Source organism: Lederbergia galactosidilytica, from assembly GCF_017873565.1.
GTDB classification, from domain to species: Bacteria; Bacillota; Bacilli; order Bacillales; family Bacillaceae_C; genus Lederbergia; species Lederbergia galactosidilytica.
Genome location: NZ_JAGGKH010000005.1, coordinates 114220 through 171890, shown reverse-complemented (window position 1 = coordinate 171890; position 57671 = coordinate 114220). Strand labels below are relative to the sequence as shown.

53 protein-coding genes, 7 tRNA genes and 1 riboswitch (2 of these 61 only partly in view) are annotated in these 57671 nt (G+C 37.7%); of the genes, 16 read left to right on the top strand and 44 right to left on the bottom strand.

What is annotated here, in order from left to right; translation table 11 throughout:
- A protein-coding gene (locus J2Z23_RS07045) for a DUF4242 domain-containing protein (protein WP_057984459.1) crosses the window boundary here: on the bottom strand, positions 1-52 show its start. The gene continues 485 nt to the left of window position 1, outside the view; 52 of the gene's 537 nt are visible here — the first part of the coding sequence; the start codon lies at positions 50-52; its stop codon lies beyond the left edge, outside the window.
- A gap of 160 nt (positions 53-212) precedes the next feature.
- On the opposite strand from J2Z23_RS07045, the gene J2Z23_RS07040 reads away from it, so the two are divergent.
- On the top strand, positions 213-662 hold the full coding sequence (locus J2Z23_RS07040; protein ID WP_420795717.1) for a winged helix-turn-helix transcriptional regulator: 450 nt from the start codon (positions 213-215) through the stop codon (positions 660-662).
- 14 nt (positions 663-676) lie between these two features.
- Here the strand turns inward: J2Z23_RS07040 and J2Z23_RS07035 are convergent, their stop codons facing one another.
- From J2Z23_RS07035 to J2Z23_RS07005, 7 genes are all read right to left on the bottom strand, one after another.
- Positions 677-1438, bottom strand: a complete 762-nt coding sequence (locus J2Z23_RS07035; protein WP_057984455.1) for an ABC transporter permease — start codon at positions 1436-1438, stop codon at positions 677-679.
- A 1-nt stretch (position 1439) separates the two neighbouring features.
- The gene (locus J2Z23_RS07030) at positions 1440-2399 is read right to left on the bottom strand and encodes an ABC transporter substrate-binding protein (protein WP_057984453.1); all 960 of its coding nucleotides are present in this window, start codon (positions 2397-2399) and stop codon (positions 1440-1442) included.
- Between the two features lie 14 nt (positions 2400-2413).
- Positions 2414-3184, bottom strand: a complete 771-nt coding sequence (locus tag J2Z23_RS07025) for an ABC transporter ATP-binding protein (protein WP_057984451.1) — start codon at positions 3182-3184, stop codon at positions 2414-2416.
- Between the two features lie 360 nt (positions 3185-3544).
- Positions 3545-4228 (bottom strand): RluA family pseudouridine synthase, encoded by a 684-nt coding sequence (locus J2Z23_RS07020; protein ID WP_057984448.1) that lies wholly within the window; start codon positions 4226-4228, stop codon positions 3545-3547.
- Between the two features lie 123 nt (positions 4229-4351).
- A complete protein-coding gene (locus tag J2Z23_RS07015; RefSeq protein ID WP_057984446.1) occupies positions 4352-4882 on the bottom strand; it encodes a hypothetical protein in 531 nt (176 codons plus the stop codon).
- A 114-nt stretch (positions 4883-4996) separates the two neighbouring features.
- Positions 4997-6235, bottom strand: coding sequence for a GTPase family protein (locus J2Z23_RS07010; protein WP_064468366.1), 1239 nt, complete (start codon positions 6233-6235; stop codon positions 4997-4999).
- Between the two features lie 873 nt (positions 6236-7108).
- Entirely contained in the window at positions 7109-7828 is a 720-nt protein-coding gene (locus tag J2Z23_RS07005; RefSeq protein WP_057984442.1) for a YebC/PmpR family DNA-binding transcriptional regulator, read from the bottom strand.
- Between the two features lie 163 nt (positions 7829-7991).
- On the opposite strand from J2Z23_RS07005, the gene J2Z23_RS22705 reads away from it, so the two are divergent.
- Positions 7992-8531: a DUF6241 domain-containing protein gene (locus J2Z23_RS22705; RefSeq protein WP_057984440.1), complete on the top strand. Its 540-nt coding sequence runs from the start codon at positions 7992-7994 to the stop codon at positions 8529-8531.
- Positions 8532-9183: 652 nt separating this feature from the next.
- On the opposite strand, the gene J2Z23_RS06995 is transcribed toward J2Z23_RS22705, so the two are convergent.
- The 4 genes from J2Z23_RS06995 to J2Z23_RS06980 all read right to left on the bottom strand — a co-directional run bounded on the left by J2Z23_RS06995 (position 9184) and on the right by J2Z23_RS06980 (position 11942).
- On the bottom strand, positions 9184-9732 hold the full coding sequence (locus tag J2Z23_RS06995) for a GNAT family N-acetyltransferase (RefSeq protein ID WP_238456163.1): 549 nt from the start codon (positions 9730-9732) through the stop codon (positions 9184-9186).
- On the bottom strand, positions 9725-10312 hold the full coding sequence (locus tag J2Z23_RS06990) for a nucleotidyltransferase family protein (RefSeq protein WP_057984438.1): 588 nt from the start codon (positions 10310-10312) through the stop codon (positions 9725-9727). The genes J2Z23_RS06995 and J2Z23_RS06990 overlap by 8 nt, the downstream gene beginning before the upstream one ends.
- 6 nt (positions 10313-10318) lie before the next feature.
- The gene (locus J2Z23_RS06985; RefSeq protein ID WP_064468364.1) at positions 10319-10975 is read right to left on the bottom strand and encodes an HAD family hydrolase; all 657 of its coding nucleotides are present in this window, start codon (positions 10973-10975) and stop codon (positions 10319-10321) included.
- Between the two features lie 91 nt (positions 10976-11066).
- Positions 11067-11942 (bottom strand): LysR family transcriptional regulator, encoded by an 876-nt coding sequence (locus J2Z23_RS06980; protein WP_057994388.1) that lies wholly within the window; start codon positions 11940-11942, stop codon positions 11067-11069.
- Between the two features lie 115 nt (positions 11943-12057).
- Between J2Z23_RS06980 and J2Z23_RS06975 the strand changes: the two genes are divergently transcribed.
- A complete protein-coding gene (locus tag J2Z23_RS06975; protein ID WP_057984434.1) occupies positions 12058-12825 on the top strand; it encodes a class I SAM-dependent methyltransferase in 768 nt (255 codons plus the stop codon).
- 89 nt (positions 12826-12914) lie between these two features.
- On the opposite strand, the gene J2Z23_RS22560 is transcribed toward J2Z23_RS06975, so the two are convergent.
- The 6 genes from J2Z23_RS22560 to J2Z23_RS06945 form a co-directional block, all read right to left on the bottom strand.
- On the bottom strand, positions 12915-15683 hold the full coding sequence (locus J2Z23_RS22560) for a glycosyl hydrolase 53 family protein (protein ID WP_274387259.1): 2769 nt from the start codon (positions 15681-15683) through the stop codon (positions 12915-12917).
- Positions 15684-15849: 166 nt separating this feature from the next.
- Entirely contained in the window at positions 15850-17916 is a 2067-nt protein-coding gene (locus J2Z23_RS06965) for a beta-galactosidase (protein ID WP_209973554.1), read from the bottom strand.
- 45 nt (positions 17917-17961) lie between these two features.
- The gene (locus J2Z23_RS06960) at positions 17962-18810 is read right to left on the bottom strand and encodes a galactooligosaccharide ABC transporter permease GanQ (protein WP_057984430.1); all 849 of its coding nucleotides are present in this window, start codon (positions 18808-18810) and stop codon (positions 17962-17964) included.
- 3 nt (positions 18811-18813) lie between these two features.
- On the bottom strand, positions 18814-20070 hold the full coding sequence (locus J2Z23_RS06955) for a galactooligosaccharide ABC transporter permease GanP (protein WP_064468359.1): 1257 nt from the start codon (positions 20068-20070) through the stop codon (positions 18814-18816).
- A gap of 90 nt (positions 20071-20160) precedes the next feature.
- Positions 20161-21441 (bottom strand): galactooligosaccharide ABC transporter substrate-binding protein GanS, encoded by a 1281-nt coding sequence (locus J2Z23_RS06950; protein WP_057984426.1) that lies wholly within the window; start codon positions 21439-21441, stop codon positions 20161-20163.
- Between the two features lie 288 nt (positions 21442-21729).
- Positions 21730-22722 carry a LacI family DNA-binding transcriptional regulator gene (locus tag J2Z23_RS06945; protein ID WP_064468358.1) on the bottom strand — a complete coding sequence of 331 codons (993 nt, stop codon included), beginning with the start codon at positions 22720-22722 and terminating at the stop codon, positions 21730-21732.
- A 409-nt stretch (positions 22723-23131) separates the two neighbouring features.
- Between J2Z23_RS06945 and J2Z23_RS06940 the strand changes: the two genes are divergently transcribed.
- Positions 23132-24490, top strand: coding sequence for an Nramp family divalent metal transporter (locus J2Z23_RS06940; protein ID WP_057984422.1), 1359 nt, complete (start codon positions 23132-23134; stop codon positions 24488-24490).
- 257 nt (positions 24491-24747) lie between these two features.
- Here the strand turns inward: J2Z23_RS06940 and J2Z23_RS06935 are convergent, their stop codons facing one another.
- Positions 24748-25224, bottom strand: a complete 477-nt coding sequence (locus tag J2Z23_RS06935) for an SRPBCC family protein (RefSeq protein WP_209973551.1) — start codon at positions 25222-25224, stop codon at positions 24748-24750.
- A 43-nt stretch (positions 25225-25267) separates the two neighbouring features.
- Complete coding sequence (locus J2Z23_RS06930) at positions 25268-25693, bottom strand: DUF1801 domain-containing protein (protein WP_209973549.1); 426 nt, start codon at positions 25691-25693, stop codon at positions 25268-25270.
- Between the two features lie 487 nt (positions 25694-26180).
- Between J2Z23_RS06930 and J2Z23_RS06925 the strand changes: the two genes are divergently transcribed.
- Positions 26181-26639 carry a hypothetical protein gene (locus tag J2Z23_RS06925; RefSeq protein ID WP_057984416.1) on the top strand — a complete coding sequence of 153 codons (459 nt, stop codon included), beginning with the start codon at positions 26181-26183 and terminating at the stop codon, positions 26637-26639.
- A 112-nt stretch (positions 26640-26751) separates the two neighbouring features.
- Here the strand turns inward: J2Z23_RS06925 and J2Z23_RS06920 are convergent, their stop codons facing one another.
- Positions 26752-28134, bottom strand: a complete 1383-nt coding sequence (locus J2Z23_RS06920) for an MATE family efflux transporter (RefSeq protein ID WP_209973547.1) — start codon at positions 28132-28134, stop codon at positions 26752-26754.
- A gap of 254 nt (positions 28135-28388) precedes the next feature.
- On the opposite strand from J2Z23_RS06920, the gene J2Z23_RS06915 reads away from it, so the two are divergent.
- The gene (locus J2Z23_RS06915; RefSeq protein ID WP_238456161.1) at positions 28389-28793 is read left to right on the top strand and encodes a hypothetical protein; all 405 of its coding nucleotides are present in this window, start codon (positions 28389-28391) and stop codon (positions 28791-28793) included.
- Positions 28794-28886: 93 nt separating this feature from the next.
- Here the strand turns inward: J2Z23_RS06915 and J2Z23_RS06910 are convergent, their stop codons facing one another.
- The 3 genes from J2Z23_RS06910 to J2Z23_RS06900 form a co-directional block, all read right to left on the bottom strand.
- Entirely contained in the window at positions 28887-29474 is a 588-nt protein-coding gene (locus tag J2Z23_RS06910; protein WP_057984410.1) for a hypothetical protein, read from the bottom strand.
- A gap of 101 nt (positions 29475-29575) precedes the next feature.
- A complete protein-coding gene (gene yfkAB, locus J2Z23_RS06905; RefSeq protein WP_064468354.1) occupies positions 29576-30706 on the bottom strand; it encodes a radical SAM/CxCxxxxC motif protein YfkAB in 1131 nt (376 codons plus the stop codon).
- Positions 30707-30822: 116 nt separating this feature from the next.
- Complete coding sequence (locus tag J2Z23_RS06900) at positions 30823-31428, bottom strand: class I SAM-dependent methyltransferase (RefSeq protein WP_057984406.1); 606 nt, start codon at positions 31426-31428, stop codon at positions 30823-30825.
- Positions 31429-31778: 350 nt separating this feature from the next.
- Positions 31779-31887, top strand: a riboswitch (SAM riboswitch).
- 167 nt (positions 31888-32054) lie between these two features.
- Between J2Z23_RS06900 and J2Z23_RS06895 the strand changes: the two genes are divergently transcribed.
- From J2Z23_RS06895 to J2Z23_RS06885, 3 genes are all read left to right on the top strand, one after another.
- Positions 32055-33176, top strand: coding sequence for a methionine biosynthesis PLP-dependent protein (locus J2Z23_RS06895; protein WP_057984404.1), 1122 nt, complete (start codon positions 32055-32057; stop codon positions 33174-33176).
- A 36-nt stretch (positions 33177-33212) separates the two neighbouring features.
- Positions 33213-34322: a 5-methyltetrahydropteroyltriglutamate--homocysteine S-methyltransferase gene (locus J2Z23_RS06890; RefSeq protein WP_205634424.1), complete on the top strand. Its 1110-nt coding sequence runs from the start codon at positions 33213-33215 to the stop codon at positions 34320-34322.
- Between the two features lie 429 nt (positions 34323-34751).
- Positions 34752-35585: a flagellin N-terminal helical domain-containing protein gene (locus J2Z23_RS06885; protein ID WP_057984400.1), complete on the top strand. Its 834-nt coding sequence runs from the start codon at positions 34752-34754 to the stop codon at positions 35583-35585.
- An 88-nt stretch (positions 35586-35673) separates the two neighbouring features.
- Here the strand turns inward: J2Z23_RS06885 and glmM are convergent, their stop codons facing one another.
- From glmM to sigW, 5 genes are all read right to left on the bottom strand, one after another.
- Positions 35674-37026: a phosphoglucosamine mutase gene (gene glmM, locus J2Z23_RS06880; RefSeq protein WP_064468353.1), complete on the bottom strand. Its 1353-nt coding sequence runs from the start codon at positions 37024-37026 to the stop codon at positions 35674-35676.
- A gap of 32 nt (positions 37027-37058) precedes the next feature.
- The gene (locus J2Z23_RS06875) at positions 37059-38300 is read right to left on the bottom strand and encodes a CdaR family protein (protein WP_057984396.1); all 1242 of its coding nucleotides are present in this window, start codon (positions 38298-38300) and stop codon (positions 37059-37061) included.
- Positions 38293-39123: a diadenylate cyclase CdaA gene (gene cdaA, locus J2Z23_RS06870; RefSeq protein WP_057984394.1), complete on the bottom strand. Its 831-nt coding sequence runs from the start codon at positions 39121-39123 to the stop codon at positions 38293-38295. Before cdaA ends, J2Z23_RS06875 begins: the two co-directional genes overlap by 8 nt.
- 174 nt (positions 39124-39297) lie before the next feature.
- A complete protein-coding gene (locus J2Z23_RS06865) occupies positions 39298-39918 on the bottom strand; it encodes an anti-sigma factor family protein (RefSeq protein WP_082881362.1) in 621 nt (206 codons plus the stop codon).
- Positions 39919-39935: 17 nt separating this feature from the next.
- Positions 39936-40499: an RNA polymerase sigma factor SigW gene (gene sigW / locus J2Z23_RS06860; protein WP_057984392.1), complete on the bottom strand. Its 564-nt coding sequence runs from the start codon at positions 40497-40499 to the stop codon at positions 39936-39938.
- 212 nt (positions 40500-40711) lie between these two features.
- Between sigW and J2Z23_RS06855 the strand changes: the two genes are divergently transcribed.
- Positions 40712-40879 (top strand): aspartyl-phosphate phosphatase Spo0E family protein, encoded by a 168-nt coding sequence (locus J2Z23_RS06855; RefSeq protein WP_082881361.1) that lies wholly within the window; start codon positions 40712-40714, stop codon positions 40877-40879.
- A gap of 152 nt (positions 40880-41031) precedes the next feature.
- Here J2Z23_RS06855 and J2Z23_RS06850 read toward each other — a convergent pair.
- From J2Z23_RS06850 to J2Z23_RS06830, 5 genes are all read right to left on the bottom strand, one after another.
- Positions 41032-41107 (bottom strand) — tRNA-Lys (locus J2Z23_RS06850).
- A 1-nt stretch (position 41108) separates the two neighbouring features.
- Positions 41109-41183, bottom strand: a tRNA-Gln gene (locus J2Z23_RS06845).
- A gap of 56 nt (positions 41184-41239) precedes the next feature.
- Positions 41240-41324, bottom strand: a tRNA-Tyr gene (locus tag J2Z23_RS06840).
- Positions 41325-41357: 33 nt separating this feature from the next.
- A tRNA-Val gene (locus J2Z23_RS06835) sits at positions 41358-41430 on the bottom strand.
- A 307-nt stretch (positions 41431-41737) separates the two neighbouring features.
- Positions 41738-41812: transfer RNA gene (locus J2Z23_RS06830), tRNA-Glu, on the bottom strand.
- A 297-nt stretch (positions 41813-42109) separates the two neighbouring features.
- Between J2Z23_RS06830 and J2Z23_RS06825 the strand changes: the two genes are divergently transcribed.
- Positions 42110-43051, top strand: coding sequence for an AEC family transporter (locus J2Z23_RS06825; RefSeq protein ID WP_238482645.1), 942 nt, complete (start codon positions 42110-42112; stop codon positions 43049-43051).
- Between the two features lie 385 nt (positions 43052-43436).
- Here the strand turns inward: J2Z23_RS06825 and J2Z23_RS06820 are convergent.
- Positions 43437-43509, bottom strand: a tRNA-Thr gene (locus J2Z23_RS06820).
- A gap of 1 nt (position 43510) precedes the next feature.
- Positions 43511-43585, bottom strand: a tRNA-Asn gene (locus J2Z23_RS06815).
- Positions 43586-43732: 147 nt separating this feature from the next.
- Here J2Z23_RS06815 and J2Z23_RS06810 point away from each other — a divergent pair.
- The gene (locus J2Z23_RS06810) at positions 43733-44482 is read left to right on the top strand and encodes a polysaccharide deacetylase family protein (protein WP_057995624.1); all 750 of its coding nucleotides are present in this window, start codon (positions 43733-43735) and stop codon (positions 44480-44482) included.
- A gap of 154 nt (positions 44483-44636) precedes the next feature.
- Here the strand turns inward: J2Z23_RS06810 and J2Z23_RS06805 are convergent, their stop codons facing one another.
- Positions 44637-45317: a KinB-signaling pathway activation protein gene (locus J2Z23_RS06805; RefSeq protein WP_064468351.1), complete on the bottom strand. Its 681-nt coding sequence runs from the start codon at positions 45315-45317 to the stop codon at positions 44637-44639.
- Between the two features lie 440 nt (positions 45318-45757).
- Between J2Z23_RS06805 and gerD the strand changes: the two genes are divergently transcribed.
- Positions 45758-46348: a spore germination lipoprotein GerD gene (gene gerD, locus J2Z23_RS06800; RefSeq protein WP_064468350.1), complete on the top strand. Its 591-nt coding sequence runs from the start codon at positions 45758-45760 to the stop codon at positions 46346-46348.
- A 127-nt stretch (positions 46349-46475) separates the two neighbouring features.
- Here gerD and J2Z23_RS06795 read toward each other — a convergent pair whose 3' ends face one another.
- The 3 genes from J2Z23_RS06795 to J2Z23_RS06785 form a co-directional block, all read right to left on the bottom strand.
- Positions 46476-47498, bottom strand: coding sequence for an Mrp/NBP35 family ATP-binding protein (locus J2Z23_RS06795; protein ID WP_420795718.1), 1023 nt, complete (start codon positions 47496-47498; stop codon positions 46476-46478).
- Positions 47499-47662: 164 nt separating this feature from the next.
- Positions 47663-48379, bottom strand: coding sequence for an N-acetylmuramoyl-L-alanine amidase CwlD (cwlD, locus tag J2Z23_RS06790; protein ID WP_209973545.1), 717 nt, complete (start codon positions 48377-48379; stop codon positions 47663-47665).
- 313 nt (positions 48380-48692) lie between these two features.
- Positions 48693-49130, bottom strand: a complete 438-nt coding sequence (locus J2Z23_RS06785) for a DUF2521 family protein (protein ID WP_057984377.1) — start codon at positions 49128-49130, stop codon at positions 48693-48695.
- A gap of 143 nt (positions 49131-49273) precedes the next feature.
- On the opposite strand from J2Z23_RS06785, the gene J2Z23_RS06780 reads away from it, so the two are divergent.
- Complete coding sequence (locus J2Z23_RS06780; protein ID WP_209973543.1) at positions 49274-49954, top strand: membrane lipoprotein lipid attachment site-containing protein; 681 nt, start codon at positions 49274-49276, stop codon at positions 49952-49954.
- Between the two features lie 559 nt (positions 49955-50513).
- Here the strand turns inward: J2Z23_RS06780 and J2Z23_RS06775 are convergent.
- From J2Z23_RS06775 to J2Z23_RS06765, 3 genes are all read right to left on the bottom strand, one after another.
- Positions 50514-51452: a metal ABC transporter solute-binding protein, Zn/Mn family gene (locus tag J2Z23_RS06775; protein WP_209973541.1), complete on the bottom strand. Its 939-nt coding sequence runs from the start codon at positions 51450-51452 to the stop codon at positions 50514-50516.
- A gap of 291 nt (positions 51453-51743) precedes the next feature.
- Positions 51744-52583, bottom strand: a complete 840-nt coding sequence (locus J2Z23_RS06770) for a metal ABC transporter permease (protein WP_057984372.1) — start codon at positions 52581-52583, stop codon at positions 51744-51746.
- The gene (locus tag J2Z23_RS06765; RefSeq protein ID WP_057984370.1) at positions 52583-53326 is read right to left on the bottom strand and encodes a metal ABC transporter ATP-binding protein; all 744 of its coding nucleotides are present in this window, start codon (positions 53324-53326) and stop codon (positions 52583-52585) included. Before J2Z23_RS06765 ends, J2Z23_RS06770 begins: the two co-directional genes overlap by 1 nt.
- A gap of 370 nt (positions 53327-53696) precedes the next feature.
- On the opposite strand from J2Z23_RS06765, the gene pflB reads away from it, so the two are divergent.
- Both pflB and pflA read left to right on the top strand, forming a co-directional pair.
- Positions 53697-55922, top strand: coding sequence for a formate C-acetyltransferase (pflB, locus tag J2Z23_RS06760; protein WP_057984368.1), 2226 nt, complete (start codon positions 53697-53699; stop codon positions 55920-55922).
- 498 nt (positions 55923-56420) lie between these two features.
- Positions 56421-57176 (top strand): pyruvate formate-lyase-activating protein, encoded by a 756-nt coding sequence (pflA, locus tag J2Z23_RS06755; RefSeq protein WP_209973539.1) that lies wholly within the window; start codon positions 56421-56423, stop codon positions 57174-57176.
- A gap of 105 nt (positions 57177-57281) precedes the next feature.
- On the opposite strand, the gene J2Z23_RS06750 is transcribed toward pflA, so the two are convergent.
- A protein-coding gene (locus tag J2Z23_RS06750) for a sugar kinase (RefSeq protein WP_209973537.1) crosses the window boundary here: on the bottom strand, positions 57282-57671 show its final stretch. The gene runs 627 nt beyond the window's last position; 390 of the gene's 1017 nt are visible here — the last part of the coding sequence; the start codon falls outside the window, past its right edge; the stop codon is at positions 57282-57284.

The window sequence follows — 57671 nt, the reverse complement described above, 5'->3', positions numbered from 1 at the left end:
CCGATGATTGAACAACTTCCGTAAGATTGGATTCCACTAAATATAAGCCCATTTTTAAAACCTCACTATTCTTATTGGATTTATATAAGTTATATTATTATACTTAGTTAGTTTTTTCAACCTAATTAGAAAATTTCTTGTATAATTATTTTAAAATGTGATTCCACCTATGTTAAACTCCTTGTGGAAGTAAAGAATCTGCTTATGAGAGGATGAACCGCTTGCGAATAAAATATAATTTACCGTGTAATATTGCTCAGACGCTTAATATTATTGGTGATAGATGGACCCTCTTAATTATTCATGAAATATTAACTGGCAATACAACCTTTAATGAAATGAAAAAATCATTAGATGGTATTTCTGCCAATCTATTATCTGAACGATTAAAGTATTTGGAGAAGGAAGGTTTGGTCCAATCAACACTTTATTCAGATCACCCACCACGCTATAAATATACACTTACCGAAAGTGGAGAAGATCTGGAACATGTTTTCCATTCCCTTATTCTATGGGGTAGTCAGCATCTTGAGAAATGTTATAAAAGACTTGTACACGCTCCTACTGGTGACGAAGTTGGCATTACCTATTATTCAAAGAAAACAGGTGAAATTGTATATGACCTGGATACAATTTCTATTGAAGAAGGGCAAGATAATTAGATTTTCTAGGGGAATTAGTTACGTGGAACTGTTCCCCAATGCCTGCCTACCCATTGTTCGAATAAACCTACTAACCGATCTAATATCAATCCAATTACTCCAATAAAAATAATACCCGCCAATACAAAGTCCAAATTCAGTGTATTTCTTGCATCCACAATTAGAAATCCAAGTCCCGATTGCGCACCAACCATCTCACCTGACACTAAAAAGATCCACGCCGTACCGAGCGCAATATGGAGACCACTGACGATTGCTGGAAAAACTGCTGGGAAGATGAATTTGACAAATAAGTCCAATCTTCTAACTTCTAAGTTTTCAGCAATCTTTAAATAATCTTGATCTATTTTCTTTACACCAGAAATGGTTGTTAATAATACCGGAAAGAAAGCTGCAATAAAGATAATGACAATCGCAGGCATATCGCCAATCCCAAACCAAAGTACAATAAAAGGTGACCAGGCAATCGGTGATACTGGCCTTAATACTTGGATTATTGGATCCACAATTTGTAATATGCACCGCATTCTTCCCAATAACATTCCGAGAATAATAGCGGGAATAATAGCTAAAAGATAGCCTATGGCAAATCTTAATAAACTCACTCGCAAATGAACCCATAATGTACCATCAACGATCAGAGTGAGTATAGCCTTCGCAACGCTGAGTGGTGAGGGAAGAAGTGCCTCTTCATACCTCCCAATTTGGATAATTAATTGCCAAACTATTAGTAGTAAAATAAACCCGATGACGATATATCCTAATTTTTTCAACATGTCATTTAGTTCCCTCCACATTTCCTAGAAATGATAAATCGACAAATTCATCATACGTAGGGGGATTTTTGGATAATCCCATTTCAATAACACGCTTCCTTAGTTTCTCGTACTCATCTTGCTCAATCCGAAGGTCATCATAAGAGATCCATTGCAATGAAAGATCGAGAACTTCCTTATCAACTTTCATGTAGTACAAATAGGCTTCGTAAACTTCTGAACTTCTGCTATCTGCAATATTTCCGGCGTTTGCGTATTGTTCAATGAATGTTTGAACTTCACTTTTATTAGCTCGAATAAAATCATTACGCAGGACAAGAACACAACAATAAGAATGTGGCCATACCTCATCAGAGTGAGCTAAAACTTTCCCTTTCCCTAGCACGACAGACATCGCTCCAAAAGGTTCAGCTACAACATATCCAGCTATTCTTTTTTCTGATAAAGCTGCAGGCATCTCTGCTGGCGGCATTTCCACTACATTTACATCCTCATATTTCATTCCCGCATTTTCCATATATTCATTTAACAATAGATTATGAGTCGAGTATTTATGTGGAATCGCAAAGGTTTCTCCATTTAAATCATGTGCATTATGAATATCATCCGTGGAAATTAAAACATTCCCATCTTTATGACCAAGAGCGACCGCTTTTAAATCAATCCCTTTTTCCTTTGCTTTCATGGCTAATTCGATTAATACAGATGCCCCATCAATTCTTCCTGTATTTAATGCATCCATTAAATCTGGCCATGAACCAAATTTAATCATTTCAATTTGATATGCTCCAACTTCACCATCATGGAGATGAGTATCAATAAATAAAGGTCCTGCGTGGGTAATTGGTAAATACCCAATCTTAATCACTGGTTTTCCATCCACAGGGGTAGCTTGCTTTCCGCACGCTACAATCGTGGGTAGAAACATTAATAGCATAAGTCCTACTACTATCCTTTTCACTTTAAAATCCCCCATTAAATCATATATTCCATTGGATTTTGAATTCCACTTAATTCAAATTCATCTAGTATTCTCTTGCGGAAATAATGAAAATCATTTGTTGTTCTGTCCCGGGGTTTAGATAATTCAATTTTCAAATCCTTGTAAATTTTGCCTGGATGTGCACTCATAATAAGAATGCGGTCTGATAAGTAAACAGCTTCATCAATATCATGGGTCACTAATAAAATAGTAGATTTTTCCTTTTCCTGAATTTTCAACAACTGATCCTGCAAGTGATAGCGATTAAATGTATCGAGTGCAGCAAATGGTTCATCCATCAAAATCACATCAGGCTTCATTGCAAATGCTCTAGCAATGGCGACTCTTTGCTGCATTCCACCAGATAGTTCATGGGGAAATTGTTGAGCATTTGCTTTTAATCCAACTAGTTCTATCGCATTGAGAGCTCTCACTCTACGCTCTTGCACTGATAAATCTTCCTTTTCTAAACCCAACTCCACATTTTTTTGGACTGATCTCCATGGTAATAAATTGCGGTGTTGAAAAAGAGTAATACAGTTTCTTTTAGGGCGAGTAACTTTATGCTCATCTACAAAGACATTTCCACTGTCAGCAGTTGTAAATCCACCAATAATATTTAGTAAAGTACTTTTTCCACAACCACTCTTCCCCAATAATGTAACAATTTCTCCCTTTTTTACTTCAAATGAAATATTATCTATGACTTGGTTAGAAGCCGAGCTTTTGTGAAACGACTTTGAAACCTCTTTAACTTGAATCAAATTTCACACTCCCTTTCGGATTATTATATTAAACTATTCCGATTAGTTTGGTTGGTTTATGGTTAATTTATTATACTCTGTACATAAATATAACTCAATAAGATTTTGCAATTATTTATCAATAGATCTCTTTTTGAGACTTTTTGATTAGTCGAACGCCGAGTAATACTAGCTATTCAGATCGATGTTCCCTGATCATAAAGGGATTATATACATGAGACTTATAAAGCGATGAAATATAAAAAGCCCGCTATGAAAGCGGACTTTTACTTAAAAAATCTATATGTTGTTATGATTAAAAGGACAGACCCAAAAAAGGAAATAAATAAGATCCATTCCAAATGAAAATAGCATTCTGATTTATTTATCCCTTTCCTTCCATAGTTTCCACGGGAAGATCTTCGGGGGGATTTGTGATATCTTTATCCAATCCTTTGAAATAGGATGTTCAAATCCAAGCTCAGAGGCCCAGAGAGCAATTTGTTGACCAGGTTTATTCGCTCCTTGTCCATACTTCTGATCTCCATACAAAGGACAACCAATACCAGATAATTGAACCCTAATTTGATGGGGACGGCCCGTATGTAGATTGATTTCCAAAAGACTCATATCTTGCGCCTCTCCTAATACCTTATATTCAAGTATCGCCTTTTTCCCCCGTGGATCTTTTTCTGTAACGATGTATACTTGGTTTTTCTTCTGATCTTTCCATAAATGATTTTCCAATTTAGCTTGATTTTCTTCAGGGATTCCTCTGACAACAGCAAGATACTTTTTATGGAAGGCTCTTCTCCGAATGGCATCTGATAATCTTGAAGCCGCCTTCGAAGTCTTTGCAAATACCATGACACCACCAACAGGACGGTCTAATCGATGGACGAGCCCTAAGTAGACATTACCAGGCTTCTGATAACGAATTTTTATATCTTCCTTTAATATTGTCAACAAATCCGGATCACCAGTTTGATCCGCTTGCACAGGGATATTTACCGGTTTCTCAACTACTAGCAAATGATTATCTTCGTATAAAATAGGGATATCCAATCTTATTCAAAACTCCTTCTTTAAGGTCATAGGATTACTTTCTTAACATCTAGTTGTTCATCATTTTCTGCAGTATAACTTTATCATTCTATCGTAAAGGATCAACAACCATAAGCAAATACATTATGATTTTAGTTGTGTTTGTAAATATTCCGGATGTTTTACATAGATAAAACCAGATTCATCCTCTAAATACTCTAAAATCGGATCATCGCGAATAATCCGCAAACATTCTCGATCATTGATATGAAAATCTTCAGGGGATTGAATTTCTGATAAATGGAGCGTTTTTACCAAAGTAAACTCTTCATCTTCCTGACTGTCCAAAGAAATATAATAAACCACAATCGGGCTATCTTCTAAAGCCTTTAAAATATATTCAAATAGGAGAACAGAGATTTTCTTATAAAACGTGTGATTTGATCGATAGTTCCCCTCAATAGGTAAATAATTTGAAGTACATCTTGTTTGGTAATGAAGACGTACATGTTGAGAAAAAGGATATCTTTTTTCATTGGCTTCATCAAGATTTTCCTCAAACCATAATCCCGTAAAATCAAGTTCAGAGGCGTAAACATTTTCACGAATTGGCTGATATCCGATTTCTTCCGTCGACAACGGTGCATGTGATGCAAAATAAGCATAATAAGTCATCTACTCACCTCAATATCACCTTTTATATCATATTATACTCTCTTCTTTAAATCTCTTCTCCCGATTATTTATATATTTCTAAACTAAAAATGAGGCAACCGTAGCCGCCTCATCTCATTGTTCCTTTTTCTTTTCCTCAAATTCCTCTTCAAAGGTTTCCTTAACTTGGTTCATTGATTTTCCTTCAATAAAGTAAGCAATCGCTGCTTCACATAAAGCATAGGTTCCCGCAGTGGCAATCGCCCCAGAGATGACACTTCCCGCAACAGGAATAAATTTCACCAATTGCCTTGCTACTTGACGCAAAACAATCCCTGTCGCCACGTTGAGACCTAAAGCGCCCATAAATTCTACAACAGACTTTCTTCCAAGCTTTTGCCCAGAAATCAAAGCAATTGAAGCAATCATTGTCGTTTGTAAGCCAGTAATAATTGGCATATCAGGACCCGGAATCGGACTCGCTCCGATCGCCCCCGTTATACCGGCTATACTCTTTCCCAACCTGCGTGCAACCTTTTTTTGCACGGACTTGATTTTTGATAATTTCGCTAGCACCATTTGCGCCTCATTAGGTAATTGTTCAATTAAATAATCCAAGAGGAGATCAATATTCCAGCGAATATCATAGACAACTTCATCATGATCAAATTCCATATAAGCGGAGACAGGGATGACTTTTACAGGATTGGAAACAGCCTCCCGCAATTTCGACTCAAGTACTTGAATCGCTTCCTGAATATTTTCCTGTTTTATTGGATGATCAAATGGTGGCTTATCCGCTGATTTCGGGCTTAACTCATCGACCTGTGTTACAACTCCAATGATCGGTGTGTCAAATTCATGTACCTCTTGGATTGTCTTCTTCAGTTCCAATAATTGGGCTAAATCTTCATCAATCCGTGAACTCACTTCTTTTGCCTTACTTAAAAATAAAATCGCATCTGGGCATTTTTCTTTGATAGAAGCTTGTACCTCCTCCAAGGCGGTTGCTTTCGAAAAAGCCTCTTCCGGATCCTCTGCCTCTCCCAAACCTCTCGTATCCAAAATTTCTAGCGCACCAGCATCTGACTGATAACGATGCCATTTCCCAGCTCCTGTACGTGCCTTTACATCGCCAATTTCCGCTCTTTTTTCGCCAAATATAGCATTAATCAGGCTCGACTTTCCAGCTCCCCTTCTACCAACAATCGCAAACCTTGCCGGGCGTGCATCCAATGTAAAAGATTTTAAATGATCCAATTCCACATGAATTTTTTCTTTCACTTTTCCCGGAATCTTTGCTTTAGCTAAAGCTTCATATATAGATTTAATCAGATCGTCAATTTGCTTTTTATTTTCTTGTTCATTACTCACCTTATTTTGCACCTCCAGATTCAGATAAGAAAAACACAAGTCTCCTAAAGCTAAACCACTAGACAGAGGAGAATTTCTTATCTATTGAAGAAAATCTTGTATACAAAAATTATCTCTTACAAAGCAGATTTTGTCTAATAATTGCTAAAATGGCATGCTCAAGGAGCTTACTGAAAATCCTCTCACATTGAGGTAACAGATTATGTGGAAGGCAATCATTTCTCTTTTAGTTATTGGCGCAATAGCTTTTATTCTTCACAAATAGGGGATTTTGCGTCATGAAGTAGTAAGGCTAAACTTCGTCCATAGAACAGGATGGAATTCACTCTCTCTTTCTTACAAAAGATTTCATGGTGTCGAATATTATTAATATACCTTCCCCAAAAACACTGAGATTACACTTCAATATGATGTCCTAGTAGAGGAAGGCAACGTTATACTAGAATTACGGGGATGAAAGGCGCCCTATTTACAAAAAACCTCAGACTAGACGGGCAAGGATCCTTTCTATTTACAACAGTTGAAACGTTTCTTTCTATTAGAGTAGAAGGACAACACGCTAGAAGGAAATGTGATATGAGGGTTTATCAAAGGCATATCCGTAGAGAATTAGATAAAGAGTTAACAAAAAACATTCATGAGGGGATGCTCACAACTCAAACCTGGAAAAGTTTAAAGCAAGTTTCCTTGTACATAAGGTAGTGTGAGCGAAGCCGCTTCAATTTCATGAGTAAAGTGTACTTTCCACCTTTTTACTCATACTCATTATGAGCTAAATAGAATTCCTTTAGCGTAGCTCCGCCCCTTTACCACAGAAAAAGGCTGTTCAAAAAGAAGGATAAAACATCGAACTTTTTGAACAACCTTTAAAGTTTAAGCATCTAGAGCAACATTATGATGCACTTGCTGAACATCTTCTAAGTCTTCTAACACATCAACCAATTTTTCAAACTGTGCCTGATCCTCCTCTGTCAAGGACACTTCATTTTGAGCGAGCATTGTTAATTCGGCAATCGAAAACTCTGTAATTCCCGCTTGTTCTAATGCCTCTTGCACAGCATGGAACTGATCTGGCTCCGCATATACAATCACAGTGTCTTCTTCTTCGATAATATCGCGTACATCTAATTCAGCTTCCATAAGGATTTCTAATACATCATCCGCTGTTTTCTCTTCAATACCAAAAACAGCTGTAGCCTCAAACATATAAGCAACAGAGCCACTCACTCCCATATTGCCACCATTTTTCCCAAAAGCCGCCCGCACTTCTGATGCCGTACGGTTCACATTGTTTGTCAAAGCATCGACGATCAACATTGAACCATTGGGACCAAAACCTTCATAGCGAAGTTCTGAGTAATTTTCATCTGCGCCACCTTTTGCTTTTTCAATGGCACGATCTATAATGGCTTTTGGCACATTATAAGTCTTCGCTCTTTCTAAAACGACTTTTAATGCTTGGTTTGCTTCAGGATCAGGTTCACCCTGTTTAGCTGCCACATAAATCTCACGACCAAATTTTGCATAAATCCGACTTGTGTTTTTATCCTTCAAGGCTTTTTTTTCTTTAATATTATTCCATTTACGTCCCATACGTAACACTCTCTTTCGAATTTGAATACTTAACTATAGTATTATAACGCTAGACTTTCCATTTTTCGAGTAGTAATATTTTGCAGGTAAATTAGGATTTATCGCGAATATAGAAATAAGCACATATACTTTCACTTTTTGGCTTTAAAGGAGGATTTCTTCTGTGTATAAAAAGATTATCTGGTCCTTAATTGGACTGATTGTTGTACTTGTAGGAGTGTTTATCATCCTTGTTATTATAGACCCTAAAGAATCTCCTGAAAAGGTAGCAGCGGTAAAAAAACAAACAGAAGCACAAACAGCAGAGACTACAGAGGTCACCGTTGAAGAGAATGATTCAACCGTTGACTCTTCCAATCCTTTTGGAAAAAAGACACCGTTAGAAGAATTAACAGAAGCAGACTATCAAAATTACATTCATAAGATGTCACACCAAAAAATAATTGCGGATGAAAAATGGGGATTTTATGAAATCACCCCAGAAAGAATTGACTGGTTATTACATGGTTTAAAACAAACTGATTTTAAAAGTGCTAGTCTTTACAAAGACATTTTAGAAAGATGGAAGGAAGGCGATTTTTCAAAAGTGGACAAAGACCATAATGCGATCTGGCAACTACAAGGTGGTACCATCGGGAAAGCTACAGGTATTTTAAGTCCTGAGGAGGAAGAGACTTTTCTTCAGGAAACAAAAGAACAGTAGGCGGCTTTACAGGGAATGGGGTAAAAATACTTGAATTCTTCAAGCAATTGAAAAATAGTGTAAAGTGAGACATCTCTTTTAATGCCGTAATTGAAATATGCCCCTTTTCGCGGGCGGCTAATGAGCCTCCTTGCGCTACGCACTGCGGATCTCATCGCGGCCTTTGCTATGGCTGCTGAAAACTAGATAATGAGGTAAAAACTTTATTGTTTTTTTATACAAAGCAGCCAGTATATACGAAGACCCCTACGGGAAGTAAGAGATCGGCAAGGCTCGGGAAGACGGAGCCTGAAGAGACTTGACACTCGTCCGGGAAAGCGAAGTATATGCTGGCTGCGATTAGACCTATAACGCTTTATAGATGTTGTTTGGACTTTTTAGCAGCCTCCTTTGCTCCCATAGGATGACTTATCACTTCATATTTTCTACACGATAATCCGAATACCCATTCTCCTAAAATCCCGCTTGGAAATATATTTCTTCTACCGCGGCAGACCTCGCCTCTATACAGAAAAGCATTGTGCCAGATAGGACTAAAACACAGGGAAAAATGCCGCAAGATAGCGAGTATTTATCCTATATTCCTTTGCTATAAGCATCTTCATCAAAATACTGCAATCCCGTAAGCGCAGAACTATACCGCAACCTAAACTTATTTTTCAAGAAAGAGGACCATATGTTGTTCATCAAGATAATAACCTTCTAATTTCATCGCCTTTTCCTCTATGGCAAACACGTTAAAACCAAGGGTGGAATAGAGCTCAATTGCCGCTCTATTTGTCGTGATAACGGTGAGATATAACTGTTCCACTCCATTTATATTTTTAGCTAGCTTGATTACTTCTATTAATAAGGATTTTCCAACACCTTGTTTTCGTTTAGCCGGTGTAACATACATGGCTACTATATTAGCTCGATGTCTTAGTTTATAATATTGTTCCCTTACCAAGGTGATAATGCCAACTAATGAATCCCCCTCAAATGCCCCTAGCGTGAAACTTGTATCAGAACGAAATCTACTTTTATATTTTTCTATAGGATTTCCTTTTTCCTCTGAATACGTGGTGGCAAATGAATCAGCATTATAACGTAAGGCTTCTAGTCTTATTTTAGAGTAATTTTCCGCATCTGCTGGAACTAATAAGCGGATTTTCGCCATACTTCCTTGCCCCCATTTATTATCATTTAAACTTTCATTCACCTACCAGCTTCCCATTTACTCCATAAATCTTTACTAATGGCCAGGTCTTCAACCAATTTTTTGAGGCAATTCGTTGAGCATAGATCACTTCTCTTCCACTATCTTTTATGTAGTACTTTGTGGGTCTAATTTCCATTTTCAATACATCTCTCACACCCCAAGGCGCTGTTAATACAACTTTCTCTTTTTCATCAAGTTTGACTCCTAAAGCTGTTACAGTTTCGGGGAATCTTTTTATTCCATCAACACTTGAAATATATGGAGTCATACCGCTTACCTCATGCATTCTTGCTTGATTTTTAACAGACCAAGGTAGATGAGGAGATAATATGGCAAGCCTTTTTTCAAACTCCTTTTCCGTTTGCTTATCCACCTCAGAGGGATCAAAGTAAACCACATCAATATCAGCAAGTGGGGTACGAACAGGATAGTTATGCAATTGATCCCATATTTTCGATCGAACAAATCCCGCGCAAATCCACCAATCAGGTAAATTTAATGTTTGGACGTCTTTTAAGATGCCCATCATCCATTCATCTTGTTGAATACAATTGATCACATCTTCTTTTGTTACTAGCATTTTAGCCTAATTCCTCCCTAATAAAAGTGGAATCTCCTTCAAATGCTCGACAACATATTCTGCTTCAGGCTCGTCAAAAAAAGTATCCTTTTTCCACATAGCTTTCATGCCAACAGCTTGCGCTCCTTTGATATCATTAATGGGATGATCTCCTACATAAATGCATTCACTTGGAGAAAGCCCCAATTGAAAGGCAACCTTTTGAAAAATTGCAGGATCTGGCTTGCTCAATCCCTCGTATTCAGATATAAGAATAGAGCTAAAATAGGACTCAATGTGGAGAGCCTGGATGTTTTGCATCTGAAATCTTCCTTTTCCGTTCGTAACCATTCCAAGCGAATATTGATTCTGCAATTGTTCAAGCATTGGAATTAAGTTCGGAAATGCTACACAATGTGTATGGAAGTGATCGATATAATCAGATAACAGTTCTTGCCAAGTTAACGCTTGAATCGATAATTCCTTAACCAGTTGTTGATAGACTTTGTCTTTCCATACGTAGCCATGATTATCGAGTTCTATGAATCTGGCTATATATTGTTCCTTTGGTATATGACTGACAGACTCAAATAAGCGTTCATATTGGCCTTGAACAAAACTTTCTACAGATGCTTGGCGATTCAATAATGTCCCATCCAAATCAAATATCACGGCTTTTAGCATTAAAAACTCCATCCTTTCATGATAGCTAAGCTACCCATTAAATAACACTCTATTCTGAAAATATTAACAGCACAAGATATAATTTGTTTTACTATAACGTCGCTACCGTTTCTTTTAAAAATTGCGTAAATAATTGCGACTCCTCTGTGTCTACTTGTGAAATAAGGTAAGTTTTAGAAATCGGCGGTTGAATATGAATAGGTGAAATCTCCATTAGCTCTTCTAATTCTAATTCAGCTTTTACCATGGAATACGGTAAATAGGATACACCAAGACCCTCCCTAATAAATCGCTTTGTTCCTTCTACTTGATGAACCGGCATAGTTTGGACATGGGGATAAAAGTTTTTAATTAACGGTAATAAATCATCCCAATAGTCTGGGTGATTATCCGTGATTATTCGATAAGTCTGTAAAACATCACTTTCATTCACATCCTTACTTTTTTCCATCATTGGACTCCCTACTAAGAGCACTCGCTCTTCATGAATCATCTCGCAACGTATGTTTGATTGAATCGGTTGAATTCTTGTTAAGCCTATATCCACTCTCCCCGAACTTACCTCTCCGCCAATATCATATGATTTCTGGACATGAATCATCACTTCTATTTCTGGATGCCTTTCCATAAATAGTCGCAATAAGGAGGGCAAAAAAGAGGAAGTAATTTGTGGTGCGGTTGCTATTACAAGCTTACGTTTATATCCTTGCTTCCATGATTCAAATTCACCCATCCCCTGCTCAAACGCCTTGATGATCTTCTGTGCAATCGGGAGAAATGCAAGTCCTGCGGCGGAAAGGGTCACTCCCTTTCTCTCCCTTGTAAATAAAGTTGTCTGAAGGTTTTTTTCTAATTGTCGAATATGTTTAGACACCGCTGGTTGGGTCAAATACAGTTCTTCTGATGCCTTCCTGAAGTTTCCATATTGGGCAGCAATCAAAAAGGTTTGAATCCATTTTATCTCCATAGTTCCACCCACTCCGATAACAGATCGTTATTAACTTCTGGTAAAAACGTTTATTTTCATTATAGAACTAAATCGATATAATTTCATTACACGAAGGAAAAGGAGGAAAAAACAGTTGAAGGACTCTTATGATATATGGAATTCTACTTTATATGACGAAAATCATTCATTTGTATCAAAATTTGGGGAAAGTATTATAGAATTACTAGCCCCAAAGGCTGGGGAAAGAATATTAGATTTAGGTTGTGGAACTGGAAATTTAGCTAGTCAAATTACTGCTTTAGGAGCTCAAGTTATTGGTGTAGATTATTCCCCTAACATGATTAAAGAAGCTATAAGGAAATATCCACATATACCGTTTAAAGTAGAAGACGCATGTGCACTTCCTTATAGGCATGAGTTCGATGCAGTTTTCTCTAATGCAGCTTTACACTGGATTAAAACTCCTGATGAAGTCCTGTCCTGTATATATAAAGCATTGGTTCCCGGCGGGCGCTTAATTGCAGAATTTGGCGGGAAAGGGAATGTTAAACAAATTGTTGATGCATTACTTCTTCAGTTTCAAAAGTATGGCATCGAGGAAGGTGCCAATCGAATTCCCTGGTATTTCCCTAGCATCGGAGAATACACTACTTTAATGGAGAAATTCGGCTTCCACGTAACTTTTGCTCAGTATTTTGAGCGTCCAACTCCTTTAGAAGGAAAAGATGGATTAAGAAACTGGCTAAACATGTTTGGTGATTCCTTTTTTCAAGGATTAACTAATAATGTAAAGGATCAGCTTATCATAGCTACAGAGGATCATTTGCAGGCAACAATGTTCCAAAACGGACATTGGCTAGCAGATTATAAAAGAATACGAGTGGTAGGAATTAAAAAATAGTCAGGGGGAGCTAGATTCGCTCCCCCTGTTTATCATCCTAAACGATAAGATTTACAGTTTATACCTTTGTTTTTTCTATAATTAGGTTTTTATATTCTCTCACGTCTTTTCCTATAGGCAAGCTGTATGAAAAATCCTATTCCTACAAGCATTACTCCTATTAATAAATATGTGTAATAATTAGTACCAGTGTTAGGTAATTCCCCCTCTAACTTAGCTTGGTTTTGGTCTTGAATCATTGGCTTTGCTTCATTTATTGTCTTTTCATCTACTTCTTCCTTCTTTACGTCTGAAGAACTAGAAAGGTTTTGGTCATCTGGTGTTTCAACTTTATCTTCAACTGACTCAGGCGATTTGCCCTGTCCTTGTTCCCCATTCCCAGACTCTTCCTCTGGATGAGGATCCTTATTTTGGTCTTCGATATTATCCTTGTTTTTATATAAATAAAAGTCATCGATTGTTCCCCACGCCCCTGCATTCGCAGCCACAGCAATTCCAATCGTAATATTGCCATCTTTAACAAGAATATCTGTAAGTTCGGGATTATTCCAATTCAACCAACCATCCACAGAGGAAGCCAATTTATACTCTCTTTCAGCTGTTCGAGCATATATAAAGATGTCTTGGTCAACCGCATCTCCACCTTGGAGAAATAAATTAAAATTATAATATCCAGGCGTTAAATCAGTAATTTCTTGCTCAATCTTGAATTGAACAGAGTGGTCAGAATAAAAATGGAGAGAATACTGTCCGGTCTTTGCATCTTCCATCTTATTTTGAAATTGAGTTTGTGGGGTTGTCTCCTCAATTCGCCACATACTTCTATCTTCGTCTTCAAAGCTCGGATTCATTACAAAGTTTTCCCTATTAATTTGTAGATGGGCCTTTACTTCCAAGTTTTCATTAGTAATTGTTCCCGCAATGATATAACTGCCTACACCATTCTTGACTGCCCCTTCGAGATCAGACATGTTCCAAGTAACAGGCACCTCTTCCGTATTCCCATCGTTATATACCACCTGTACCGTCTCCGGCAAGATTACGCTTTCACCTAGTGTTATACTGAACGTTGGTGTTTTCACTTCATCTATAGTACGAGTTGCGATAGCACCTGTTTTTACATACTTAAATACATTTAGCGAAGCAAGTGCTTTTCCAGCAAAATCAAATAATGCTTGGTTGTCTACGGCACTACCACCATACCATTTTCCAGCATCTTCTGGATCATACTCTTTTGCGTAGCTACTAGCCCAACCAGAACCATGTTTCTCCCAAAGCTCCTTATTCTTTTCCAGTTCACTAGCTGGTCCAACTGGTAGCCATGCTGGCTCCCAGTAGAAAACACCAATGCCAGCCTCTCCTACCTTGGCAACTGCATCAATTACATCCCTTATAGCATTCGCTTGCCCTTGAACTGTAATTGGGTAATTTAAAACTTGCCCTGAATCCTGTGGGGCTGTATTCTCATGTCCATCACCATCTTCATCTGTATATGTATACGAAGTCTCTGCTACCATTACTTTTTTTCCGTATGTATCTGCCACATGTTGCAATTCTGAAGTAAGGTTTTCTAATGTGCCATGCCAAAACGGATAGTAAGAACTAGCAAAAACATCATAATCAACATCATTTACAGCTAATGTTTTTACGATGGTCTCATATCTTCCAGCAGTTTCCGGATTTGTAAAATGTAGAGCCACTAGTATGTTCGGATCTACATCGCGAACAGCCTGACTTCCTTGATTGAATAATTGACTCATTTTCTCCCAATCAGATTCCCCAACAAAACTTTCCGTTGTCTCGTTCCCTACTTGGACCATACCGATATCAACCCCGGAATCTAACATCATTTGCAAACTAGACTTCGTGTAATCATACATAGCAATTTTTTTATCTTCAAAACTCATTTTCTCCCAAGCTTTTGGAACCTGTTGTTTGGCTGGATCAGCCCAGAAATCAGAGTAATGAAAGTCAACTAATACTTTCATCCCGTTAGCTGTAGCCCTTTTCCCAATCTCAATCGCCTTCTTAAGATCATTGTTTCCCCCACCGTAGCCATTTCTCTGAACATCATAAGGATCATTCCACACACGGACACGAACATAATTAATATCCGCATCAGCTAAAATCGTAAACAGATCATCTTCCTCACCAGATTCTCGATAAAAACGGACATTACTTTCCTCTAAAACTATAATACTGGAAATATCAACCCCTTTAATAAAATCGTCATTCAAACCATCTACCTTCTGCACAAAAATATCCGCCTCGATTGGTTGCTCCTCCTCTGCATTTAATCTTTCCAATGTGAAATTATCTAAATATCCCCAAGCACCCGCTTCCCCCTGAACAAGTGCCCCAATTGCAAATCGGCTTGTCTCACTATCTAATTCAAAATTCATTGTAATCGTTTCCCAATTATTATAGCCTGACGTTTTTATAGCCTCAGCTATCTGATCACCTGCAATAAGACTTACATAGCTTTGTTCAGTATCTGAACTACCCATAATATGTGCAGATAAGCGATATTTCCCAGCTGGCAATGAAGGGAGTGTTTGACTAATAGTAACACTTTCTTCCCTTATATTTTCTTCCTCCATCCAATATTTCAACGCATAATTTCCTTCATTCGCTTCAATCCATTCATCATCTTTATAGGCGAAGTGTTGAATATCTATATTCTCCTTATTGTTCACTTTCCAATTACCATCTTCCCAGATATCTACCTCAAATCCCCCATTTTTTATCATGTTAGACTCCGTCTCAGCCTCCACTTTACTAAAGTTTGGGAAAAATAATATCAAAAAAATTCCAAAAACCCAAATCCCTTTTCCAAAAATAGCTTTAACCTTTTCCATGACTTTCTCCTTTCCCCAAAATTTTATACTAAAATCCTTGTATGCGTTGTCATTTTATTTCATTTAATGCTCTCTAACATTTACCATTTAACCTTAACCTTTTTTAGAAAAACATCCATTCCATAGGTGTGCTTGGATGGAATGGATGTTAAATTGCTTATTTCAATTAACTATTTCTTGGAGCTTTAATTACTCTTACTTCGTATTTATTTAGGATAAGCTCTCCCTCTAGTTCATCTCCAGATAATAAATCCGTTCCCTTAGAAGGTAGAGTAATAGTTTGTCTTTCTTCTGTGAAGTTCATAATAAAAGCATAATCATGCTCCTTATCCTGTCTAGTCTGTACAGAAACCCCTTTTCCATGCTTCACTGAAAAAGCAGGCTGGAGGGAAAGATCTTCAATTAGGCGACTATAGAAATCAAAATGGAATTCAGCATCTAATCTTGCACCAATATAATATGTCTTTCCTTTTTCATAACTATGGCTTGTAATCGCCGGAGTATTAGCATAAAAGTCTTCTTTATAAATCCCTTCCGAATTGGCTGTGTTCAGCTCCAAGACCGTCGCATAGTCCTTCAACAGATAATGCTTACCTTGGTAAGTCACATAATTTTTATCTTTCGGATAAAGCGTATCAGTTTCGACTGGCTGCATTCCAAAGATATCCTGTAAATCTTGTGGCCACCCACTTGTATAGGTCAAATCATGCTCATTCACAATTCCACTAATATAGGTCATCACGAGCGTACCACCATTAGCTACAAATGTCTTCAAGCGAGCAAGCGTCTCTTTGCTGGCTAGATAAAGCATCGGTGCTACGATTAATTGATAGGATGAGAAATCCTGTTCTTTTGTAATTACATCAACAGGAATATCTTTTTCCCAGAATGTCCGATAATGTTGTTGCAATGTTTGCGGATATCGCTTCGTTTCCAAGCCATACCCTTGTGCATCATTTAACGCCCAATTATTATCCCAATCATATAAGATTCCAACTTTTGCCGGTCTGTTCGTTCCTGTCACTTCAGTCAGTTTTTCTAAAGACTGACCTACTTTTGCAACTTCTTTAAATACGCGGTTTTCAGTACTATTATCATGGTCTACAATGGCCCCATGAAATTTCTCTGAAGATCCCCGGGATTTTCGCCATTGGAAATACATCACGCTATCTGAACCGTGCGCAACCATCTGCATTGAAGATAGTAAATGCATTCCTGGACGCTTCGCTTTATTCACTTTGTGCCAATTTACTGCACTTGGTGTAGATTCTAATAATAAAAATGGCTGCTGCTTTAAACTACGATACAAATCATCGATAAACCCAACTTTCATTGCCAAATCTGCCGTTTCCTCCCAATCATTATGCCAAGCAGGATAAGCATCCCATGTTAAAACATCAACATGTTTAGCAAATTTACTATAATCTAAACCTTGAAACGGGATTAAGTCATCTGTATCAGCCATAAAGTTAGTTGTTACTGGAATATTAGGTGTAATTTCGCGTAATGGGACAATTTCATTTTCATAAAATGAAATTGTTTGGTCCGTAACAAAGCGGCGCCAATCCAGATTTAGACCATGTACTGCATTTTCTCCAATTGGGGATGGGGATTCGATTTGCGACCAATCATTAAATGAATGACTCCAGAATGGTCCCCACCATGCTTCGTTTAGCGAGTTTAAATCATGATTGTATTGCTCTTTAAGCCAATTACGGAAAGCATTTTGGCAATGGTCGCAATGACACTCTCCACCGTATTCGTTAGAAACATGCCACATAAAAAGGGCAGGATGGTTACCATATCTTTCTGCTAAAATCCGGTTCATTTTTTGCGTTTTTTCCCGGTACACTTCCGAAGTGAAACAATGATTATGACGTCCACCATGTAATTGCTTCATTCGATTTTTATCAACTCGTAGAACCTCAGGGTATTTTTGTGATAACCAGGCAGGACGAGCGCCACTTGGTGTTGCTAAGGCAATTTTTCCACCATTTTTATGAATGCGGTCAAACACTTGATCCAACCACTCAAACTCATAGCGTCCTTCTTCTGGTTCAAGCGAGCTCCACGAAAACATCCCAATAGAATAGGCATTTGTATGTGCTAATTTCATTAGGCGAATATCATCTTCTAAAATTTCTGGTCTATTTAACCATTGGTCTGGGTTATAATCCCCCCCATGAAGCATATATTTTGCTTCTGTAACATAGGTTCTATCTAGTTTAGTCATGTTTATTCTCCTTTAACAATTCATTTCTTAGTAATAAACCCCTGCCTAGCCCTTTGTTCCACCTGCTGTCAAACCATTGACAAAATTCTTCTGTAATAAGACAAAGAGAAGAGCAATTGGAATACTAATCAAAATTGCACCTGCAGCAAACGTTGTATAGCTTGCCCCCATTACATCATTAACTAAATTATATAATCCGATAGGAAGAGTATAAGATTCAGGTGTTCTTAAAATCGTTGACGATAATACAAAATCTCCCAATGGTCCTGTAAAACCATTCATCGCCACAACAGCAAGCATTGGCTTCGACAAAGGCAGAATAATTTGGAAGAAGATTCGTGTATTACTTGCCCCATCAATTTTTGCGCTTTCATCTAAATCTATTGGAATGGTATCCATGTACCCCTTTAATAAGTAGGTATTCATAGGGATTTGCCCACCGATATATAAGAAGATTAATAGCCAATGACTGTTCATCATTCCTAATAATTGAGCTAGTACAAATAAAGCAACCAATGCAGAAAATTGTGGGATCATTTGTAAGAGCAAAAATAATGTAAGGCCGTTTTTGCGCCCCTTAAAGCGAAAGCGCGAAAAAGCATAACCTGTAAACGCGACACTAATCAATGTACCAATCATCGTAAAAATACTTATCTTTATCGAGTTTTTAAACCATTGAACATACTGCAAGCTCTGTTTTCCAGCAAATAATTCTCGATAATGATCTAATGTCGGATTTTTAGGAATCATTGATGTACTTACTAAACTATTCCCTGGGTTAAAACTAGCTCCCACTGTCCATAAGAGGGGGTAGATAATGATGACCATCATAAAACCCAAGATTAAATAAGAGAAAAAAAGTCGAAAGAATTTACTTCTTTTTACACTTACCATCTGTTAAGCCCCCTCTTTAAATGAATTCGTGCGTCTAAATTGCCATAATGCTATCAAAATAACAAAAGTTGATAGTAAGATAGTCAACGCAGCCGCAAGAGAATATTGGCTTGACTTCATGGTTAATTTATAAATCCAAGAGACTAAAATATCTGTTCCACCAGCTGTCGAGCCCGGTGTAGCCGGCCCTCCACCATTGAAGAGATATATAATATTAAAATTATTAAAGTTGAATGTGTATTGCGTAATCACAATTGGCGCGATCGATGTTAACACTAATGGCATCGTAATCTTTTTGAATTTCGCAAAGGCCGAAGCCCCGTCGATCGTTGCTGCCTCATATAGATCTTGCGGAATCGATTGCAAGACACCTGTTGTCACAATAAAAATATAAGGAAATGCCAACCAGCCTTGCATAAAGATCAAAGCTACTTTTGACCAAGTTGCATTCGTCATCCATGGAATCGCATCAATGCCTAACGCTGCTAAAATATCATTATTAATCGCACCGAAACTATCATTAAATAACCCGGCAAAGATTAAAATTGTCACAAAGCCAGGGACTGCCCACGGCAAAATCAATACTGTGCGAATAAACTTTTTAAATCTTAAATCTTTTTGATTGACAATAACAGCCAAAATGATTCCTAAACTCACTTGCAAAGTAGAGGCAACCACAGTCCAGATAATCGTCCATCCTAATACATCAAAAAAAGTGGAGCGCCATATATCTACTGTAAATATCTTTGCAAATGTTTCAAATCCAACCCAATCGACTAATTGTGCTGGCGGAGAATGATATAAATCATAGTTTGTAAAAGCTAATAAAAAGCTAAATAAAATTGGAAAGATAACAGCAAAGATTAGGATGAATAATGAGGGACCCGTAATCAGATAAGGATAACCTTGAGTCACTAAATTATGATACTGTTCCTTTAACGATCCTAATGGTGTTTTCTCGTCTCGTAATTTTCCATTTTTATAGGCATCTCGTAAATTCAAGTAATAGATACCTAATCCAAAGCATGTGACAATGACAGCTATAATCCCCTCGGCTAGTAAGAAAATTGAATTATCACGCGGGAGCTTCTCACCTAAAGTAAATAACCCCCAAAATCCCATATTTAACAGATCTTTAAAAGCCCAAAAAAAGGAAAATGTGACGATTAGATACAGAAGGCCTTTTACCCATTGCCGATTGTAAAACTGACCTAATCCCGGAATTATAGACAAAAACAACGCTTTTTGTCGATGTGGCACTTCTTCCACCCCTTTTTTATTCATTACATAGGCTTATTGCAAACAGGTGCCAAGCCAACACTTGGCACCCATAACAATGAAGTCGTAAGGTTATTGTCCACCATGATTGGCTTCAATTTGTCCTTTGATTGTTTGAACAGCTTGATCCAATGCTTCCTTAGGCGTTGCTTTACCTGTTGCAATTGTTTGTAATGCAGCATCAACTGGTGTCCAAACTTCGTTCATCTCTGGAATATTTGGTGTTAACTCTGAATACTGAGATTGCTCTGCTACAGCCGCCGCTGCTTCACTTTCTGTTACTACCGGATCATCGGCTAATGCCTTCACTGCAGGTACTTCTTTTGTTACTTCATATCTAGTTCTAGAATTCTCTTCGTTTGTTAGAAATTCTACAAATTTCTCTGCTAGTTCTTGGTTCTTAGAAAAAGAGCTTACATTATAACTTTTAACCCCAACAAATGCGCTCATATTCTCTCCATTTGGAAGTTTAGGTAGAGCTTTTACTCCATAATCAATTCCGGCTTTCGCGAATGGCTCAAGATTCCAAGGTCCTGAAATAACAGCTGCCGCTTTCCCCTCTGAAAATAGCGAATCTAATACATTGATTCCTTGCTCTCCAATAATTCCTGTAGGAAAGAGCTCATCATTATAAAACTTTTGCATATATTCAGCTGCTTCAATTGCCCCATCATTATTTAAACCGATATCTGTAGGATCATATGCCCCATTATCATCACGGCCAAAGATATATCCACCATAACCACCCATTACACTTTGTGCATAATAGATTTGGTCCCATAAAGCTAATAATCCAAAGTTCTCTCCATCTGTTAATTCTTTTGAAAGTTCATACCATTCGTCTAATGTTTCTGGTAACTTCTCTTCTGAAACAAGTTCTTTATTATAATAAAGTACGGTTGTTTCCACTGCCTTTGGTAAACCATATAATTTTCCGTCTACCATTTGAGATAATAATGCTTCATCTGTATAAATAGATTGAATATCATCTCCAATATTCAAGTCCTTCAATAATCCTTCTGTTACAGCCGTTCCCATTTGGTCCCCAGCCATTGTCAATACATCTGGTCCAGTACCTGCTGGTCCATCCAATCGTAAATCTTCAATCTGTTTAGCATAGGCTTTTTCGACAACTTTGATCTTAACGTCATTTTCTTCTTCAAATTTCGCTATTGCGTCTTCAATCCCATCAGCTTTATCCTGATCTTCCCACACTAATAAGTCATACTCTTTATTTGAATCTTTTGACCCAGATGCTTTCTCTTCCCCATCATCTTGTGGACCACAGCCTACTAATACCAAACTTAAAGCTAGTCCAACTAAAAGATAGAGGTATTTTTTATACCCTTTCATTTATCAACACATCCTATTAAAATATTTTTACCTAAAATAGGCGGAAACGTTTTACTAAAAACAATATATCATATTCGGTAAAATTAATAAATCTTTTTTCGTCAATTTTAATAAAAGTTTTAGTTAAACAAAAAAAGAAGCTGGGTCAGCATGTTATCGCCAAAGAAAAAACCGAACTACTCTCGTGCAAATACCCAACTTTGCAAATATACCTCGTTAGGCAATGCATTGTTCTTCTTTGGAGCTTACCATTTTAGCTATGACCCAGCTTATCGTTATTCCGCTTATTTAAATTGTACTTTTTCTTTCAATTAAACTAGCACCGACATGTATAGTTTTCACGATTCTCCGCTTATCATGTATACGTTCCAATAGTAATTCAACTGCATTTTTACTGATCTCATGAATATCAATATGAAATGTAGTTAGAGGAGGAGAAACATATTTGGCTACACTAATATTATTAATTCCAATTATGCTTACTCTGTTCGGGATCGCAATTTGCTGTTCATTCAATGCTTGCAAACACCCTACTGCGATCGGATCTGATGCAATGAAAAAAGCTGTAGGCAATTGATCTTCCAATTTTAAAATGGCCTTTTTCATTAAGTTATATCCATTTTCAACAGAAAAGCCCCGATTGCGAAAAATGTAATTTTCATTCAACATTCCCTTTTCTTCCATATATCTCCTAAATTTTCGTTCACGAATATCCATTTTTTCCGTATCTGTATTGGGATCATGATAAGTACCACCAATAAAGCCGATTTCCGTATGACCTTTTGATAGAAAATAATCAATTGCTTTCACTGTAATATGAATTAAGTCAGGGCGTACAGAGTCATAATGGTCAGGATCAGGAGTAGAGTCAATAAAAACCCCCGATAATGTGATACTCCTTAAATATTTTAATTCCTCATCCGAAAATCCACCTATTGCAATAAACCCCTCTGTGTCATTTGGGATTTGTTTAATTCCACCAGAAATTTTATAGGTTGTTAATTCAATATTGTACTTTTCTGCCCATTTTTCCACTTCTTCTCTCATTGTTTTAAAATAGACATCTTCTAATTCTTCCTTATCTGTCAACCAATATAAAAAAGCTATATTCTTAATAAGAGGTTGTACAACCTTTTTTCGATAATTTAATGCGTCTGCTGCCTCATAAATTTTTTCTCTCGTTTCTTCTGTAACGGATAGGTTTGCGTCATTGTTTAATACGCGTGACACTGTTGCAATGGAAAAACCAGATTTCTTAGCAACATCCTTAATCGTCGCCAATAAATTTCCCCCCATACTTTTCTGGAATAGTTTATATTAAATTTTCCTACTTCATCTATCATAGGTAAAATAATTTACTTTTATTTTACTATGTTTTTCTACAGCAAACAAGGTATAAATAAACTAGGATTTTATTCCTATATGTTTCCCCCGTGTACTCTCATCTATAATTCCCCAAAATTCTCTAATTTTCCTGCCACGTCTCAGTTTATTATTAAAACTCTCCTCTATTTGTTTTTAGCACCAATACTATTCGTTAGTTTTGATATGAACTATTAAAAGTTCACTAAATGGGTATTATACCTATATAGAATTCACTTGTTTAAAGGATATGGTGAGGAATTCTTTCACTTTAAATTGCCCTAAGGAAAAAATTCTCCCTTAGCGCATAATTTGTGGGGGTGGTTACTTGGACAAGCATGATCATACATCAAACTCACACCGCGGTTGGTTACAGCATAGTTCTACTCAAAGTTTGGATGAAGTAAATAGTTCAATCCGCATACCGGAGAATGGTGGCTTCTGGAGAAAGCTTTTTGCTTTTGCCGGTCCTGGGTCACTTGTAGCTGTAGGGTATGTAGATCCCGGTAACTGGGCTACCTCAATCGCAGGTGGAGCAAGATTTGGTTACACATTACTATCCATTATTCTAATTTCTAATTTAATGGCCATACTCTTACAAACTTTATCCGCTAAACTTGGGATTGTGACAGGACGAGATTTAGCCCAAGCAACAAGAGATGCAACAGGTAAAAAGCTTGCTTTTGTTCTGTGGATTCTAACAGAGCTAGCAATTATCGCAACAGATTTAGCTGAAGTTATTGGGTCAGCCATTGCCTTAAATCTGCTTTTTGGTATCCCTTTGCTGGCTGGTATTTTGATTACAACTTTAGATGTTTTATTACTATTATTATTACAGAAAAAGGGGTTCCGTATCATTGAATCCATTGTGATTGTGTTAATGGTCACGATATTTGGTGTATTCGTATTTGAAGTGATTGCTTCTAAACCAGAGGTTTCTGCTCTTTTAAAAGGATATATACCTGATCCGGAGATTGTTGTGAATCCAGAGATGTTGTTTATTTCACTCGGTATTTTAGGTGCCACTGTAATGCCACATAATCTATACTTACATTCATCGATCGTTCAAACACGGCAATTTAAACGAACAACTCCAGGTAAAAAAGAAGCGATTAAGTTCTCTGTCCTGGACTCCACTTTTTCCTTGACTGTAGCCTTTCTTATTAATTCGGCTATCTTAATTCTCGGTGCCGCAGCTTTTCATGGAAAAGGAATTCAAGTCTCAGAAATTGAAGAAGCCTATCGATTATTAAGCCCGACTGTTGGCGTCGGCATAGCTAGTACTTTATTCGCTGTTGCCCTTTTAGCATCAGGACAGAACTCAACCATAACCGGCACTCTCTCAGGGCAAATTGTAATGGAAGGATTTATACATTTAAAAATTTCTCCTTGGCTTCGGCGTATTATAACGCGGCTAATTGCCGTGGTTCCCGCGTTTGTTGTCACATGGATAGCAGGTTCACGAGGAACAGCTGACCTTTTACTTTGGAGTCAGGTGATTTTAAGCCTACAACTTCCCTTTGCTGTTGTTCCACTTGTTGTCTTTACAAATAGTAAAGACAAAATGGGGGAATTCGCTAACAAACATTGGATAAAAATACTTGCCTGGATCTGCACAGCGATCATCATAGTGTTAAACATATTTTTGATTGTTTATATTGTTGTAACAGGACAGGAGTTGGGATAGCAAATTAGCTATCCTTTTTATTATTAATTGGACACATTAGCGGTCCATTTTGCTGTGGAAAGGAAGATACTAAATGGAGTTTCAACATTAAAGGATGACAACTTTGTCAGCTATAGAATACACCTAGTAGTTCATATTAGAGGGGAAACTTTCAGCGGAACATCAATTAGAACAGAAAAAGAAGGGCAAACCCTCGATCTCAAGAACAATAGAGAGGAAATACCCTTGTAAAAATTAGTTCATTACCTTTTTATACTTTAGGTCAAGTTATGGACAGCAGCCTTATATTGCTCATACCATTTCTCCCATTCTTGTTTCCTTCCCTCCATCCTCCGTCCATCTAATAAAGCACTTATTACCTCAAGACTGACATGCCAACCTGCAAGATCTCGAGGAGTATGCTCCGTTATTGTCCGCATTTTTTCCTTGAGGATACAGTGACAGCCTTCAGACTCTTCATATAGCTCAAAGTGAACTAAATCATCTGCCCATGTAAATTCTAGAATGGTTTTCGGCGAATAAGATGTAATCATCATTTCCTCAAAATTACCATTTTGCATATCAAACTCGATCCTTCCCCCCTCCCGCAGTTCTTTAATCCTTAACTCGGGAAACCAGAGCTTTAACTTATCGTTTTCCCTCAGCATCTCCCATACCATTTCTACCGAATGTTTAAAATGGCGATCAAATTGAGCTGTATAGCCATCATTAACCTGCTTAATTGTCGCTAACAATAGCTCCCCCCCTTTTTTTAAAAATCACATATAGTATTCAGCTTTAAGAAGGATCTGGATATGTTTTCTGTAAAAATAGGACCGTTTCCTGAATAAGCGTTTTTAATACCTCAACATCAATATCAGCTACTTTATTAATATACACACAAGCTTTTCCAGTAGTATGCTTGCCTAACTTCGCTAGTAAACATGCCCTTTCTTCACTCTCCAAAGAAAAGTATAAGCTAATTTTTGCCTTTCTTGGAGAAAAACCAACAAGTGGGGCATCTCCCTCATGGCCTGAGGCATATTTATAATGATATGAACCGAACCCAATAATGCTAGGCCCCCACATTTTTGCTTCATAACCAGTTGTTTCCGTAAAAATCTCTAACAACCGATAGGCATCTTCGCGTTTTTTTAGACTATCAACACTCTCAATAAAATCTAAGACACTGTGATCTGTTTCCAACGTTTTTAATTTATACATTTCCATCCCTCCCTTTCTTTATCAGCTAGCGATTCCCTCAGTATACCATGAAAATTCTTAGAAGCCTCCACTAGCTAAACAGGTAATAATCAGGGTTTGTATCCCTTTTTGCAATGATGCTCTAGCACCGTCGTAAATTCTCTTTCAGTCATGAATCTCTTTTAAAATGCTTGATAAAATGTAAAATCGTTTTAAATAAATTCGTTTGTTTATTTATACCAGATGTAGGGCAATCGCTTTCTGAAGGAATTACCGTTGTTTAATAAAAATTATGTGTAATGTAATTTAGCTTTCGCATACCGTTAACGGAGTATACCCTCACAGGGACCTCGCATATCCATTTGCTAGGATGACTATAATACTTCATATTTTTCACATGACAATCCGAATTTTCGTTAATTTTAGAGAAATTTAGTTGAATAAATTTATCCTAAGGAGAAAACATAAATTTAATTAACTTTTTGAAGCGGAGTGAATCTATTTCATCATGGTCCATATAATTATGCTTGCTACATTAATATTGCCTTGGTTCACTTTATTTTTCAGCAATCCGGAAGAACGGAAAAGGTATATGCCTGTCACTATTTTCACTTCATTACTAATGACCATCATCTTTCAAATTGCTTATACGTATGAATGGTGGATCTTACATAAGCAGATCGTTCCATGGGGTTATATGATTGACGTTAGCTTCGCTTATGGTATTTTCGCTGTCGGTACTTTTTGGATATTCAAATTCACATCACAAAAATTCCCATTATATGCAGCATTAAATTTAATCACAGATGCATTCATGGCTTTTATCGTACTGCCTTTATTAAATGTTTTAGGGATTGCTACATATAAAAACATCTTACCATGGCAATACTTTTTGGTAATTTTTGTGCTTTCATTTATTATTTACATTTATCACAAGTGGCAACAAAGAATATATAAATCTGATTAATTTTCTAGCTTAAATAAAATATTAATATAAATTGAACTTTTTAATATCAAAAAAGGCAAGGGAGAGAAACTGCTTTCCCTCACTTGCCATTTTTTGATATCTTTTAACTTGCTTAAATCGGGGCTGGTTTATCTGTAACTTCTGGCTGCACAAGAGAGTGTTGTTCCCAAGCCCGGCTGCGCCAACGGAAGAAAAAGATTAGCGCTCGCGTCCATTCATCTGCGGCAATAGCTAACCAAATACCTGCAAGGCCCAAATCCAAATGAAATACTAAGAAGTATCCTAGTGGTAAGCTCATTAGTACCATCGAAAACGAACCAATAAAGAGTGGATATTTCGCATCACCAGAAGCACGTAAGGAATTCACAAGTACCATATTAATCGAACGCCCAGTTTCGAGGATGATACTTAATAGTAATACAGATTCACCTAATTCAATAACTTGAGGATTATCTGTAAAAACCCCCATTAACGGTTTACGGAAAATCATTACCCAGATAACCATTCCGAACGTAATACTAGCTGACCACTTTACGCTGCTCCATACCCGTGTATAAGCTAGATCCTTTTCATTCCCTCCAACTAGTCGACCAACAATAATAGATGTCCCCATCCCGATTGCAATCGCAAATAAATACGTGAACATAGAAATATTCATTGCATACTGCCGTGCTGCTAATGACTCGGCACCGAGGAATGTTGCATAGTAGAGAAACATTAATTGACAGCCTTGATACATGACTTGTTCAAAAGCTGATGGAACACCAATTTTTAAGATTTTCATGACATATTCCTTCGATAAAGTCATGTAATAGCTAATTTTGATTCGTACATCCAAAGCTTGATATAAAAGCCAAAAGAAAACTAAAAGTGCTATAAAACGACTTACAACAGAAGAAATCGCTGCTCCCTGTACTCCTAATTCAGGAAAACCAAATTTTCCAAAGATCAATACATAGTTACCAGCAATATGGATAATATTCATCCCTAACGATACAAACATAGCTTGCTTCGTCCAGCCATGCACTCGAATAATCGCAGCTAACGAATTAATAATGGCTTGAAGGAAAATCGCTCCCCCAACTATGCCCAAATAATGTGTGGCATAATACAGGACATCACCTTGTAAATTCATTGCCACCATCATATGTTTAGAAAAGATAAGAAATCCGACGCTAATTGCGATCCCAACAAGCAAGTTTAATGTAACTGCCAACGCGGAAATCTTCGCTGCTTCTTTATATCTTTTTGAACCGAGATATTGGGAAACGACGATAGCCGCTCCATTCCCGACGACTTCTAATATTAAAATGGCGATTTGCAAATACTGGTTCGCTGCGCCTACACCAGAGACGGCATCATCTGATAGTGAACTCAGCATTAATGTATCTGCGATCCCCATAAACATAAATAAAAAGACCTCTAAAAAAATGGGCCAAGTAAGATGCAATAAATGAAGTTGTTTACCGTTCGCATGTGTTCTCTCCATTGTCATCCGCCCTCCTTTTCATATTCAAACAAGAGGTATCTTACCACCAAAATCTACGGTTGACTAGAGGGGATTTTATTCTTTTTAAGAGAATTATTATTAGCGAATGAAGATTTTTGTCAAGATATTGAGAAAATAGAGAAGACTACTAGACTTGTTACCTGCAGATATTCTTTTCCGATTTTATAAAAGGTCTTTACATAACAGGGTTATTAAGGTCTAATTTAGATAGACATTATTGTAGGGAGGGGGGATTCTTGTTGTCTCCATATTTATTTGCAATTGCTTCGATTATTGCAGTACTTAGCATGGTGATCACGTTCAAAATTCACTTGGATAAACTAAAAGTGAACCCAGAAAAACGGGCGGAAATACAAACAAAATTTTTTATTGGCGTTGCAATAAGCGAAGTCATCCCACTTATACTAGTGGTGAGTGGGTTTGCGACTATGCAACCAATTCAAGATATGAGCGTTTTATTCGTCCCATTCCTTTTCATTCTATTTTCTATTTTAATTGGCCCTAGTTTTATTTTTCTTCAAACAAAGGTGGATGTTACTGAGGATATGAAAAGTATTGTCATGTCCTTTGCTATGATTGCCCTCTCTTTAACTATGAGCATCCCCATCGTTTCCTTAGTAGGGCTATTTATCCAAATGCCTTAATAAAAAGCAGGTGGGATCGAATTGCCCCCAATTGTTTGACATAGTTTAGCAATTGAGGACTCTTTAGGCAAATCCCCCTGCTTTGTCGCTATATTAAATTCTTTTCCGCCGATATATTAAAGCTAGCAATCCAACAACAAGGAGAACCCCAAGAAGAATTACATACCAACTAGATAATGTACGCTTTTCATGTATCCCTTCTTGTTCATCCTCTTGCTCTTCTGTTAGATCAAGCTGTTCTCTTGGTGCTTGCCCTTCATCTAAACTAGCTAAGTCTTCTTCTAAAAGACGAAGTTCATTTGTTCGATCACATATAACGGTCGATAATGCTTTTTCTACATACATATCTGACTCATATGCATAAACTAAGTACTCTTGCCCCTCTTTAAAAGCAAAACCACAGTCCCCACCACCTAGACCCGTCGTAATGATTACCTGTGTTTCGTTTACGCCCTTCCAAGTTTGAATCACTTGAAATAAAATAGATTTATAGTTAAATCCGGCTGAATTTGTTTTTTCTCTTATATCTATTACTTTCCCAGAGAAGACAGCCGTCGAGCGTTCAAATTCTTCTTCTACTCCTGGCAACTCAGCACAAGAACAAGCTTGTGCCGGGATTGGAGACAAGTGTAGAAAGCTAAACAGACTAAGTAGTAGCAAAAGCGGTCCCCATTTTTTCACCGCTTCCTCCCCTTTTCAATAAGCTTTCAGTTAACATTCAACAAAAACGTTTGAAAACCTTTTATTTGTTTTAGAGATGGGCGAAGAAATGGATTTAGACTTTAAGCCTTTGAGCTTATTTTTTCTGTTCTAGTTTGAAAATTGACATCTTGATAATACGTGTTTTTTACAAGCAAGTTTGGGCCTAAACATTTAACAGCAGGACAATGACAGTTCAACGATTTTGCTGTCTTTGTCTCCATCCATGTGTCATAAGCTTCGAGCAGAGAAGTTGTTTGTACATTTCCTAAAGATGGCTCATCTCCGAAGTCTGTTACAATAATTTCACCATTAAATATATTTACATTAAGCCGTGAACGTCCATCTGGATCATTTCTAATTGTCACATTTTCGGATTGATACAACCGTTTTAACAGTGTGAGGTCTTCCTCGGAGGCACTACATGGATAAAAAGGGAGAGTCCCAAACATCATCCAAACAGATGGATCACGATGATCCAATAGTCTCTCAATCGCTGTTCTCATTTCAGCTAAAGTCAATGTTTCTAGTTTACTAGCAAAATCAACAGGGTACATAGGATGAATTTCATGGCGTGCACAGCCCATCTCGACTACTTCATTATGGATTTTTTCAAGATAAGGAAAAGTCCGCTTGTTTAACATCGTTTCTGCGGCAACTAACACCCCGGCTTCAGAAAGCGCCTTAGCATTGGTAAACATTTGTTTTAAATATTGGCCTCGATGTTCCCTAGAAGGCTTACGTTCCATATTCGCAAAACCTACATCTACAAATTCATCTTCCGTTCCCCAGTTATGAGAAATATGCATTACATCTAAGTAAGGGATGATCGATTCATAGCGGCTAAATGGGAGAGTTAAATTTGAATTTACTTGCGTCCTTACTCCTCGATTATGCGCATATTCCAATAGCGGCTGTACATATTCTCTCACTGACTTCTTGGACATCATTGGCTCTCCACCTGTAATACTTAGAGTGCGAAGATGCGGAATTTCATCAAGGCGTTTTAACAATAATTCAATTGTTAATGCATCAGGGTCGCGGTCCTGCAATGTGTAGCCAACTGCACAATGGGCACAGCGCATATTACACAATGTTGTTGTTGTAAATTCAATATTAGATAACACCATTTCTCCAAATTCATTTACATCCATATAAGCTTCCCAAGGATCATAGGCAGCTGTAATGGGTTGTAACTTTTCCTTTATATTCATTGCTGACATCCTTTCCATACATAAGCGGCTAATTCATCTTAGCCGCTCAAAAAGTAGATCATTCTCTGTTTATCCTATCTTTATTCGAAATGATCTAGGTTTTATTCTCTTTCCCATTAACGGGATGCTCTTTTTTGAAATATACTTTGGGCTACATGAGCCAACCCACTATGCCCTTGACCTTCGATTCTCTCAACCTCTCCTACATAAAAGTGATGAATGAAGTAATCTGAAAACTGAGCTAATAATGTGCCAGGATCGCAAAGAAACTCTCTTTCCTTAGGCCCTCCCGTTCCATAATCAAGCTGTTCCTTCGTGTATAATTCACTTACATAATAACCACCTGGTTTCAATGCTTTACGAATTCCTGCCATTGTCCTTGTAAAAACAGGAGGCGGAAAATGCCCGAATATATGTATAATGGCATCCCATTCTTCCTCTTCCCATACTACATCAGTTAAATCATGCCATTCTGTTTTAACAACCACGCCTCGATCTTCAGCCAATTTCTTCGTCTTTTCAATTCCAGATTGGGCAAAGTCCCATGCCGTTACATCATATCCTTTAGATGCTAGAAAGACCGAATTCCGTCCCTCTCCCTCTGCAATACAAAGGATCTTCCCTTTAGGCAATCTCTGTTCCGCTTGCACTAAGAATAAATTGGGCTCTTTCCCATAAAAATATTCCTCCGTTGAAAATCGTTCATGCCATTTTGAATTCATTTTAGGGGCCTCCTTTATTTACATATTTCTATTTTAACATAAGCTATAATCAGACCTAACACCTTTGTCTCCATTAATAATTCCCATTGAGGAAAGGATTATTATAAAAATATAGTGAGTAAAGACTATTCATAACTAAGTATGGAAGTCTATAGAGCAATGATGATATGAACGCTAGTAACTCTCATATATAACTTCTATTATATTGTCCATTCTGACTATTCTTTAGTAATTCTATAGGGTAGTTTCACTCCCTTTTCACAAAAAGGTAAAAAGTTATTCTTGCTTTTTTCGGAAATATATACTAAAGTATAAATCATTAAACCTTTCAAAAAATTAATATGATTCTTTTCTTATCCAGAGAGACGGAGGGATTTGGCCCTTGGATGTCTCAGCAACCGGCCTTCTTTAGGCAATGGTGCTAATTCCAATAGGTTTTTTAAACCTTGAAGATAAGAAGTTCGTTTTCAATGATGAAGACCTTCTTATTACTAGAAGGTCTTCATTTTTTTGAATTTAGCCTAACCCTGAGAAGCAAATGGTACATGGGCCCGACGTTATTACGAAGAGGTGTTGGCTGAGAGCAACGCTATTCTAAATTACTATCTTAGAAAAGGATGAAGATTATGCCAGTCAATGATATTGAAACAAAACTTGCACAACTAGGAAACCGCACAGACGAAAAAACTGGTGCTATCAATCTACCTATTTATTTATCCACTGCTTTTGAACATCAAGGACTTGGTCTTTCCACTGGGTATGATTATTCTAGGACAAAAAACCCTACCCGTTCCGTTTTAGAAGCAGGGATGGCTGATCTTGAATCAGGTGATGCCGGATTTGCTTGTAGCTCGGGGATGGCGGCAATCCAGTTAGCCTTATCCCTATTCCGATCAGGCGACGAAATTATTGCCTGTGCTGATTTATACGGTGGCACATATCGCTTACTTAAACAATACGAAGAATCCTACCAAATTCGTACAGTATATTCTGAGTTTAATGATATCGATGATACGGAAAAGTTAATCACACCGCAAACAAAGGCATTGCTTATTGAGACACCAACAAATCCACTTATGCAAGAAATTGATATTGAGGAATACGGAAAGCTTGCCAAGAAACACCAACTATTACTAATCGTAGATAATACCTTTCTAACGCCATATTATCAACGTCCACTTGAACTTGGAGCTGATATTGTTGTCCATAGTGCAACGAAATATATTGGCGGACATAATGATGTCGTTGCTGGGATTGTAGTAGCAAAGGGAGAAAAAATTTGCGAGCGTCTTGCTACAAATCATAATGCCGCAGGTGCTATCTTATCCCCGCTGGATTCTTGGCTACTTGTAAGAGGATTAAAAACTCTTCATCTCAGAATGGAAAAACATACAGAAAACGCTAAGAAAATTGTAACTTATTTAGAGAATGAACCTTTTGTCACTAATGTTCTTTATGCGGGAAAAGGTGGGATGATTTCTTTCAGGATTAAGGATAGCGAGTGGGTAGATCCCTTCTTGCAAAACTTAAAAATTATCGCTTTTGCCGAGAGTTTAGGAGGAGTTGAAAGTTTTATAACATATCCTACTACACAAACACATGCCGATATTCCGTTAGAAGAGCGATTAAGTAGAGGCGTAGACGAATGTTTATTACGCTTTTCAGTTGGTGTAGAGAAGGCAGATGATCTAATCACCGATGTAAAACAAGCTTTTAAAGCCGCGAGTCAATCACTTATTAATAGATAATTTAAAATATCAAAGCTAAGAGGGAGAGAAATAACCATGACAACCATCACAAAAACAAAGGCTCCATTCAGAGCCGACCATGTTGGAAGTTTATTACGACCAGATAGCATTCATCAAGCACGAAAAGATTTTAAAGATGGAACGATTACAGCGGAACAATTACATGAAATTGAAACAGAAGAAATTAAACACATTGTTGATAAACAAATTGAAGTAGGCCTCGAACTTGTTACAGATGGAGAGTTTAGACGCCGTTTCTGGCATACGGATTTCCAAGAACATCTCAATGGAATTGAGGGCTATGTACCTGAGGTTGGATACATTTTTCATGGTGAAGAAGAAACGGAGAGATACAATGTACGAAATACGGGAAAAATCTCTTTTAACACTGACCATCCTCATGTTAAAGAGTTCATTGAATTTAATAAAATTGTTGACGGACGTGCCGTTGCTAAACAAACTATTCCAAGTCCAAACCAATTATTCAACGAAGGTATTCGTGATGTAACGATTTATCCAGATATCGAAGACTATGCCAAAGATGTTATTCAAACTTATCGGGATGCACTTAAGGCCTTTTATGATGCTGGCTGTCGCTATCTACAATTTGATGATGTCTACATCGCCGGCTTATCTTCACCAGATATCCCTTTTAACGATGGAGAGTTTTCAAGAGAATATTTAATTGACTTAGCTTTACGAGTAGTCAATGAAGTATTGGAAGGGAAACCGGAGGACCTTATTGTAACTACACATCTATGTCGTGGAAATTACCGCTCAAACTGGGCCTTCGAAGGAAGCTATGCTTTAATTGCTCCTACCCTATTCGCTAAGGAAAAAGTGAATGGCTTCTTCCTAGAATATGATGATGATCGTTCAGGAGATTTCAAACCACTCGATCATATTCCAAATGGTGGAGCGCGTGTTATACTGGGACTCATAACTTCCAAAAATGGCGAGTTAGAAGATCGCGATACAATTATTGCCAGAATTAAAGAGGCTTCACAGTACGTTCCATTGGAGCAACTATGCCTAAGTCCACAATGTGGATTTGCCTCCACTCACCATGGAAACAAATTGACGGAAGAGCAACAATGGGAAAAGCTGAAATATATTGTAGATATCGCTAAAGAAGTTTGGGGATAAAGTGAAGTTTGATCAGTGGGGACTCCATCCCCACTGATTTAAAGAATAAATTCGCGTCCTTGGTTAAAACGTCTCTGTAATCACCGGTCATGGTCAAGTAGGGTAACATGATCATCAAGCCTTTTTTTAGAACAAATAAGAAGTGCTTGATATTTTGCTGTACCCCTCTTATGCTTTTTCCATAATTTTGGGGACAGTCACTCTTCTCGCTGTGCCACTTTTTTGCACTTCCCTGCAAAAACAAGACCGATCATATATTTTTGCAGTTCTTCTTAAAAGTTTTTCCGATCAATATAAATATTAACGGAAAGTCTTCCTCAATAATCACCTCTCAGGCAGAATTCCATTCATTTTTTATACGCTTACTTTAAAAATCAGATTTCATACCGATATTAAATATAATAGACAATGTATGAGGGAGAGAGTCATTTGTTAGGGAAATGGTATAGTACAGGGTTATCGCTTGCCCATCAAATGAATCGTCATTTAACAGTATCCCAACGCTCACTTGAGCGTATTTCGACAGGATTGAGAATTAACCGTGCTGCTGATGATCCCGCTGGCCTGGCGATTTCTGAAAAAATGCGTGCACAAATTCGAGGTTTACAGACAGCCGGCAGGAATATTCAAGATGGCATTTCGATGCTGCAAACGGCCGAAGGCGCATTAAACGAAACCCACTCTATCCTCCAAAGAATGCGCGAGTTGAGTGTTGAGGCAGCCAATGACACATTAACAGATACAGATCGTAAAGCACTTTCAATTGAATTTGATCAATTGAAAGAAGAGATTAGTCGAATTGCGCGTGACACCGAATTTAATACAATGCCACTATTAAATGGGGAAAAAGGTACTTTTCATATCCAAGCTGGAGCAAATGCAGGGCAAACGATTGAGCTATCTTTTGGAAATATGAGTGCGACGGCCCTAGGATTAGATGATATCTCCATTGAAGACAGAGACAAGGCTAATGATGCCATGGAAGCCCTCGACAAAGCAATCCAAACGGTTTCTTCTGAACGCTCTAAAATGGGGGCTTATACGAATCGCTTAGAACATGCCTACAACAATGTTTCCACTATGGAGGAAAATCTTGTGGCGGCAGAATCGAGAATTCGTGATGCTGATTTAGCGAAGGAAATGATGGATTATACGAAGGCAATGATTTTATTGCAAGCGAATCAATATGTCATGCGTCTTCATATGCAGCAGGCCTATTCAATCTTAAAACTGCTCGAGCCACCATCAACTCGCTACTATTAATAAAAATTCATTAGCCATTGAAATACAGACAAATTCAAACAAAAAAGATGCAAAAAAGCTTGTTTTGCTCTTTCGCATCTTTTCTTCATTATTCTTCTGAAGGAAGTCCCATTTCCTCCTGTACAACAGCAACAATTCGATTCGCAAATGCTACACTGTCTTCTTCCGTCGCAGCCTCTACCATTACTCGCACAAGTGGTTCTGTTCCAGATGGACGCACTAGTATACGACCATTTCCATTCATATCTGCTTCAACTGCTTCTATGGCCGCTTTAACTTTCTCATTATCTGTTACATGGTATTTATCCTTCACACGTACATTGATCAGTGTTTGCGGGAACTTATTCATACCCTTTGCTAATTCAGATAATGGCTTGCCTGTTAGCTTCATAATATTCACAAGCTGAAGACCAGTCAAAAGGCCGTCCCCTGTTGTATTATAATCCAAGAAAATGATATGCCCTGACTGTTCTCCACCCAAATTATAGCCATGCTTTTTCATCTCTTCCACAACATAACGGTCACCAACAGCTGTTTGAACACTCTGGATTCCTAGTTCTTCTAGCCCTTTATAATAGCCAAGATTACTCATTACTGTTGAAACAACTGTAGAATGTTGCAAGCGTGCTTCCTCTTGCAAATGCTTCGCGCAAATATAGAGGATATAATCCCCATCTACAACTTGTCCATTTTCATCAATCGCAATAATGCGGTCACCATCTCCATCAAACGCTAACCCGATATCTGCTCCTTTTTCTTTCACAAAGGCACTCAAGGCTTCGGGATGGGTTGAACCCACTCCATCATTGATATTGAGACCATTTGGTGATGCTCCCATTGTCGAGATATCTGCATCTAAATCCGCAAATAGATGTGTGGCCAATGAAGAGGTCGAACCATTAGCACAATCTAATGCAATATGTATATCCGTAAAATCTTCGTCCACTGACTGCTTTAAGAATTGTAGATACTTTTGTCCACCTTCAAAGTAGTCGTTCACAACTCCTAATGCCGCTCCTGTAGGCCGAGGTAAGTCATCCCCAGCATCTAATAATTGCTCAATTTCACTCTCTTGTTCATCTGATAATTTAAATCCATCCGGACCGAAAAACTTAATGCCATTATCGGCAACAGGATTATGAGAAGCAGAAATCATGATTCCCGCCTGTGCTCCTAATACTTTTGTTAAATAAGCGACTCCAGGGGTCGTAATAACCCCTAGACGCATAACTTCGGCGCCAATTGATAATAATCCAGATACAAGGGCACCTTCTAGCATATGGCCTGAAACCCGGGTATCTCGGCCGATGAGAATTTTAGGGCGTTCCGTTTGGTTAGCCAAAACATAGCCACCGAATCTTCCCAACTTAAATGCTAATTCTGGCGTAAGTTCACTATTTGCAACCCCTCTTACTCCATCAGTTCCAAAATATTTACCCATTCTGATTCTCGCTCCTTCTTAAGAAAAGTGGTTTACCCATTTTCTTTATCTCTTATTCGCACTTTTACTTTCTTTTGTGATAGTTCCCATTCAATGTTTTTAGGCGCTTCAACTGCAAGTTCAATATCATGAGTTCCCGCGCTAAGACCAGCTAAATCCATGATTACATGAAATTGACCTTCCTTAGCATTCTCTAAATCCTTTTCCTCACCAAACACTTTTAACATAACTGAATCTTTTGCTGGTGATAAAAGTTCAAACTCCATTCCTTCTTTCAGCCCATTTTCCTCGATCGGAATTTCATCAAAAGTTTTCTCATGCTTTTTCTTATCCGCTGTTACTTTAACCTGAATATTTTCGGGAGTAATTTTATTTACACCTACCGGCTTTTCGACAGGTACTTCAATTTCAGTATCTTCATGTATATTACTTATATCCACAGATACCTCTAACTCATCGATATCTTTTAAAACCTCAGTGGTTCCAAATATCATCACTTCAGGGGTAACAGTGCTTACAGCTTTAATATCAATTCCCTCGGGAGCCTCTCCCTCTTTATTAATTTTGATTGGGACATTTTTCCGCGGATTTGTAATAGGTATCGTTACAGAAACTGTTTCCGGCTCTACAATTACACTTAATTTATTCAAATCTCGGTCGAGGACTGTGACGCGTGCTTCCCTTTTAATCGTGTCATTAATAAGACCACTGGCATCGATCGTCGCTTTTACATAGGAGATTCTTTCAATAATATCCTTTGCTCCAGTGATTTTAACAGTTTTCGGCTTTACTTCTGGTTGTTCTGCCTCAAAGCCTTCAGCCAAAATGCTCCTGTTGAACTCAGCTTCCACTCTGAAGTCTTCTGTTACTTTTTCTTGCAAATTAATTTCAGTGTAAGATGGATCAATCGTCACCTTTAATTTATCGGAAATATCCTTATATAAAATTGGAACCCGATGTTTCCCAATTTCTAAATTTGAGAGATCCACATAGATTGTAAAATCACGTTGCCTCTTTGCAGCCTCAACGAATCTCCTTTGCCCTTCCAATTTTACTTCAACTGTTTCTGGAACACCAGAAACAACTAGATTTTCGGAATCATAATATATTTCAACGGGAACATCCACAATTGTATCTACATCACTGTTCTCCATACTATTAGGTGTAGAGCTATTGTTCTTGCCCCCAATATCATTAGCTGTAACGAAAAGAAAAATGGCTAGCAACAAAGCGATAATACGAACAAACCAAGGGTTCTCCATAAAATTATCCATTCTTTGGCTTCTCCCTTCTCTTCCAGATTGATGGGGAGGATGCTTTCGACTTAGGATCATCAATAAGCTCATTCATTAAAATTTCCTTAAACTTTTCATTCGATAAATCACGAAGTAGCTCGCCGTTTTTTGTCACAGATACATCACCTGTTTCCTCTGAAACGACAATGGTCAAACTATCCGTTACCTCACTAATCCCCAATGCTGCTCTATGTCTCGTTCCAAGTTCTTTGGAGATGAACGGACTTTCCGATAGAGGTAAATAACAAGCTGCCGCAGCTATCTTTGTTTTTTGTATAATTACAGCTCCATCATGCAAAGGTGTATTCGGGATAAAAATATTAATTAAAAGTTCATGAGTTAAGTTAGAATTCATTAGAATTCCTGTTTCGATATAGTCTCCCATTCCGGTTTCCTTTTCAATCGAAATCAGGGCACCGATCCGCCTTTTCGCCATGTAATTCGTTGCGTTTATAATCGCATCAACTCGATGTTTTTGCTCTTCTTCTTCTTGAATTCCACTCCTAGCAAAAAACTTCCCTCTTCCTAATTGTTCCAAGGCACGTCTCAACTCTGGTTGAAAAATAATTATGATTGCTAGAAATCCCCATGTAATGACCTGCTCCATCATTAAACTTAATGTATTTAAATGGAAAAAATCGCTAAATAATTTTACTATAATAATAACAAAAATACCTTTAAGTAACTGAACAGCTTTTGTTCCACGTATAACCATGATTAATTTATAGACAACAAACCAAACAAGAAAAATATCAACGATTTGCGATAAATATTTTAGGATGGGAAGGTCGGCAAACGGCATTATCTTTCCTCCATCTGTTTATTCAAAATGGTGTATATTCTCAATTATTACTATGTATTATAGCCTATACATTATAACATACATTATTTGCTAATCTCCATTATCCACATCAATGATTAGCCTATTTTTTATTCATCAAAAAGAATGGGACTGCTGATCCAGCAACAGTCCCATTTAATCACTTTCAAACAGATGAACGATTTTCTTTCCGCCCATTTTCATTTTGTACCAAAGCCATTCAAATAATTCATTAATTTCTTCTACATCTCCCGTAATATTTCCGGCAGATGCCATGTATTTCTCGCCATTAATGACGGTCACATTCCCCTTTACTTCCCCTTCAATTCGGATATCACCATTCTTCACAGTGATATCTCCATCTACAACTTTTCCCTCTGGCACAATAACGGTAGTATTTTCAACAACAAGATTGGATTGTTTTGTCACCGAAAACCGTTGATCATCACTCCACATACTAAACATACTTCCAGCCATCAAAATAAGGAAGAGCGAGGCTGCGACAAGAATGGGGTGATGACGGAACCAACGCTTAACACCTGCACTACTTTTCTCTTTAGGAAGATTAGCCATCACATTACTAGCAAAGTTGTTTGAAGGTTGTAAATTGGATGGACTCTGTATATAAGCAATAGTTCTTTTTAACTCATGAAAATGAGTTTGGCAACTAGAACATTGCTGTAAATGATTTTTTAAAATTTGCTCCTTCTCGTAAGGCAGGTCACCATCTAAGTAATCATGCATATAGAGAACGATCTCTTCAGGACACGCCTTCAATTTCCTTCTCACCTTTCCTACAAATTGTTCAGCTGTTTACGAAGCGCCTCACGCGCCCGATGGATTCGCGTCTTCACTGTTCCTAGCGGCATTTCCAAAACTTCACTTATTTCATTCAGTGAAAGCTCATCAATATATCTTAGAATAACAACGATCCTGTACTTATCGGGTAATCTCATTATTTCCCGTTGAACAAGTTCTTGTAGCTCTAACGTCTCCACTTCAGAATCAGGAGATTTTCCTTCAGCCGCAATTTGCGAGTACATGGTCAGGCCCTCTGTCCCTGCCACCTCTGCATCAAGAAAATAATCGGGCTTCTTTTTGCGAATCCGGTCAATACAAAGATTTGTGGCAATCCGATATAACCATGTTGAAAATTTCTTCTTCTGATCGAAACTATGAATATTGACATATGCTCGGACAAAAGCTTCCTGAGCAATATCTTCTGCCTCATGCCGATTCCCCAACATTCGATAACATAACTGGAACACCTTATCTTTAAATAATTCTACGATTTCGCCAAACGCTTCCCGATCACCTTTTAAAACCTCTTTGATCCGTTGCTTGATAATCAAATCCATCCCTAATTTACCCCCCGCTCATGCGGTTATCCATGTATACGTTTCTCGCGAAAAAAGGTTTCAAACTAAAATTAAAAAAAACACCTTTTTCCACATTTATTAAATATAGACACACATTACCCTTATAGTACCAAATTTATTGCTACTTGTTTAATTTTATCTAAAATCGGGAATACAAGAAATAACAAAGAAACGTATAGGAAGGTGTTACTATGGGAAGGAGAGCAGATTTATTAAATAAAATTGAAGAGCAGAGACAACATATGATCGAACTTGGATTGACCTTTTCCTTCGCAGACGAACGAGTCGTTCACATCAGCGATCAATTAGACAAGCTTCTAAATAAATATCACGCTCTAACAACAAATATAGACGAGTAACAATCTTTCATAGATTGTTACTCGTCTATATTTATATAATGAATTTTTCAGGAAAATAGTAAAAATCGAAGTTCAATCAAACTAGTCATAGACTTTTAAAAGACCTTTTAGAAAGCAAAAAAGCCTTGAAACTTTTCAAGACAGCTTTTAAATGGTGAGCCATGCAGGATTCGAACCTGCGACCCTCTGATTAAAAGTCAGATGCTCTACCGACTGAGCTAATGGCTCATGGCTGGGCTAGCTGGATTCGAACCAACGAATGACGGAGTCAAAGTCCGTTGCCTTACCACTTGGCTATAGCCCAACGATGATATATGTATCTTACCCAAATGAGTAAAAAATATTCATAAAATAAAAAAATGGTGGTGGGGGACGGATTCGAACCGCCGAACCCTGAGGGAGCGGATTTACAGTCCGCCGCGTTTAGCCACTTCGCTACCCCACCAAAACCATATATCTACCTATTTATAAATAGGAGTGGAGGATGACGGGTTCGAACCGCCGACCCTCTGCTTGTAAGGCAGATGCTCTCCCAGCTGAGCTAATCCTCCATGAAAATTGTGATGAGCGGCGCATTTCTGCGTCAACTCTTTCGATCGGTCGGTCACGTACCAGTTGTACGTTCTCTCCCGCTCTCTCTCGTTTCCTTGCCCTGCTTGCTCCTCCCAATTTTCGGGATTTGCGGTGAGCGGCGCATTTCTGCGTCAACTCTTTCAATCAGTCGGTCACGTACCAGTTTGTACGTTCTCTCCTGCTCTCTCTCGTTTCCTTGCCCTGCTTGCTCCTCCCAATTTTCGGGATTTGCGGTGAGCGGCGCATTTCTGCGTCAACTCTTTCAAATTTAATGTTTTTAAAAGTTGGTGACCCCTACGGGATTCGAACCCGTGTTACCGCCGTGAAAGGGCGGTGTCTTAACCGCTTGACCAAGGGGCCAATCTATTTAAAAATGTGAGACAGGCTTTTTACGACCCAAAAAAGAGTATAGTTGAAAATGAGAATATAGTCAAGCGAAAAAACGAAATTTTTATTTTCAAAAAATACCCCCTGCAATTTAGCCCTTTTTTGGTTCATTTCTATGCACGATTATCACTATGAACTACAGTGTTTCAATCATGATTAATCAAGCTTAATTAGTCTTTATTGCATAGATCCGCAAGACCAAGCTTTGCCTAGGATGCAATTAACCATTTTATTTAAAAAACATAAAATGATCTAGGGAGGAGTTTGTGGATGGCTAATTTTATGGAGAGTTTCCTACAGGAAATGATGATCTTATATGGGATTGCTATTTTAGGTTTCTTGACAAGAAAGAAGGAAATATTAAATAAACATGCAACAACTGTATTAACCCAATTAATTCTCTACATCACTTTGCCCTCCCTTATTTTATTTTCATTAAATTTGACCTTTTCTTTCTCAATGATCAAACAGTTTATTTGGCTTATATCCATGTCATTCATTGCCATGATTTTAGCCATGCTTTTATCGGCCTGGATGAGGAAACAGGCAAAACTTCCTGAACAACAAAAAAAGGTATACGAGAGTTTAATCCTTTTCGGAAATCAAGGGTTTATTGGTTATGCTGTCATTTATGCTCTTTTTCATGAACAAGGCATTATTTATTTAACCATTTTTAATATATTTTATCTTATTCTCATTTGGACGTATGGAATTTATCTATTTACGAAAGATGCGAAGAAGATTGATTGGAATAAGATTTTTTTAAATCCAGGAATATTATCAACCATTTTGGGGTTATTCCTCTTATTTTCCCCACTACATCTCCCTGAAAAACTTGCAACAAATATTGAAAGTATCGGCAAAATGACAATCCCCTTATCTATGCTTGTTATCGGCTGCTTAATTGCAGATGCCCAGAGTAACAACTTATTTTCCATGCTGAAAAATCAGTATATATGGAAATCTGCAATAGCAAAGTTAATTATTATTCCTTTATTATTACTACCCTTTTATTTTACTGCACCTCCTTTCCCCCTGCTTGCTACAGCTGTCATCGTTTCCGGGATGCCTTCTGCCTCCACTATTTCTCTTTATGCGCAAAAATATGGAGCAGATAGCCACTTTGCTTCAATCGGTATTCTCGTCACGACGCTATTAAGTGTTTTGACAGTACCGCTGCTTTATATAATAATGGTAGCCCTGTACAAGTAATTGGCGTTCAGTTATAAAATGAAGACAAAAAAATCTCTCATGAGGAACAAGCTTTTACCAAAAGATTTTTGATGCAACTTTTAGGGAGTAAGACAGGTAATCGGGGTTTATTAACATGTGTTGGTGACTCATTTGTAAGTTTTAAAGTAGATCAGATACCGATAAGAAAAATGTAACAATCGAGAAGAATTAAAAAGAGGGCGGTAATTTTATCTATACAATGAAATAAGTTTTCTAGAGAACGGTTCGACTCCCTTGTTGTATGTTTGTTGCTTCCTAATGCGATAAGGTTAGCCGTAAAGATGTCGGCAAAAACGCATTACACAAAGTAAGACGCGACTCTCTCGTTAATGGAGAATCGCGTCTTATCAATGCTTGTAAGGTAAGCTTCCAACCGGGCTTGAACCGGTGACCTCATCCTTACCATGGATGCACTCTACCAACTGAGCTATGGAAGCATGGCTCCGCAGGTAGGATTCGAACCTACGACCGATCGGTTAACAGCCGATAGCTCTACCACTGAGCTACTGCGGAATAAATTAATCAATAGACATTTTCTATTATAACCAATTTTATATTTTTTTCAAGCCTTTTTATTTTTACCATTCTTCACGATTTAATCATAACAGCCGACTCTTCCTGCATAAATTAGATAATGGACGGGCATGAGGAGGAGAAAAGATGAATTTCTTTTTAGCTGTTAATGGGCGGAAAGTAAAACAAGGAATGTTTGTTGTCCTAATCTCATTTTTTACGGCTCTATTATTTTTCTCCCAATCCTCTTTATATATTCCTGTATTGAGCACTAAAGACGGTCCAAAGGCAATATATAAAGGAGAGAAAGGGATTGGCTTAACCTTCAATATTGGGTGGGGAGATGTACAGGCTGAGCCAATACTAGACATTTTAGAGGAGAAAGAAGTAAGATCAGCGACCTTTTTCTTATCAGGGGCCTGGGCAGAGAAACACCCTGATACTGTCAAACGGATTGTCGATTTAGGCTATGAAATAGGAAGCCTTGGCTACGCTTATGAGGATTATACTGAATTGGAAGATGAAAGAGTGAAAAGAGATATTTTAAAATCGATTGAGATTTTAAAAAAGCAGGATATTAAAGAAGTGACACTTTTGCGTTCCCCAACAGGTCATTTTGATGAACGAACACTAAAAATAGCAGATCAGTTAGGGTTAACAGTTGCCCACTGGAGCGTAAATTCACAAGACTGGAAAAACCCAGGGACGAAGGAAATTATCGAAAATGTGAAAAAGGCAAAAAAGGGAGATATTATTCTGATGCATGCTTCAGATGCTGCAACACAAACAGCTGAAGCATTACCTGAAGTCTTATCGATCTTAAAAGAAAAGGATGAGTTAGTAAATTTATCTGTTCTCATTACAAACGGCAATGTCAAAACAAAACTTGTCCCATGAACAAAAATGTAGGCGCCCGTTTTGAGCATGAGCATTGAAGGTTATCATAAGGAAGAAATCTAGGCATTAAAATTAGATTTGATTGTGACATACAATAAATAATATTTTCCAAGTGACAGCAACTCGATATTTTCTAACACCAAAAGCGAGTCGATTAACGACTCGCTTTTGGTGTTTGCTTCTTAGGCTGTGTCTTAGCAATGTTTTTCGTCGATGACTTCCTCTCACGTTCTTCTGCTGATAATTTATTATATTTCGGTAACATTAGGATCTGATAAGCATTACAAGCAATCAACGGAAAAATCATCAAATACACCCAACTGGCCTCATTCACCCGCAATACTGGTAGCCATTCTAAAATGGTCACAACTACCATAAAAAAGAGCGCTGAAACAAAGGTTGTCCGATTCGTCGTTTTCGCTTTAAAAAATGCCACAATTAATGCGGCTATAAGAAGAAAGAGTGCTAGCCCCACATAGGGAAGGATACTTTCCCCTTTTCCCGCAAAAGCTTGAAAGCGAAAATAAATAAGATCGAATAATACGAATACTATCAGTACAATTTGAACAGCATTCCATAACGTAATAGACCGAAAAATCCCTAATCCGAACTGATGAATAAATAAATAGGCAAAAAAACCGACTTGGCTTACAACTGCGAAGATTAAGCCTACACCAACCAACCAGATAAATGTGGATAAAATAGCACCAATTTTTATTTCAGTAAAATATGGCTGAAATTCATTCCAGCGAATTAAAAACCCTAAAATTCCCGTTATAATACCACCCAATAAAAGGGAGTTAAATAAAAATTTAATCAGGTTACGTATCGTCACTGTTTAATCCTCCATAATATGTCCTTATCCATTACGTGTTCAAAAAGGAGGATAAAAAGGACCAAGTCAGCGAGTTTCGAGCAGCGGACTTGTACAGGGTACTGACTTCCGTGTTGCCCACAGGACGTGGGGGTTTTAGCGGAAGATCATTTCCCTGATACATGAGCAGCGTAAAAACAAGCCAACGAGCTACCACAGGATGTGGTGATTTCGACGTTCGACACAGGACGTGACGGTACTTAGTCGAAGATCATTTATCTAGCAGTGTCATTTTTACCGGACTTTATGAACAACCTCTATCACACCGATTTTATCAGTCTTCACACAAAAAATCTATGTTTGGGCAGATTGTGCATAAATTCTTCACAAACCACCATATTAAAGGTAAGGGAAAATGGGGATCCATTTACCGTTTTACATTCACGAAAGGAGCGTTCCTCATGAAAACAAGAGTCTTTCTGCTCCTCATGCTATCTGTATTTATGCTTGCATCCTGTGGTGGAGCGGATGTAGGAAACGAAAAACTTGATTACGATCAAACAAAAAAAATGATTGTCGACATACTTAAAACAGATGATGGAAAAAAAGCCATCCAAGAAATTATTAGTGATGAAGATATAAAGCAACAATTGGTTATGAACGAAGATGTTGTCAAGAATTCTATTGAGCAAGCATTAACTTCCGAAAAGGCAGAAGACTTTTGGAAAAAATCTTTTCAAGACCCTAAATTTGCGGAAGCAATGGCAAAAAGTCTAAAGACAGAACATGAAAATTTGCTTAAAAATTTAATGAAAGACCCACAATATCAACAATTATTTATTGATATACTGAAAGACCCAGAACTACAAAAGGAATACGCCACTGTCGTAAAAAGTAAAGAATTTCGCGAGCATTTACAAAAAGTCATTTCAGAAACATTAGAAAGTCCTTTATATAAAGCGCAAATCCAAGATATCTTGCTAAAAGCAGCGCAAAAAACAGGAGGAGAAGGGGAAAATAACGATTCAAAAGGGGATAAGGGGGGATCATAAAAATCTTACTCCCTTTTTCTACACTCATAAAATGCCAAAGCCCCTAATTTATCCTTATCTAACAAGGGCATTAGGGGCTGAACTTTTCAACTGACAAACAAATAATAGCTTAACGGCAAGGGGAAGTTTATCCTAAAATATCCGCGACTTTTTCAGCTACTTCACGATAAATTCTTCCAATTCGGTGATCTTCTGCATATATAGAAGGAGCAAATTCTTCCTCATTCCAATCTGGCTGTTGTAATGGAAGTCTTCCGAGAAGCTCAGTTTTTAATTCCTCCGCTAGCTTATCTCCCCCACCTTTACCAAAGACATATTCCTTCTCACCAGTAACTTTACTTTCGAAGTATGCCATATTTTCAATGACTCCGAGAATTTCATGATTTGTTCTTAAGGCCATAGCACCGGCTCTTGCGGCAACAAATGCTGCTGTAGGATGTGGTGTTGTGACAATAATCTCTTTACAGCTTGGTAAAATACTATGAACATCTAAAGCCATATCCCCTGTTCCAGGTGGCAAATCTAATAGTAAATAATCAAGATCTCCCCATTCAACCTCACTAAAAAAGTTATTTAACATCTTTCCTAACATCGGACCACGCCAAATAACAGGAGCGTTGTCTTCTACAAAGAAGCCCATCGAAATGACTTTAACTCCAAAGCGTTCAACAGGTAAAATTCGATCGCCTTTTAATTTCGGCCGATCCTCAATTCCCATCATATCTGGCACACTGAAGCCATAAATATCTGCATCAATTAAGCCAACTTTTTTTCCAAGGCGGGCTAAAGCAACTGCTAAATTGACAGAAACGGTTGATTTCCCAACCCCACCTTTCCCACTGGCAATAGCAATAAAGGTTGTAGAACTATTGGGTGACAACAGTCCCCCAGGTTCTTCCCCTGGAATAGACCCAGCAGCTCGATGCTTGTCCAATTCTTCCTCAGATAATTGGTCAAAACGAATTCCAACACTCGCTGCCCCCGCTTCTTTTAAGGCTTCGACAATTTTCATTTGAAACTGTAACTGTTCGGGAGTTCCTGTCTTAGCAAGCGCGATTTTTACACTAATATGAGACTTTTCTTCCTTAATTTTCACCTCAAGAATTCCGTTTGTCTCTTCAAGCGTTTTATGTAGTAATGGATCTTCCATTTTGTTCAATATCTCAATAGCTTGCTCTTTCGTAACCAAAGTTGGCACCTTCCTTTTTGTGGATTCGCTTTCTATCCCCAGTATAACATACTTCACTTTTATCAGAATGTTATACGCTTAAGTGGAAAGAAATGAATGAAAGGTGCCAATTCATACTCCTATAATTATTCTTCTAGTTCAAGGGAAGGTTCTTCCGTAAAATAACGGGTAATGCCTTTATAAATTGAAAAGGCTACTTTATCTTGATAAGAATCTAAAAGTAAGTTTTCTCGTTCAGTCGGGTTAGACAAAAAGCCAATTTCTACTAATGCACTTGGCTTCTTAGATTTTTTTAATAAATAAACATTTTCAATAACTTTTGCTTTCCGGTTCGTATTCTCTAAAGTCTCAACCAATTCAGCTTGAATAAATGTCGCAGCCCGTTTATTCGCTGCATAATGTGGCATATAAAAGGTTTGAGCACCGCTCCAACGTGGAGATGGGATAGCATTTAGATGAATACTAATGACAAGATCCGCATCAGACTCATTTACGAGCTCCACTCTTTTATGCAAATCCGCCCTTTTTCTTCGGCTATACCCTCTAACATCGCCAGCTAGGTCTTTATCTGTTTCTCTTGTCATTAATACGAGGGCTCCCTGTTCCTGTAAGTAATCACGCAGTTTCCGTGAAACCTCTAATGCTATATCCTTTTCTAATGCTTCAGAATCTCCTGCTCCCCCATCAGGACCCCCATGGCCTGGATCTAAATATATAATCTTTCCAGATAAGGGAAGATTCCAAGCATCAAAGGAATCTCTCGGTATAAACTTATATTGCAATAAGAGAAATAACACTGCCGCCCCAATAATAAATATGATTATTTTTACGCCTTTTCTCATCCCCGAAATCCCCTTTATACTTTCTTATCGTGCGTGTTCAAAAAGGACCGAGCAACTTAAAAACACTGGCATCAATGGCCTAACTAGTCATCATTTGGAGCATAAGGAAAATCCTGCTGTTTCCGAGTTCCACACAGCAATCTATTCACCCAAGATAAAACTTTTACAGAATGTAGCAACACTGTTCTGTTACAATTGTCTATTGTGTTTTAACAGCCACTCTCTCCATGGAGTAATTCCAATATGCCAATAATATCGGACTTTTTGAACAACCTCTTTTAAATTTATGGGACAAGAATCCTTTTTAGAACTGTTAATGAAGTCGAAGTTTATATCGCTGTTCTCCCTCTTTAAATCCCCTACTCCACCAATGATTAACAAATATTTCACAAGCTTCATAAGTAGGCTTTTCCTCAATAAGCTTTTGCCCATAATCCCAGTAAAGCCAGAAGTTATATAAGGTGTTGATGAAATGTGAACGATCTTCATAACATCGTTCTTTAATCATTTCCAGTGTCTCCCCGTAGAGAATGAAGCGACTATATTCTCCTCCATTTAAATAAGCCTCAATCGCAATATCAAAGCATGCCTCTTCCAAGCCATCCTCACCAAATATTCCGACCCCAACCGTCTTCATGTGACGAAGAACACTTTTCCTTAATTCATCTATGGAAAGATTACGCAATAATTTCCTTTCATATGTTAACTGTTTTTCTCGTCTTTTCTCTGAAAAAGATGCGACGTTATTCATGTTGTTTTCAGCCTCCTATTCCTAGTCTCGACGTTCGAATAAAAGTCATGCATAAGAGGTTATAAAAAAAAGTGCAGTTTTTTTCCATTTATCTGAAACATTTGCTTAAAATAAACGTCTATATAATAGGAGGAGAATTGCCTATGAAGAAGATATGGTTCATATTCACGATCCTCATATTTTTAACGGGTTGCTCTGAGTCAAATATTGAGTGGACAGATTTTATAGAATTTCAAGGTGATCAATATCTGGTAAGTCATCATGTCGAAGTATCAGATCCAAATTTTATCGGAGAGCCCATTGGGGAAATTAAAAAGACACTAAAAGACCATGTCACAAATGTTAAATATGCCCCTAAAAATGGTGATGCAGCTTACTTAAAAACAGGGACAAAACTTTACTCTGTCATTAATCATTCCTATCTTATTGCAGTAAAAGATACTAATAAAATTAATGGCTATAAGATTTATGCAAAGGAGGGCTATGTGCCAGATATACGTATGCTAGAACAGATCGATCCACTATCTTTTAAAAAGATAGAAGTTTATGAAGAGGTTGATTACAATCAATTTCTCTTTAAAAAGTTAATTGAGAAAAACGAAGAATTACAAACATTGGTAACCATTTTACAATCAAATGAAATAAATGAGACTGTCGTTTACCAGGAAGATGACCCCCATGCAAAAGCATTTACTTTAATTTTGTATTCAACTTCTCCCATTGCGGAAAAACATGCGATATATTTCAATGGTGAAAATTATTTTGATAAAAATCACCGTGTTTTTTCAAAAGAAATCGAGGAATTTCTGATAGATACTGAATAAATCGTGAAGAAACAAGCGAAGTTTCATTATAAAAAGGTTGTGTAGATATACATACTTCCTTCAACAATAGATAAATTTTATGACCATTGGGAAGGTTACTAATATGACTACATCCTCCCTTGCTTATACTTACCCCTTTGACGGCGTGGACTTATATTGCAAATTTCCCCACTCGCGTAATATAGCTCCACAGCCTAACTTAAAGCTTAACTGCCAAATCAGAGACAAACATTTAGGTTTGTGGACTAGATAAATAAAATAAATGGCATAATACAAAAGAGCCCTCTCTTTCCTTGGACTCCTTTGATCTAAAGCGAGACGAAGCACTAGAACTCGACAATATAAAAAACAGCTTATCTTTTTACAAAGTAAGCTGTTTTCCGATAATTTTAGTCCATCATAGATCTTCTCAATAATATATTTCTAAGGCCCCATAGATGTGCCTCTTCAATACCCTATTCTTTCATTACATACAAGTTCAGCAAGATCAATTACGATCCTGTGTATGTAATTAATGTAATCCGTTTAAGGATTTCTCTACCTCTATTTGCATAATTTTTTATTTTGTTAAGCCATCTGTTAAGATTTTAATATTATAATTTAAGTATTTCACATACGTATCCACTTCTTCACCTGGCTTTCCAATCTCATCTGAATAAATAGGCTTTTCATAAATTGGAACATCTGTCTCAGAGGAAACAGTCTCCATTGGTCGCGTATCAACATTAGATTCTACAAATAAAGTAGGCACATCATATTGTTTGATATAAGTAACTAAATTTTTAATTTGCTCCGGCGATCCATTTTCTTCTGTATCAATTTCCCAAATAAAAGCTTCTTTTAACCCAAAATGATTTGCCAAATACTGAAAGGCTCGTTCACTTGTCACAAGTATCTTATCTTCTTCCGGGAGAGCTCCAAGCTTCTCCTCGTATTCTTGATTGATTTCCTCAAGCCTTTCTACATATTTGTCTCCTCTTTCCTTATAATCGGCTTTACGATCGGGATCTACTTGCATAAGCGCATCCCGCATATCCTCAGCCATTAAAATACCAACTGCAGGGTCAATAAAGGCATGTGGATTGATTTCTTCATCTTTTCCATCTTCCCCGGCAAGATACATTGGCTCCACTCGCTCTGTTAAACTGTAAATATTCTCATCTTTCTGTCCTACAGAATCAATCATTTTAAAGAACCAACCCGCTTTACCACCCTCTAAATTTAATCCATTAAAGAAGAGAACATCTGCGTCTGTCGCCTTTTTGATATCTTCTGGTAATGGCTCATATTCATGGGGATCTGTACCTGTGGGGACAAGGTTATGAATTTCGACATCATCGCCGCCAATTTCTTTTGCCATATCCGCAATGATTGTAAAGGAAGTGACCACCTTAAGCTTATCCTCACTTCCACTTGCATTCTCCCCCTTTCCTCCACACGCACCTAATAAAACGATCATCATACCCAGCAAAATTGTACCTAAAAAAGACTTTTTCATTTTACACATTACTCCTTTTTTTCTATTATTTAGTCTGTATTCTAAATGGCACATGACTTAAGAAAAAACGGAAGGCAGTGCTTAGAGGCAATGAGCAAATGTCCTTAAATCTTAAGGGAGTTCTTTTCCTCAAGATTTCCACTTATTTGACCTCAGCCCCCCACTACTTAAGCTTGGTCCAACATTAGCCTAATTTGCGCATTCCTATCCTTGTAAAAGACAGCTAAGTTCCTATCTTTTTTGCTCTACCGAGAAATTCATTATGAATTTAGTTCCAATTTATGCACTGCATTATTTACCGACAACTAAACGCCTTTTATATTGACTAAGTAAATTTGAAAGTATAAATATCACAACAAAGATGGCCGTTGCTACTAGAGCAATGACTGGGCCTGATGGGAGATTAAGTTCAAAGCTAATGTAAAGACCTAGTACTGCAGAAATGGCACCAAAAAGCGAAGCAAGCCAAATCATTGTTGATAACCGATTTGTTAATAAATAAGCACTTGATGCTGGGGTGATCAACATAGAAACAACCAAAATAACTCCCACCGTTTGCAGTGAAGCAACTGTAACAAGTGTTAATAAAACCATGATTCCGTAATGAATCATCCGCGTTTTCAAGCCATATGCCGCCGCCATTGTTTCATCAAAGCTTGTAATAAGTAACTCCTTGTAAAAAACAACAACTGTTAAGATGACAATAGCCCCAACAATCATCGTAAGCCACATGTCAGATGCTCTTACGGCCAGAATATTTCCAAACAAAATTTGTGTTAGATCTGTAGCACTTTTCGCTAAAGTAATCATAATGATTCCAAGTGCAAATGCCGCGGAAAAAACGATTCCGATAGATGAATCATTTTTAATTCGACTATTTTGGCTAATGGCACCAATCCCAAGAGATGTTAATACTCCGACCACGACTGCACCATAGAAATAGTTAATTCCCAGAATGTAAGAAATGGCCACACCTGGTAGCACCGCATGGGAAATTGCATCTCCCATTAATGCCATTCCTCTTAAAACAATAAAGCTTCCAATTACTCCACAGATAATCCCTACAACAATTGAAGTAACAAATGCCTTTTGTAGAAACGCATAATTCATTAAGTCGGATATAAATTCCATTAAACTCCTACCCCCAAACCTGTCAATAATACATGTGGAGTTTGATAAGCCTGTTGAATTTTTTCGTTACAAAACACCTCACAAACAGGTCCGGCACCAACTAGTTCTCCATTAAGCAATATCAAGTCATCAAAATAAGCTTCCACTTTCCCTAAATCATGATGGACAACAAAAATTGTTTTTCCAGCTTCTTTCAGTTCTTTCAAAATATCAATAATTACTTTTTCACTTGATACATCAATCCCTACAAAGGGTTCATCTAAAAAAAAGTATTCGGCCTCTTGAGCAAGCGCTCGAGCAAGAAACACACGCTGCTGTTGACCGCCAGATAGTTCCCCAATTTGGCGTTTGGCAAAATCAGTCATCCCCACCTTCTTGAGGCATTCCTTTGCCCATTGCTTTTCCTTTTTTGATGGCCGTTTAAATACGCCCAGCTTTGGATAAGTTCCAAGGAGTACTGTATCTTGAACAATAATCGGGAAGTCCCAATCAATATTTGAGCGTTGCGGTACGTACGCAATCTTTTTCCTCACATTTTCTAGCGACTTCCCTTCAAATGTAACCGAGCCGGAATCTCTTGAGATAAGTCCCAATGCAGCCTTCATCATCGTTGACTTCCCAGCTCCATTTGGACCAATAATTCCAATTAATTTACCTGTATGAAAAGAGAAACTTACATTTTTAATCACTTTTTTATCCGCATAGGATACGCTTAGATTATTTACAGATATTTCTCCACTCACGATTTCCCACCCCTAATTATATTGTGTATAGCTATATTAATTTACTTAGGTAATTTAAGTTTCCCCAATGCAACTTTTCGTATATTATATTACTTTATTAAAAATTAGTAAACAGTTTGTAGCCATTTTATTGTTATTCTTTTTTAGTGTTACTATGTTTACAAGATAATATCGCAAGGATTTGTTAAAATAACGCTAATTTTTTAAATAATGTTAAATAGCCCTTTCCTAACCTTATGAAAATATGGTATATTTAAATTGTAATATTGCTCATTTTTTCACAAGTATTGTTGTTTCATGATCAGTATTTCACATTTATTTACCATCACTTGCTCAATTATTCACAAATAACTTTTTTGGGGGGCTTTTTATGAATCAGTGGCAGAACTTTGTAGAAGGATCCTGGCAATCTGAAGTGGATGTTCGTAATTTTATCATGCTTAATTTTAATTTATATGAAGGAAATGGTGATTTTCTAGCAAAGCCAACAAAAGAAACTGAAATTCTTTGGGAACAGGTTATGGAATTAACCAAACAAGAAAGAGAAAATGGCGGCGTTTTGGATATGGATACTAATATTGTATCAACCATTACCTCTCATGGAGCTGGCTATTTAAACAAGGACTCAGAAAAAGTGGTTGGCTTTCAAACAGATCAACCGTTCAAACGTTCTCTTCAACCATTTGGTGGCATTCGAATGGCAGAAGCTGCTGCTGAAGCTTACGGCTATAAGGTGGCGGATGAAGTCCACGATATTTTCACTACCTTTAGAAAAACCCACAATCAAGGTGTATTTGATGCCTATACTCCGGAAATGAGATTGGCTAGAAAAGCAGGAATTATTACCGGCCTTCCAGATGCCTATGGTCGCGGAAGGATTATCGGGGATTATCGACGGGTTGCCCTTTATGGAGTCGATTTCCTGATCCAACAAAAACAGAAAGACTTAATGATTCTTGATGGAACTATGACAGAAGAAATTATTCGTGATAGAGAGGAATTGGCCGAACAAATACGAGCACTTCATGAATTAAAAGAATTGGCCCAAGGTTACGGCTTCAATATTTCCGAGCCAGCTCATAATGCACAAGAAGCGTTTCAATGGTTATATTTCGCCTATCTAGCCGCGATTAAGGAACAAAATGGCGCTGCAATGAGCTTAGGACGTGTCTCAACATTTCTTGATATTTATATTGAAAGAGATTTGCGTGATGGAACATTGACAGAAATAGAAGCCCAAGAGCTTGTAGATCATTTTGTAATGAAATTAAGACTTGTAAAATTTGCGAGAACGCCTGATTATAATGAGCTATTCAGTGGAGACCCGACATGGGTGACGGAATCGATTGGTGGAATCAATCTTGATGGGGTACCATTAGTAACGAAAAACTCATTTCGCTTTTTACACACATTAGAAAATCTTGGCCCTGCTCCTGAACCAAACTTAACCGTTCTATGGTCTCCAAAACTTCCTAAGGAATTTAAAGATTATTGTGCGCAAATGTCTATTCAAACGAGTTCTATTCAATATGAGAATGATGATATTATGCGAGAACAATACGGGGATGACTACGGAATTGCTTGTTGTGTATCAGCGATGCGAATTGGAAAACAAATGCAGTTTTTCGGTGCACGTGTGAATTTAGCAAAAACACTACTCTATGCTATTAACGGTGGAATTGATGAACTGCAAAAGATCCAAGTTGGGCCAGGATTTGCTCGGATTACAACAGAATATCTCCAATTTGATGAAGTAGTGAAGAAGTTTGATCAAATGATGGATTGGCTAGCAAAGCTATATATGAATACATTGAATGTGATTCATTACATGCATGATAAATACAGCTACGAACGGATTGAAATGGCTTTGCATGATCGAAATATCTTAAGAACGATGGCTGGAGGAATTGCAGGACTATCAGTTGTGGCTGATTCCTTAAGTGCTATCAAATTCGCCAAGGTAAAAACAATTCGCGATGAAAATGGGCTTGTCGTCGATTTTGATATCGAGGGCGATTTCCCCAAATATGGAAACAATGATGATCGAGTCGATGATATCGCCATTGAAGTTGTTAAAACATTTATGAACAAGTTTCAGAAACATCAAGCATACCGTGGAGCTACTCCTACTCTGTCTGTTCTAACAATAACTTCTAATGTCGTCTATGGCAAAAAAACCGGAAACACACCAGATGGGAGACGGAAGGGAGAGCCATTTGCACCTGGGGCAAATCCTCTGCACGGAAGAGATCAAAAAGGTGCCCTAGCATCTCTTAGCTCTGTTGCTAAATTACCTTATGACTATGCACTTGATGGCATTTCCAATACTTTCTCTATCGTTCCAAAAGCACTGGGGAAAGATGAGAAAGTAAGAAACGCAAATCTTGCCGCCATTCTTGATGGATACATGGTTAAGAAAGGTCACCATTTAAATATTAATGTCTTTAACAGAGACACATTGCTAGACGCGATGGAGCATCCTGAACAATACCCACAATTAACTATCCGGGTATCAGGATACGCCGTTAACTTTATAAAACTAACACGTGAACAACAAATCGATGTAATTAATCGTACTTTCCATGAAACCATGTAAGAATAAAGCGCAAGCACCCGTTTTTCACGTACAGGCTTTTTAAGCTTCTGACGAGGCAAAGGAAACTACGAATGACGAAAGACGGCTGTTCAGGGCAAAACAGCTCTTGAACCTTGAAAGGCTGATCTTCCCTTAGATTTAAAGTTATTTGATTCCGAGCCACTGCCATCTGTAGCCGACACGGCTAAAAATGAGCTTTTCTTGACTTATCGTTGGAAGAAGCTGAAAGTTTGCTGAGGGCTGAACGGCAAGCAACATTCTCCACATGTGAGGAATTAATAGTTTCCTAAACCACAAGAAAAAATGCAAGGCGACACAAATAAATGTTCTGAGGCAAAGAAAGACGTATCTTTGCCCCATGTTTGGAAGATTCTCAAACTAGGATTTTTAATACGAAATAGCATAAGCTTTTAAGATTAGGAAGACAATGTCTGTCACCCCTATATGTTCAAGTAGTGACAGACCTATCTTCGATTTTACCGAAGAGGGGGTTAGAAAATGAAAGTGCAAACGAGAATTCATTCTGTTGAATCATGTGGAACTGTCGATGGTCCTGGTTTACGTTATGTCATTTTTACACAGGGCTGTCTATTAAGATGCTTATATTGTCATAATCCAGATACCTGGGCTTTTGGCAGAGGGGAAGGGAAAGAGATTTCTGTAGCTGAGTTAATCAAAGATATACGCAGTTACCTTCCTTTTCTACAAGCATCCAATGGAGGCGTAACGGTAAGTGGTGGTGAACCGCTATTGCACACCGAATTCATTACAGAACTATTTATCGAATGTAAAAAACTGGGGATCCACACATGTATCGATAGTTCGGGAGGCTGCTTTACAAGAAAAGAAAGATTTCTACGATCACTGGATACTCTTATGGAAGTGACAGACCTTGTCTTATTAGATTTAAAACAAATAAATCCGCAAACCCATAAAGCTTTAACAGGTGTATCAAATCAACATATCCTTAATTTTGCTCGCTATCTAGAGGAAAAACAAAAGCCTGTTTGGATTCGCCACGTTCTTGTACCAGGCTGGACAGACAATGAAGATGATTTACAAAAGTTATCTAGTTTTATTCATAGTTTAAAAAATGTGGCGAAAATTGAAATCCTTCCTTATCACCAATTAGGCGTTTATAAATATGAGGCTATGGGGATAGAGTATAAGCTGAAGGGGATACAAACACCATCGGAAGAGAAAGTCGATTGGGCTTACAGCTTGTTAACAAATGAGAAAGCCTCTGTGAAGTAAATGACCATATGGGTGGTTAAGAATATGTCCTTTTTCAAAAAACTGGAAAGAGAGGCCTTCCCTCCCTTTTCAGTTGAACATTATTTACAAATATGCTCTTACCCACTACCTCACAACATCTGCTACCTTATGATTCATCGCCTGCATAATTTCTCTTTCTGTCGATAAAGGCGTGTCACCCACAATGGTATGGGCCAATTTAGCCGCAGTAACAGCAAAATCTACCGTCCATTGATATGACTCATTTTGAATAAAACCATGAATAATTCCGCTTGTAAAAGCATCTCCTGCTCCGATTCGATCTAAAACTGCAAATTGGAGGGCTTTTGAATAGGTAAATTGGCTATCCTTATACAGAAAGCCTTTAAGAGTATGTTGATGATTATCATGAATATTCCGGTGAGTTCCTGCTATGATTGAGATATCATACCTCTCTGCAACTTTTGGTATCAATTCCTCTAATTGGGCTTGGCGATCCCACTGATTTGTGTGCAT

What these genes read in the sequence shown, in the direction of transcription:
- J2Z23_RS07040 (WP_420795717.1), top strand. Translation starts at nt 213, where the DNA reads ATGAACCGCTTGCGAATAAAATATAATTTACCGTGTAATATTGCTCAG.
- J2Z23_RS07035 (WP_057984455.1), bottom strand. Translation starts at nt 1,438, where the DNA reads ATGTTGAAAAAATTAGGATATATCGTCATCGGGTTTATTTTACTACTA.
- J2Z23_RS07015 (WP_057984446.1), bottom strand. Translation starts at nt 4,882, where the DNA reads ATGACTTATTATGCTTATTTTGCATCACATGCACCGTTGTCGACGGAA.
- J2Z23_RS07005 (WP_057984442.1), bottom strand. Translation starts at nt 7,828, where the DNA reads ATGGGACGTAAATGGAATAATATTAAAGAAAAAAAAGCCTTGAAGGAT.
- J2Z23_RS06990 (WP_057984438.1), bottom strand. Translation starts at nt 10,312, where the DNA reads ATGCTAGTAACAAAAGAAGATGTGATCAATTGTATTCAACAAGATGAA.
- J2Z23_RS06985 (WP_064468364.1), bottom strand. Translation starts at nt 10,975, where the DNA reads ATGCTAAAAGCCGTGATATTTGATTTGGATGGGACATTATTGAATCGC.
- J2Z23_RS06980 (WP_057994388.1), bottom strand. Translation starts at nt 11,942, where the DNA reads ATGGAGATAAAATGGATTCAAACCTTTTTGATTGCTGCCCAATATGGA.
- J2Z23_RS22560 (WP_274387259.1), bottom strand. Translation starts at nt 15,683, where the DNA reads ATGGAAAAGGTTAAAGCTATTTTTGGAAAAGGGATTTGGGTTTTTGGA.
- J2Z23_RS06965 (WP_209973554.1), bottom strand. Translation starts at nt 17,916, where the DNA reads ATGACTAAACTAGATAGAACCTATGTTACAGAAGCAAAATATATGCTT.
- J2Z23_RS06960 (WP_057984430.1), bottom strand. Translation starts at nt 18,810, where the DNA reads ATGGTAAGTGTAAAAAGAAGTAAATTCTTTCGACTTTTTTTCTCTTAT.
- J2Z23_RS06950 (WP_057984426.1), bottom strand. Translation starts at nt 21,441, where the DNA reads ATGAAAGGGTATAAAAAATACCTCTATCTTTTAGTTGGACTAGCTTTA.
- J2Z23_RS06930 (WP_209973549.1), bottom strand. Translation starts at nt 25,693, where the DNA reads ATGTATAAATTAAAAACGTTGGAAACAGATCACAGTGTCTTAGATTTT.
- J2Z23_RS06925 (WP_057984416.1), top strand. Translation starts at nt 26,181, where the DNA reads ATGGTCCATATAATTATGCTTGCTACATTAATATTGCCTTGGTTCACT.
- J2Z23_RS06920 (WP_209973547.1), bottom strand. Translation starts at nt 28,134, where the DNA reads ATGACAATGGAGAGAACACATGCGAACGGTAAACAACTTCATTTATTG.
- yfkAB (WP_064468354.1), bottom strand. Translation starts at nt 30,706, where the DNA reads ATGAATATAAAGGAAAAGTTACAACCCATTACAGCTGCCTATGATCCT.
- J2Z23_RS06900 (WP_057984406.1), bottom strand. Translation starts at nt 31,428, where the DNA reads ATGAATTCAAAATGGCATGAACGATTTTCAACGGAGGAATATTTTTAT.
- J2Z23_RS06895 (WP_057984404.1), top strand. Translation starts at nt 32,055, where the DNA reads ATGCCAGTCAATGATATTGAAACAAAACTTGCACAACTAGGAAACCGC.
- J2Z23_RS06890 (WP_205634424.1), top strand. Translation starts at nt 33,213, where the DNA reads ATGACAACCATCACAAAAACAAAGGCTCCATTCAGAGCCGACCATGTT.
- glmM (WP_064468353.1), bottom strand. Translation starts at nt 37,026, where the DNA reads ATGGGTAAATATTTTGGAACTGATGGAGTAAGAGGGGTTGCAAATAGT.
- J2Z23_RS06875 (WP_057984396.1), bottom strand. Translation starts at nt 38,300, where the DNA reads ATGGATAATTTTATGGAGAACCCTTGGTTTGTTCGTATTATCGCTTTG.
- cdaA (WP_057984394.1), bottom strand. Translation starts at nt 39,123, where the DNA reads ATGCCGTTTGCCGACCTTCCCATCCTAAAATATTTATCGCAAATCGTT.
- sigW (WP_057984392.1), bottom strand. Translation starts at nt 40,499, where the DNA reads ATGGATTTGATTATCAAGCAACGGATCAAAGAGGTTTTAAAAGGTGAT.
- J2Z23_RS06855 (WP_082881361.1), top strand. Translation starts at nt 40,712, where the DNA reads ATGGGAAGGAGAGCAGATTTATTAAATAAAATTGAAGAGCAGAGACAA.
- J2Z23_RS06825 (WP_238482645.1), top strand. Translation starts at nt 42,110, where the DNA reads ATGGCTAATTTTATGGAGAGTTTCCTACAGGAAATGATGATCTTATAT.
- J2Z23_RS06810 (WP_057995624.1), top strand. Translation starts at nt 43,733, where the DNA reads ATGAATTTCTTTTTAGCTGTTAATGGGCGGAAAGTAAAACAAGGAATG.
- gerD (WP_064468350.1), top strand. Translation starts at nt 45,758, where the DNA reads ATGAAAACAAGAGTCTTTCTGCTCCTCATGCTATCTGTATTTATGCTT.
- J2Z23_RS06795 (WP_420795718.1), bottom strand. Translation starts at nt 47,498, where the DNA reads ATGGAAGATCCATTACTACATAAAACGCTTGAAGAGACAAACGGAATT.
- cwlD (WP_209973545.1), bottom strand. Translation starts at nt 48,379, where the DNA reads ATGAGAAAAGGCGTAAAAATAATCATATTTATTATTGGGGCGGCAGTG.
- J2Z23_RS06785 (WP_057984377.1), bottom strand. Translation starts at nt 49,130, where the DNA reads ATGAATAACGTCGCATCTTTTTCAGAGAAAAGACGAGAAAAACAGTTA.
- J2Z23_RS06780 (WP_209973543.1), top strand. Translation starts at nt 49,274, where the DNA reads ATGAAGAAGATATGGTTCATATTCACGATCCTCATATTTTTAACGGGT.
- J2Z23_RS06775 (WP_209973541.1), bottom strand. Translation starts at nt 51,452, where the DNA reads ATGAAAAAGTCTTTTTTAGGTACAATTTTGCTGGGTATGATGATCGTT.
- J2Z23_RS06770 (WP_057984372.1), bottom strand. Translation starts at nt 52,583, where the DNA reads ATGGAATTTATATCCGACTTAATGAATTATGCGTTTCTACAAAAGGCA.
- pflB (WP_057984368.1), top strand. Translation starts at nt 53,697, where the DNA reads ATGAATCAGTGGCAGAACTTTGTAGAAGGATCCTGGCAATCTGAAGTG.
- pflA (WP_209973539.1), top strand. Translation starts at nt 56,421, where the DNA reads ATGAAAGTGCAAACGAGAATTCATTCTGTTGAATCATGTGGAACTGTC.